Genomic DNA, 57,671 nt, shown 5'->3' on the forward strand with positions numbered 1-57,671 from the left:
GATGTCGAAATGATTGTTTCCGCAGCGGGCGGTAATTATAACATCGAAATATTACCTTACTTAGATACAGAGACGTTGGCTAATTACCCCAAGTGGATTGCCGGTGCAAGCGACCCCACTAACATTATGTACTACGTAACTACTAAACTCGACATAGCTACGATGTACGGTTTTAATGCAGGTAGCTTTGACTGGGATACACTTCACGAGTTCCAGAAGAATTCACTCGAGCTTATGCGCGGCAACACTATAAAACAATACTCATTCGATAAGTATGACTCTAACACCGACTTTAGCGTCCAGGATGCGGTTCTTGACGGTGACGTAAATTGGATGTTATCAATTCCAGGTGCAGATATGGTAATAGATAAATCATCCGCCGCTGATTCACCAAGGCTAATAGCTGAGGGGCGACTTATAGGAGGATGCATAGATTGCATTGCAAAACTAATAGGAACTCCTTTCGATGGCACCAAGTCATTTGTAAAGAAATATCCTCATAAAATATGGTTCCTAGATAATTTTGCGATGACTTCATTTGACCTATACCTCACAATTATGCAGATGAGGTACTGCGGTTACTTTAAAGGCACAAAAGCGATAGTGTTTGGGAGAACTATGTTCGGAGACAAATCAGACGAGGAATATATAGCACAGCTACGTCAAGCTATTCCGGATATTCCATTCATTTGGAATGCTGACATCGGCCATGTAAAGCCATGCTTTACAGTTATAAATGGTGCGTACGGCAGAGTTACATGTGCGCAGGGCAAAGGCACGCTGGAGCAGGCGCTGGTGTAGACAGTTAATCAAAATAAATGTACAATAAATATTAATCATCTATTCATAAGATGTGTGGAGGGAATTAATGAGTATTATAGTTTTGTTTTTCTTTTGTGGTATTTTATTTTTAACTGTTATCTGTCTAATAACATTCATCGTATTAGGAACGGCATCAATTTCATTAGGAAGTGCATTTTTAATATTATTAAGGGTATTTACATTGAAGGAAAAACCACGTTGGAGAAACCCTGATGATAGACCTAAAATCATTCTTCTAATTTTGTTAGCACTGCTTTTTATTGTCACTATTTCCGGTCTAACTGTATTCATTTATTACATGTATCAAATACTCACATAGGCTTTCAATCAATAATCCTATGTATATAACAAAACTGTAAATTTATAAAAGTAAAAGGTAGATGTTGACCACATCTACCTTATTTACTTAAAACTATTAAACCCTAAAATCAATATTTATAGCGCATCATTATGAATTAGAACGCTCATGTATGCACCCTTCTTAAATATCGATGCACTTACGCCCCATGCGATAGCTGAACAAGCTAACTCACCTGCATGCTTCGACTTAATGCTTCTCGAGCTTAGCACGATTCCCTTTGGATATAGTTCAGCACCCAGATACTGATGCAAACTATCCGCAGAACCCGATTCAACAGCTTTGATAGACCGTCCAGGATTTGTATCCCACCACTCATTTGGTTTCGAGAATGAGCCATCAGCTCTCATTTCGCCAGAAGATAGATTCTGAGCACATATTTCTCTTAGCTTCTCTAGCGTCTCATCATCTATAACTCCATCAGCAATCGAATAAGCATACATTGCACATGCAACACCATCATCATCTAGTTCCTTTAGAAGGTATAGATTAGATACACCTCTCTCCTTGAACTTCTTCCACTTAGCAGACACCTTCTTAAGGCTTGCATCATTGTAAACAGATGAGTTTCCATCCTCAAGAGCGCGCCTTAGCTCTTCTAAGTCCACGTCCTTCTTCTCCCAGTTGTCGATAAAATTGATTCTTAGATCACTCATGTAACTTTACTCCTTTAAATCTTCTTGCCAACTAGCTAATGTATCATTATCAAACACAATCATCGTGTCAGTAAACGGTTTTACTAAGACCGCCGTGTAAAAAGGTCCTTTTTTCTTGTAATATGCCGATATCCCAGAGCGGGCTTTAATTGAGAATCTTATCTCGTACTCTCCTGGAGGCATCAAAATAGACGGCGTTAAAAACTCATCTGAAAATAAAACTCCAGATGACCAGTTATCTCCATCAGCTGAAAATGACATATCATAGAATTCACCATAACCGTTATCGATTCTAAGGTATACCTTCGACAGCTCCTTATCGCGTTTCATGCTCTTAATAGTATTAAATGCTTTCCGCCGTTTAGTGTTCTTATAATGCAATATACCCACACTTATATAGAACAATACCGACAACGCCACTATTACTACCCATGGGTGTTCGATTAAAAAACGCATAGATTAATTCTCACTTTTCTTATCTTCAATATAGTAAAAATATAGTAAAGTTTGCAAAACTTTTCTAATAATGTCATGTTACACAGTGTTAATGTAATTCGTCAAGTAAACGAAACTATTTGCCAATGCTCGCAGCCTTTTGCTATTCGCCGACCCCTATGTGTCTCTTAAAATTCCCCACTATATTTTCTCCTTCTGACATCATTAGAAATGCATGAGGATCAATATCGTGAACGATTCCCTTAAGATGTTCAATTTCATATTTCGAGACGAGCGTTAGAATTATATTTACCTCATCTCCTGTATATGCTCCTGTTCCCTTCCAGCTAGTAACACCTCTGTTTAATTCTTCAGTAAGAATTTTTTCGATGCCTTCTTCCTTAGTAATAATCAGCACCTCTGTCTTGATATTTTGGGTGTGCATCCTATCTATAAACATCGCTTTGATAGCAGAGTAAATGAAGGAATAAACTGCTATCTTTACATTAAATAGCAATAAGCAACAACCATATACAGCAAAATTCACAACATTATTAAGCATCCCTACACTAACGTTTGGATTCTTTTTTGCCATGCACACTGCAATGATGTCTGGGCCACCAGTGGAACTTCCACCCCTTAAAATCATTCCGGTTCCTATTCCTCCGATAACACCTGCTACCACGCAAGCAGTAAGGTAGTCATCAATGTAAGGGACCTTTGGTACTGGGACAAGCGTAAGGCAAACCGACGATATACCTATTGAAATCAGGGTCTTTGTCGCAAATTTAAAGCCAGCTGATGAGTACGCATACAAAAATAAAGGAATATTTATCAAGAAGTAGATAATCCCCGTGAAATCAAGTCCATATATCGTTCTAACGCCAGTATTAGCGACAATTAAATGTCTTACAATCTGGGATATTCCGAGAAAGCCACCGTTATAAAGATGCATCGGTGTAATTAGAAGGTTTATGCTGAACGCATAGATTAAGTTTCCTAGGATTATCAGTATTGTACTTGATAATCCATTCCATTTATCTTCAAATTTATTAAACCAGTTCATTTCAAAAAATTTATGGTGAAGCATCCATAGCGGATGCTTCACCGATAGATACTATTTACGATTCTTGATTGTTGCCTGTGCAGCAGCAAGTCTTGCGATTGGAACTCTGAATGGTGAGCAAGATACGTATTGAAGTCCAGTCTTATACATAAACTCAATAGTATCAGGATCTCCACCGTGCTCTCCACAAACACCCAGCTTGATATTTGGTCTAGTCTCTTTTCCACCTTCACAAGCCATCTTAACTAGCTTTCCTATACCCTTCTGATCTAGAGACTGGAATGGGTCTCTCTCAAGTATACCATCATTGATATATTCTTTAATGATGTTACCCGTATCATCACGAGAGAATCCAAATCCCATCTGAGTTAGGTCGTTAGTTCCGAATGAGAAGAACTCAGCTTCTTCGGCAATTTCATCTGCAGTTAGAGCAGCTCTTGGAATCTCAATCATAGTGCCTACCATGTACTCGAGCTCCATCCCTGCCTTCTCGAAGCACTTCTTAGCTGTCTCATCAATTGTATTCTTAACGAAACGCAGTTCCTTAACATTTCCTACTAGAGGAACCATGATTTCAGGCTTAATCTTATATCCTTTCTCCTTTGCTACTTCAAGTGCAGCAGTTAGAATAGCTTCTGTCTGCATCTCAGCTATTTCAGGATAAGTGATAGCTAGACGACAACCTCTATGACCAAGCATAGGATTGAACTCATGAAGCTCAACAGTCTTCTTCTCTATAGCTTCCTTAGAAATTCCAAACTGTTCTGAAAGCTGATTAACATCAGCCTCGGTCTTAGGAAGGAATTCATGTAGAGGCGGATCTAAAAGTCTGATAGTAACTGGTCTCTCACCCATTACCTCATATAAACCTTTGAAGTCCCCTTTCTGATATGGAAGTAGACCTGCCAGCGCTTCTCTTCTCTCAGACTCAGAATCAGCAAGTATCATTCTTCTAATCTTAGGGATTCTTTCATCCTCAAAGAACATGTGTTCCGTTCTGCAAAGACCGATTCCTTCAGCTCCAAACTCTAGCGCCTGTCTAGCATCTCTTGGGTTATCAGCATTAGCTCTAACTCCGAGATTTCTAACATCATCAGCCCACTTCATAATAGTGCCGAAGTCACCCGATAGCTCGGGTGATACAGTCTTAATAGCTACATCATAAACACTTCCGTCAGTACCATTGATAGAAATTACATCTCCTTCATGGTACTCTTTGCCGTTTACAACCATTTTCTTCGCAGACTCATGTACTGTAACCTCACTGCAACCAGCAACGCAGCACTTACCCATTCCACGAGCAACTACAGCCGCATGAGAAGTCATACCACCTCTTGCAGTAAGGATGCCCTGAGCAGCAACCATACCTGCCAGGTCTTCTGGCGAAGTTTCCTCTCTTACAAGTACGACCTTCTTACCTAATGCAGCAGCCTCTGCAGCGTCGTCAGCACTGAATACGATTTCACCACAAGCAGCTCCTGGTGAAGCTGGAAGCCCCTTAGCAACAGCAGTTGCAGTTGCTAGCTCTGCACTATCAAATGTAGGGTGAAGTAGCTGGTTAATCTGATCTGGTTCTATACGAAGTATAGCAGTTTCCTTATCAATTAACCCTTCTTCAACCATGTCCACTGCAATCTTAACAGCTGCAGTAGCAGTTCTCTTACCATTTCTTGTCTGGAGCATGAATAGTTTGTTATCCTCAACGGTAAACTCCATGTCCTGCATATCTTTGTAATGCTTCTCCAGAATCTCGGCTACAGACTCAAACTTCGCATATACTTCAGGGAAAGCCTGCTCCATCTCTGCGATTGGCTGAGGTGTTCTAATTCCGGCAACAACATCTTCACCCTGAGCGTTTACAAGGAACTCACCAAAGATCTTGTTTTCTCCGTTTACAGGGCTTCTTGTAAATGCAACACCAGTTCCTGACGTTTCGCCAGTATTTCCGAATACCATGGACTGTACATTAACCGCAGTTCCAAGAGATGCGGAAATGTTGTTTAGCTGTCTGTATAAAATAGCTCTGTCGTTATTCCACGAACGGAATACAGCCTGGATAGCTTCCATCAGCTGGTCTTTAGGATCCTGTGGAAAATCTCTTCCTAGCTCTTCTTTAACGAGTGCTTTGTAGTCTTCGATAATAGACTTAAGATCTTCTGGAGATAGATCAACGTCAAACTCAGCTCCAACTGCTTCTTTCTTGCCGTCGAAGATAAAATCGAACTTAGCTTTTGATATCTCAAGAACTACATCTCCAAACATCTGGATAAATCTTCTATAGCTGTCATAAGCAAATCTTTCGTTTCCAGTCTTTGCAGCAAGCCCTTTTACAGACTCGTCATTAAGACCAAGGTTGAGAATAGTATCCATCATACCAGGCATCGATACAGGAGCTCCAGATCTAACCGATACGAGGAGAGGATTCTCAACATCTCCAAAAGTCTTGCCCATTACGTGCTCAAGTTCCGCAAGATGGTCATACACTTCCTTAACAATATCTTCTGATAAAACTCCGCCTTTGTCGAGATAGTCTTTACAAGCATCCGTTGAAATAGTAAATCCAAACGGTACTGGCAGACCAATCTTAGTCATTTCAGCAAGGTTTGCACCCTTACCACCTAAAAGGCTTCTCATATCCTTAGAGCCTTCATTGAAAGAATAAACAAATTTTTCCATGGCATTTCTCCTTAGTTAAAACTGCAATTTGTTTTCTATATACTCCCTAACGTCAGACAGAGGTAGACGAATCTGCTCCATCGTATCTCTATCGCGTATAGTGACTGATTTATCGGTTTCTGTGTCGAAATCCACACAGATTGAGAAAGGTGTTCCAATCTCATCTTCTCTTCTATATCTCTTGCCTATTGAACCTGCAGCATCGTATTCAACGTTAAAATGCTTACTAAGTTCCTCGTAAATAGGCAAAGCTACATCTTCTAGTTTCTTAGATAGCGGCAGAACTGCAACTGTGTAAGGAGCAAGTGCAGGGTGAAGTCTAAGGACAACTCTAGTATCTTCTTTGCCCTTTCCATCAACCACAGTTTCCTCATCATATGCATCGATTAGGAATGCGAGTGCTACTCTGTCTGCTCCAAGAGATGGCTCTATACAATATGGAACATATCTCTCGTTTGTTTCAGGGTCAAGATAACTCATATCCTGTCCTGAGTGCTCCTGATGTCTAGTGAGGTCGAAATCTGTTCTATCCGCTATTCCCCATAGCTCTCCCCATCCGAACGGGAATAAATATTCTAGGTCTGAAGTTGCATTGCTATAGTGCGATAGTTCTTCTTTTTCATGATCTCTAACACGGATATTTTCCATGTTCATGCCAAGATTTTTAAGAAAATCAATTGAATATTGTTTCCAATACTCAAACCATTCTAGATCAGTTCCTGGTTTGCAGAAGAACTCTAGCTCCATCTGCTCAAACTCTCTAGTCCTGAAAGTGAAGTTTCCAGGCGTAATTTCGTTACGGAACGACTTGCCTATCTGTGCTATACCAAACGGTATCTTTTTGCGAGAAGTTCTCTGGACATTCTTAAAATTAACGAATATGCCCTGTGCCGTCTCAGGCCTTAGAAAGATTTCTGATTTTGAATCTTCTGTTACACCCTGAAAAGTCTTAAACATTAAGTTAAACTTGCGAATTCCTGTGAAGTCAGACTTACCACACTCTGGGCAAGGAATATTGTTCTCAGAGATATATTTTTCCATCTCCTCATTACTCCAGCCGTCACATGAAATCTGCTTGCCTTCCTTTTCAACAAGGTAGTCTTCAATAATCTTATCAGCTCTAAACCTTGCTTTACAGCTCTTGCAATCGATAAGTGGGTCTGAGAAGCCACCCACATGTCCAGATGCTACCCACGTCTCTGGATTCATGAGGATAGCAGCATCAATGCCAACATTATATTTTGACTGCTGGACGAACTTGCTCCACCAAGCCTTCTTAACGTTGTTCTTGAATGTAACTCCAAGAGGTCCATAATCCCATGTATTGGCTAAGCCACCATAAATCTCTGATCCGGGGAAAATATAACCTCTGTTCTTCGCCAGAGCAGTAATCTTATCCATAGTTACAACTCTATCTGGCTGAACTACACTCTTATCAATTGCCATCTGTCTATACCTGTCCTATCTAAAAAATTTCTAACGATTAGCGCAGTTTAGCGCAAACTCTTATTTTGTATCTTCTTTATGAGTTTCCTCATTGTCAACAAATACATTTCCTGGCTGATCAGGTCCTAGATTCTCAATATCCAAATCATAGTATCCATCAACATCATCAGCTATATCATTTTCAGAGAAATCAAATTCGTCATCTTTGCTGCGTTTCTTAAGAATCTCACTGCCCTTGCGCTTTAAATCAGAGAGATTGACATTGCTCTTAACCTGATCAAACTTATCGAGACCCTTATCTTTTAAATCTTCAAACTTATCCTGTCCCTTGATTCTAATATCGTTATACAGCTCGCTATCTTTAATCTTATCTACAGTCTCGGTGCCAGCACTCTTTGCACGGCTATACTGAGCTTTAACTTTGCCGTTAACATCTGTAACTTCTCCCTTGTCATTTACAAACTCGACATTGCAGTTAAATCCTGCCGCAGCAACTAGACCTAGTATCATTCCCCAAGGTGCGATAACAACACCTAAAATACCAACTGTAAGCGGTAGATTAACGAGCACTTCATCGCCTTTCTTGATGATGATTCGTGACATGTTCCCCTTTTCAGCAGTCTTCTTAAGACGAGCGAAAAGTTCATTGCCGTACAGATTTTCATCAGCTGAATCATCGGTCCCCATATTCTCCTCAATGAGAATAATAGCATCGACTACACTACCATTAGCTTCTTCAAGAGCACTCTTTGCTTCTCTATAGCTAACCCCTGTCCTGTCTTTCACTAATTCAATCTTTTCTAATGTGATTTCCATAGCATCCTCCTTTTTTAACTTTGCAACTAACTCTATAAGCTAATGTCATTATCGAAAATATCAACATCAAGATAATACTTCAAGTATTCAGACAAAATTCTCTGCAATCCATTTAACACTGCGGGCTTGAGAGATACCTTTTCAAAACTCGAGAGTGGCTTCTTTGCAAAGTAATCTAACACTTCAACTATATCAAAATCGGGTTTGAAAATCAACGAAACATCTTGCGCATCAAGCCTTGTGTAGCAATCCTCACACATAATGCCACCACCAGTCACAGAAAAGTACTTTACCTTGCCATTTCCCTCTTTTCTTATATCAGAAAGCGACTTACCACAGCTCACACATTGCTTAATTTCTGGCATCACGCCGTTAAGCGATAGCGACTTTACAACAAACGCATAAAGGAGTGTCATGTAACTCCCCTTAGCATTGGTGATTGACTCCATGAACTCAATTGATAAATCAAAAAGTCTAGGCCTAAGCTGTTCCTCTTCAGTTGTTTTATCTATATACTCAAGAAGCTTTGAAGCAACCATATATCTATCTATATCTTCGCCGATTGAGTAATAGCTTTTCTTTACATCCGCATTATTGATATTGAAATAGTTTCGCCCTTTAAATATGTCATATTCCGCATATGTAAAAGGTCTTATAGCAAGCGCCGCCCTTCCTTTAGCACGCTCGTTAATACTTGTCCCCGCAGTTATTTTACCGTATCGCCTTGTGAAAAGCGTAATAATCCGTCTGTTATTGGCAATCTTGCTCTGACGAAGCACTATTCCTTCTGTATTAATAAGCATTCTTACTCATCCCTATATCCAAGATTTCTAATAACCCTGTCAGAATCACGCCACCGCTCTTTAACCTTTACCCAAAGCGACAGAAACACCTTGGTTCCAAGCAGCAATTCAATTTCTTCCCTTGCGCTCTTTCCAATACCTTTGAGTTTGCGTCCGCCCTTACCGATAATAATGCTCTTGTGCGATGTGCGCTCGCAGCATATGACTGCACCGATTTCCGTGATGTGTGGTTTCTCTTCATATGACTCAATTTCAACGAAGATTCCATGTGGTACTTCTTGATCTAGATATTGCAGTAGTTTTTCTCTAATTATCTCGCTTACTATGAACCTTTCAGGATGATCAGTCGCCATATCTTCAGGATAATACATTGGTCCTTCGGCCATGTATTTCGTTAGGCATTTCATGAGTTTGTCTACGTTAGTGTCCTGAAGTGCCGAGATTCCAAAAATCTCATCGAATAGTCCACATTCATCATATCTATTATAAAGCTCAAGATATTCCTCAGGGCTAAGTAAATCCATCTTGTTGATTGCAAGCAGTTTCTTGCTATCTGACTGAGCTAGCATGTCTAAAATATACTGGTCTCCCTTTCCGAACTTCTTAGCCCCATCTACGATAAGTAAGACCACATCAACCCCACCCATAGTGTTAACCGCAGTCTCGTTTATCGCTGCCCCCAGTTTATTTTTAGGCTTATGTATCCCAGGTGTGTCCAGAAAAATCATCTGGATGCCACTTCCCTCATCGTACTCGAGATCCGTGTAAATACCCGTAATTCTATTTCTCGTCGTCTGTGGCTTGTCCGAGGTGATGGCAATTTTCTCACCTAGTACATTATTAAGAAGTGTAGATTTCCCCGCGTTAGGTCTTCCGATTATTCCAATAAAACCTGATTTCATTAGTTCTCCATTCATTTTGATAGCAATAATTCCAGTTCTCTTATGTTTTTGAGAACACAGAAACTTACTGCTTATTAACTTAATTAAAGAATCACCTATCTTAAGATGTCTAGTGCCGTCATGATTTTTTCTTCATGTGCCCGCATCAATGACTTATCTTCTTCCTCCATGTGATCATATCCTAGCAGATGAAGTATACTGTGCACGAAGAGGTATGTAACTTCGCGTCTAATGGATGTTCCATACTCCTTCGATTGACGTTCTGCTTGGTCAAGGCAAATAACCACATCACCTAGCGGAATATCTACGAGCGCCTCATCACCTTCTATTTCCGCAAGAATTTCATCAGTGCTTTCGAACTGCGGAAATGACAACACGTCAGTGACCTTGTCTATGCCACGAAAATCTCTATTAATGTCCTTTATTTCATCCTCTGAAACAAGGGACACACCAATGTATAGTGGCAACTCCGACGCTCTGTCAAGCGCTTCTTCACTCATCTCACCGAGCAGCTCTGAGGATATTAGGTAGACTGCGGCCTCATGAATCAAATCTTTATCGATGCGTTCATCTATATCAGCATCACCATATATAGCATCACTGTAGTTGATATCTAAAATCATCGTTTACTCCCACCACGTCTGACATTCGTTCCGGAATTATTCGAGTCTTCATAATCACTATAAGCCTTTATAATCCGCTTAACAAGCTCGTGCCTAACTACGTCCACCTCAGTTAAGTAGCTGAATTCGACGCCTTCCACACCAGATAGAACACGCTTTGCCTCAACAAGACCGGACCCCGCGCCCTTCGGTAAATCTATCTGCGTAATGTCTCCAGTTACAACGACTTTTGAATTGAAGCCCATACGAGTTAAAAACATCTTCATCTGTTCACGCGTAGTATTCTGCGCTTCATCGAGTATGATAAATGAATTGTCAAGTGTACGACCTCTCATATAAGCTAGAGGTACAACCTCGATAACCCCACTTTCCTTGAGCCTAGCAGCCGTCTCTTGCCCAACTATCTCAAATATAGCATCGTATAGAGGTCTAAGATATGGGTCAACCTTATCCTGAAGGTCTCCTGGCAAGAAACCGAGGCTTTCGCCCGCCTCTACAGCAGGTCTGGCCAATATTATCCTCTCTACTTCTTTATTCTTAAGGGCATTAGCAGCAAGAGCACATGCTAAATACGTTTTTCCTGTACCCGCTGGACCGATGCCAAAAACCATGTCATTCCTTCGAATGGTGTCGATGTATCGTTTCTGCCCCTTAGTCTTTGGCCTAAGCGGCTTCCCCCTATGCGTGTAGCAGATTACATCATTTACCTGCTCTCTAGCATCAAAACTCTCGCCTTTCTGTTCAAGATCAATCAGGTAGTTAACCCTGCGCGCATCGATTTCTGGCTCAACTCGTAGATTCTCAACCATTCTATTAATTATATTTGCAGCTTTCAGGTTCTCCGTTCCTTTAATAAAAAGCCCGTCATCTCGCATTACGATTGACGTGCCTGTAGCCTTTTCGACCTGCTTGATATTAGCATCAAGTGTGCCAAAAAGCTGTTCTCTATTAATATCCTCTGGAATCTCAAATCTAACTATATCTTTACTATTATCCATGCACTCTTCCTTTGTAAATATTAACTATTATTATAGCTTTTTTAACTACTTATTACAACGAAATGATACTTAACAAGCATTTGTAATTTCAATGAGATAAAAAGAAAAAACAGGGCGTATGCCCTGTTAGTTACATATTGATAGTTATTTGCTGAGGTATTCCTTAACCATTTTAGATACGAGAGAGCCATCAGCCTTGCCATGTAACCTAGCCATAGCCGCCTTCATCATAGCGCCCATGCTCTTCATGCTGCGTTCTATACCCTCTTCGTCTGCAATCTTTTCAACTGCAGCAAGGATTTCTTCTTCAGACATCTCCTCAGGGAGATATCTCTCGAGAACCTCTATTTCTTTCTTATAACCATCTAACAAGTCTGTCCTTCCAGCCTTCTCGAAATCAGCTAGCGCATCTCTACGCATCTTGAGCTGCTTCTTGATGATTGGAACGATGTCGGCGTCATCCTCAAGTGCGACCTTCTGATCTACTTCGTGCTGCTTAATAGCGGCTCTAACGAGGTTGACGGTCTCCTTGGTGGTGACGTCGTGTTCCTTCATAGCTGTCTTATAATCAGCCATCAACTGTTCTTTCAAACTCACGCTCTTCACCTCCTAAGACTTAAAACTTTCTTGCCTTCTTTCTGGCAGCTTCAGACTTCTTCTTACGCTTTACGCTTGGCTTCTCGTAATGCTCTCTCTTTCTGAGTTCGGACATTACTCCATCACGTGCACAAGATCTCTTAAATCTCTTGAGCGCGCTTTCCAAGCTCTCGTTTTCTCTAACGGTAACCTGTGCCATATTACTAATTCACCTCCTGCCATTTCAGAGTGTTATGGACAAGCTTCGTCATAACGGATTGATTATAACATTTTCACTCGCTTAGTACAAGAAATAAAAAAGCGGAAGCCACTTTAGGCTAGACTTTATGCAAGCGACTTCCACAATTATTCAAATTACCTATAGATCCCTAAAAAAGATTATCCACTATATCACTGGCCATCATCTTTCTTCTAGCATCTTCACCGGTGTCAAGCTTATCCGCAGCATTACCATGAATCATAACTCCGTACAAAAGGCTGTTATTAAGACTATTGCCTTGTGCTATAAGCGAAGCGATAGTGCCTGCAAGCACGTCTCCGGAACCTGCAGTAGCAAGGCCCGAATTGCCAAGCGTATTAAGGAACAACCTCTGGTCATTGCCGTTCAAAAGCGATATCAGCGACACATCAGATTTCACCACCATACTCACATTATAGTGCTGTGAGAACTTTTTAATAAATCCAACTCTGTTCTTATCAACGACCTTTATGTCCTCATCGCACAGCCTTGCCATCTCGCCAACATGCGGGGTTATGACACATCTAGCTCTTCTCTTGCGGAAAGGTTTGAGATTTCGTGCGATAATATTAAGTGCGCCTGCATCGATTACTAGCTTTATCTCCATTGCAAGCAGCTGCTTAACGAGAATCCTACCTGTCGAATCTTCTTTTAGACCAGGTCCGATAAGGACAACATCAACGGAACCGGCAAAATCTGTCATAGCACCAATTATATCATCATTCTTATATGGTACGACAACTGCCTCCGGAATAGCAACATTAAAATACCCAACGTACTTATTAGGGCAGAATATCTTAACCAGGCCACATCCACATCTATATGCTGCTTTTGCAGCCAGCATACTTGCGCCCATCATCGCGTTAGGCCCAACAACAATTCCAACGGAACCGAATGTCCCCTTGTGCGAGCGTTCTTCACGAGGAATTAGTGCAAGATGTCTAGTATCCTCTAAAAACTTCTTATCGCATATAAACAGTTTATCATCAATCGACGAGTATCCCGATTTAATAATACCGATATCTATTAATTTTACTTCTCCTGATACAACTCTTCCTTCACCGAAGAACATTCCCGTCTTGTAGTTTCCGAATGTCACTGTGAGATCAGCCTTAAACACAGCATCCATAATGCCGCCAGTCGTGCCATTAAGTCCTGAAGGAACATCAATAGCAACCTTGAAGCCTGACTTCGTGTTGAGATACTCGATAAACTTTGCAAAGTTAGCACCGAACCTCCTATTGAGTCCGATTCCAAAGATCCCATCTACAATCACGTCATAGCGCTGCTGCAGAATCTTGAGGTCATCTCTAGATCCTAATCCATACATCCTAAAGGATTTGCTCATAGATGTTAAAATTCTTAGTTGGTCAGTGAACGCACGCGAAACCTTACTTCTATCTCCAACGAAGTAGACATTAACAACATAACCCAAATGAATTAACCATCTTGCCACACAGAGACCATCTGCACCATTGTTGCCATGACCAACGACTACGAGCACTTCGGTGTCTTTATCAGAAAAGCGAGAAATAATCTCATTAACAAGTCCCCCAGCAGCATTCTCCATAAGAACTGCGCTTGGTATCCCCTTGCCAATCGTATATTCATCCATGTAACGCATAGCCTTCGCCGTCAATGCATACATAAAAACCCCTCTTCCTATCAAGACATAGTTTGCATAAATTATAGCATTTAAATTGTTTCCCTTCAATGATTCTAGACAGTACAATGTACAATATTTACAAATTTTATGCAATATAGTAGCATAGTTATAATATATTAAGAACTAATCAGGAGAAGAAATTGGCACTTACAGAACAGCAGATGCGCGATATCATTATCGCTGACAAACGAAAGAAGAAAATGCGCAGACGTCGTAGGCGCAAATATACATTTTTCATATCGCTCTTCTTAGTTCTATTTTTTGTGATCGGACTATACCGTAATAGAGACGTACTCGCCCCACCAAAGCTTGATCGCGGAGTAATTTTCATCGATCCTGGTCATGGTGGACATGACCCAGGTTCTCAAACCAAGTCTCGAAAAGAAAAAGACGATACGCTTCGTATAGCACTACAAATAAAAAAAGAACTTAACAAGAAAAATTTTAAGGTCTACCTAACTCGTGAGAATGATAGCTTTACCGAGAGGATTAAAATTGGAAAAATGGCTAACAGAAAAAAAGCCAAGCTTATGGTCTCAATTCATAGAAACAAAGCCGGAGATCCTAGAGCTCAAGGTGTAGAGGTCTTTCTTCCAAAGGATGATAATCCCAAAAGCCGATATCTCGGCAAACAGATTATGAAGCAGCTGCACGATGAAGGCTTTGCGAAAAGACGCGTGCGTTCAGGAACACTCGTTAGCGAAAACAACGAGTACGACGAACTCAGTATCAATAAAATGCCTTCTTGCCTAGTTGAGATTGGTTTTATCAGCAATAAGCACGATAACAAGTTATTTGACAAGAACTTGAAAGGGAATGCAAAAGCCGTAGCAGATGCGATTGAAAAGACTTATTCTCATTACTACGAGAAAGATAAGAAGTCTAAGAAAGACAAATAGAAAGCAAAGAACTCGATTCTGCTGAATCGAGTTCTTTTTTATGCAACGATATTCTACGCATCTATATGTCAATGTTAGTACCAGCTAGATATTTTTGTGAATCGAGCTCTAACCTCTCATAGCCGCTGATTTCTCTGTAGCTGCATTGGCACCTTCGATTACTGCGCTTCTGAAGTTGTTTGCTTCGAGTGTACGAACAGCCGCGATAGTAGTTCCTGCTGGTGAGCACACCATATCCTTAAGTTCACCCGGATGCTTGCCAGTTTCCATAACCATCTTAGCCGCACCATATACTGTCTGTGCAGCGAATTCATAGGCCTGTCTTCTAGGCATGCCTCCAACCACTGCCGCATCAGCAAGAGCCTCTATGAATAGGAATACGTAAGCTGGTCCACTGCCACTAATTCCAGTGACTACGTCAAATAGATTTTCTGGTATAATTTCAGCCTTTCCAAAGGCAGACAGGATACTAAGAGTAGTCTTAGTTTCTTCTTCACTTACGAACTCATTTGGGCAAGCTGCCGACATGCCTTCACCAACCTGAGCTGGTGTATTTGGCATTACGCGAACGAGTTTTACGTTTTTGTCACCGAAAGCTTTACCAAGATAGTCTAGTGTCACACCTGCTCCAATCGAGATGAACACGTGATTTTCCTTTACATGATCCTTTATTCCCTCGATTACCGGTGCATAATACTGCGGTTTTACAGTTAAGAATACGTAGTCACATTTTTCAAGTACATCTAGATTATTGTCTGTAACCTCTACTCCATTCTGTTCCTTAGTTTTAGTTCTTCCAAACTCAGTTGGATCTGCACCGATGATATCTTCAGGTTTGCAGACTCCAGCGCTGATGATACCTCCCATCATCGCATTCGCCATAACCCCTGTGCCTATAAAGCCTATTTTCATTTCTGCCTCCTAACGCACGCAAATACTATAAGTAAAGTGATATTAGCTGGATTGGCGCAGTCTCACGCCAATCCAGTTAAGGTGTAATTATTTAGAATACACTGCGCATAGTCGCTTCATGTATTTATTATACATCGAAATTGCTTCTATACACGGTTTATCCCTCTTAGCTGAAGGATTGCTCAGTTCTATTGATAATCTCATCCTGAAGCGGCTTATCGAGGTTACGGAAGAAGTCGCTGTATCCAGCTACTCTTACGATTAGATCCTTGTATTCCTCAGGATTCTTCTGCGCCTCGATTAAAGTTGCTCTATCTATAATATTGAACTGAATGTGGTGTCCATCCATAGCGAAGTATGAACGAACAAGGTCAGCCATGTGAGCTAGTCCCTCTTCACCAGCCACTACATCAGGTGTAAACTTCTGGTTTAGAAGAGTACCACTTGTTGCGAGGTGATCCATCTTAGCGCAGGACTTGATTACAGCTGTAGGACCGTTTACATCGGCAGCCTTCTCTGGTGAAATTCCCTCAGATACTGGTTTATGTGCCTTACGTCCATTTGGAGTTGCAAGGATAACATCACCGAAGTATACGTGGCAGGTCGTAGGCAGCATGTCGATTCCGTACTTTCCGCCCTTCATATTTGGTCTGCCAACGATTGTATCGTGATATAGGTCAAAGATCTGCTTCATAACATCATCAGCATAGTCATCATCATTTCCGTACTTAGGAGTCTTCTCAGTTACGAGGCTATAGATATAGTCGTATCCTTCAAAGTTGTGCTCCATAGCTTCGATGAGCTCGTCCATAGTGAAGTTCTTCTCATCAAATACATTATACTTAACAGATGTTAGGCAGTCTGTAACTGTTCCGATTCCCACACCCTGGATGTAGTTTGTGTTGTAGCGAGCACCACCAGCATTGTAGTCCTTAGCATTTGAGATACAATCGTTAGTTACTACAGAAAGTAGAGGTGCTGGCATGAACTCAGCATAGATTCTCTCAATGATGTTGTTACCGTATATCTTGATGTTTACGAAGTACTCTAGCTGCTTCTTAAATGCATCCCATAACTCCTCGTAGTTCTTAAAATCCTTAGCATAACCTAGCTTTAGACCTAGCTGCTTGCCAGACACCTGATCATATCCGTTGAACAGTGTCATCTGGAATATCTTAGGAATGTTCATATAACCTGTAAGGATATATGCTTCACTTCCCCATGCTCCAGTCTCAACACATCCAGAAGAACCGCCGCGACGAGCATCTTCGAGTGTCTTCCCTGCATTTATCAGCTCCATAATCTGAGCTTCTGTATTATAGAATGCTGGCTGTCCCCAACCCTTTCTTGAAATCTCACAAGCTCTCCTTAGGAATCTCTGAGGAGTCTTCTTACTGATTGTTACGTTTGAGTTAGGCTGTACAAGCTTCATATCATCCATGCAGTCAAGGATTAGATAGCTAACTGCGTTAACACCGTTCTCTCCAGTTGGCGTAACTCCACCAGTGTTGATGTTAGCGAAGTCTGTGTATGTTGCGCTCTCCTTGAGTGTAATTCCTACCTTTACTGGAGCTGGCTGATTATAGAACTTAACCCATAGGCACTCTAGAAGCTCAAGAGCTTTCTCATCATCGAGTATGCCCGCTTCAGTATCTGCTTCATAGTACTTGATGAGGTGCTGGTCCATTCTGCCAGGGCTGAATGCATCCCATGGATTGAGCTCAGTTGTAACTGCCAGGTGTGTAAACCAGTATAGCTGGATTGCCTGCCAGTAAGTCTGTGGTGCGTGTGCAGGAACGACTTCGAGGTTCTTAGCAATCTGCAAAATCTCAGCCTTTCTAACTTGATTTGTCTCTGCTTCAGCCTTCTCGAGCGCTAGCTTGTGGTATCTCTCACCGAGGATGATTACTGCGTCGCAGCAGATATCCATAGCCTTTAGTTCTTCGTTCTTATCATAAGCTTCAGGATCGTTCATCCAATCTAGCTTATCCATCGTTTCCTTAATTTTAGCCTTATAATCCATGTATCCAGTAGTGAATACCTGCTCTCCACCGCAAGTGTGTCCAGGACCTCTCTGCTCCATAAACTCTGTGAATACACCTGCTTCGTAGCACTCATGCCACTCTGGCGTCATCGATGCTAGGATTTTCTCTCGGATAGTTCTGCCTTCCCAGAATGGGATGATTTCCTTCTTCTGAAGCTCTCTATCTTCTACTGTAGTGTGGAATGAAACGAGCTTTCTGTCGCTCATTACAATCATATCTTCTTCACTGTGGCAGCATAGTTCAGGAAATGTAGGTGACGCCTGAGGGTCCTTACCTTTCTCACCAACGATAAGCTCTCCATCTCCAAAGTAAAGCGTCTTCTTGGAGAAATACTCTTTGAGAACCATAGCTCTCATTACAGGGATTGAATACTTTCCATCGTTCTCTCTGTAGAAGTCTGTCTCAATCTTAGCTCTTTCGAGATCGATGTGTACCGGTGTATTTACACTTATATCTCTTAACTTCTGAATCCTCTCATTCATACCATGTGTTGCCATTGCTATCCTCCTATCTTGGTGTTAATAAAACCAGCTTTTATAAATAGTTCAGCGAACTTTTCCATCTCTTCCTTGAAAGGTGCATGCAGTTCACGACCCTCATACACCATTCCAATCTTCGAATACTTCGGAACACCTGCGTCGTGATAAGGTAAAAGGTTGATTTTAGCAGGATGTATTCCGTTATCTTGCAGGAATTTTATAGTATCCTGCATGTTTTTCTCATTACCATTAACTTCTTTGATAACCGGGATTCTTACGTAGATCCTTGCTCCGTCCTTAGAAAGTCTTGCGAGATTGCCTAGTATCTTCTCGTTGCTAACTCCAGTGTATTTCTTATGGAGTTCATCATCCATGCACTTGAGATCGTATAAGAACGTATCTGTGTATGGAAGGATTTTGCTTAGTCTCTCATATGGAACATATCCGCATGTATCGATAAAAAGCGAAATCCCATTGCGTTTTAGTTCCTTAGCTATAGCGAGCAGATATTCTATATCCATCATCATCACTTCGCCGCCTGAGAGTGTTACGCCACCTCCCGACTCTTCGTAGAACATGAGATCTTTCATCAGCTCTTTTACAAGTGCCTTTGGTTCGTAATCTTTGCCCATTACCCTTCTAGCAGAGCTTGGACACATCTTGCCGCACTTGTCGCAGCGATTGCATTTGTTAGAATCCGTAAATGCCTTTCCGTTTACGATACTGATTGCTTCAGCGTGACAAGCTCCTATGCAGGAACCGCACCCTACGCACTTCTCGCTGTCGAACTCAACCTCTGGATTGTAGCACTGTGTCTCCGGATTATGACACCAAGTGCAGTGAAGCGGACAGCCTTTAAAGAATACGGTAGTTCTGATGCCGTCTCCGTCATGTATTGAAAACTTCTGGATGTTAGTAATTGCTTTCATGTCTCAATCACCCTTTAATATTTTTTAGACTGCGTTCTAAATTTAATATAACCATATCATTGTGATAAAACCTTGTCAATCTGTTTTGTTAATTATTTTTCGGAATTTTGCAAAAAAAGATGGATACATTCCACTTGATAAAATCATGTTTGAATATATCCCTTGTTTATTTATACCACCTTTATAAAAATAAGTGGCATACTATCCTTATTAATCTATAATTCTAGTTGATTTCTATACTGTCCAGTGCTTCATGTAGGCTCTTCAACTCTAGATAGTTTCGCACTACAAATACTAGACATACTATATTAACAAGTAAAAGTACACATAAAACAATTTTTCGCTTGGTGCTCATTTTCTTAAACCTCCCTTTTATCAAAATTCAATCTGCACACAATATTAGTTAGTACTCCCACTGATATCCTGCCTCTGTCATATCCTTACAAATTTTATCTCTAATATCCGAGGGGCTATGTTGCTCTTTAATTTTGTTTTTAGCACGATAATCCTTTTGAAATTCAATCAGATCCTTCGCTTTATTACCTGTCTCCTTAATTGATATATCATACCCTTCACTATTAAGGTATTCTACAATTGCATTTGTGTTATGACCCTTTTTGATACTATAAGTGGCGTCGTCATCGATTATATCAAAATCTACTAGTTTACAATCAACAACTCTCAAGTTCATACTTATTTTCATTTGAATTAACCACTTTAAATTAGCTATCCCAATGTTTATTTTATACGTAGAATAACATGAAAAGAGAGATACCAATATAGAAACTAATACAATTATATTGAACCTATTTTTTTTATCCATTTATATCCCCCATTATTAATTGATTCTTAATTTCATCTCTAACTTCCACAGTTGAATATAGTCCTACATGCTCACCACATTCTCTTAAAGTTTCAATATTATCTTTCATTGAGCCTTTTAATGGATAGTCTTTATTATCCACATATATCATAATCGCTTCTGTATTTGGTTCAAGTCTTATGACGCACTTATCATTAACCTGAGTGACGTATGAATCTGTTGTTGCTAATTCAACTTTAATCATAAAGTTATACATAGAGAGCTGAAGTGATGACATATTTTTCTTCTCGGTATCTGCAAACAGCCCAATCGCTTCCACAGAGATTACTTTTTTAGTATCCGTAGTCCCAACCATACCCTTTCTTTTTCATATCATCTATTATTGTCAGGTGACACTCATAAGCATTATGAACTTTTAAATTCATTTTGTCGCAATAATCGTCAATCATCTTTATAATTTTCTTTCTGTTCCTTTGAGCTTCTGTATTATCTACACAATCTTCAAATTTAACTTTTGTTTTCTCAATTTCCTCATATGTGACCAAATACCCTTCATCATTAAGATATCTTATGATTACATCTGTATTTCTTCCTTTTTGCCAAGTAAGTATATTATTTTTTTTAGTAGTATCTAAATCAAAAACACGGCTAATTTTAAAATTTTCATTTTTCCATTCTTCCTTTAATTTTTCGCTTTGTTTTTTGTGTGCCCCATACTCTTTTACAATTATTACTGAAGAAGCACATACACTTATCAAAATTAGTATTATAAAAATAATCTTAGTTTTTCATCAGAATCCACACTTTCCTCAACAAGTATTAATTTATTATTTTGATTACCCATATTTTCACCTATATTTTCGTATAGGTTTATAAATAATAAATTAACCTTGTATAAAATTTATTTTGTCTGCCAATCTAACTGAGAAACCAGATAGTCTTGTAAAGCACCATTCCCAATATCTCCTAAACTCTCGACTTCTTTATACTTTTTTATAGCTTCAAAAATCTTTTTTCTACTTTCTAACGCCTTATTGTTTCCTTTTATATCGCTATAGAAAACTTTTGCACTTTGTATTTCTTGAAATGTTATTATGCAACCTTTTTTGTTAAATTCCTCTATAACAGTATCTGTGTTTCTACCTTTGCTCCAATTGTCATTCTCATCAACTTCCAGATCAAAAACGAGTTTCATCTCGGCATTTTTTCTTATTACGTTTAGCTCTTCCTTTTTATATTGGTCATGATAGTGTTTTGCTGCAAATGTAAAAAAAATTGAACTTACTACTACTAAAACTATAATATTATTTTTCTTTTTCTTTAATGCATCCATGGCTTAGCATCCCTTCATGCAATTTTTTCTTTAATATAATATTGTAGTGCACCCATACCGATATCTCCCGTCTTTTATATTTTTTTATACTTATCTATTACTTCACTGACTTTATCCTGGGAATAAACTATATCATTCACTGTTATATTGCTGCCTGTAGAATTATTAATATGTTCTATTATCATTTGTGTATTCTTACATTTTACAAATTTTGTATTGAATTCAGCAACATTAGAGGATTCAATCATATGCAAATCAAAAATAACACTATTTTCAATTTCCCTGCATCTATCATAGGCGCGTTCTGTTGTAATGTTATCATTACATTTATCAATCAATGTTTCATCATACTTGGAAATATTAGTACCTTTGAAGCCCCACCTTCTGCGTGCTAAAGGCTTTTCTCTAAAATTTTCATATATATACTATATTTGGCTTCTCCTACAAGCTTCTTTTTATTATATTTGAGATATCATATATTTCTTTTATAGTATCATTATCGACTTTTATTTTATCCTCTACTTGAATTAATGCAGTACTAAAAAACGACGGATATATCCTCATTCATAAATAATGTTTGAATATATCCCTTACTAATTTTTTGCCATCATTCTAAAAAGGAATATTGTACTATCCTTATTAAGCTTAGATCCTATTTGATTTTTAAACTGTCTAATACTCTCTCAGCAGTCTGCAATTCTAGATACTGATGCACCATAACTGTTATACATATTACATTTACTAGCAAAAACAGACATAACAATATCTTTTGTTTCCTATCCATTCTTCTAATGCTCCCATCCAGAAATAACAAGTGACTATCCATATTGCCACTCAATAAATCCACTGATATCCTGCTTCTGTCATATCCTCACGTATCTTATCTCTAATATATAACCATTTATCCATTCCCTTTATATTTTTTTTAGAACGATAATATTTTTGAAAGTCAATCAGCTGTTTTGCTTTATTATTTTTTTCTTTAATTGATATGTGATAACCTTCACTGTTTAGATATTTTATAATCTCATTAGTGTTACGTCCCGTTTTTACACTGTAGATGATCTCTCCATTGATTATTTCAAACTCTGAAACTTGACAGTCAAGGCTCAATAAATACATATTCATGTCTAATTTGATTAAGAGTTTTATATTAAATATAGCATTACTCATTCTAAGTATGGAGTAGCACGAATAAATGGATACAAATATCGAAACTAATACAATTAAAGTAAATCTTTTATTTAATCTATCCACTTGTAGCCTCCTTCGCTAAGCTCTTTTATAATACATTCGTCATTAACCTGCGTAATATATGAATCAGTTGTTTTTGTCACTTCAATTCTTGTTAAATTTGTTGCAAGAGTTCTATTTTTATAACTATTATTCATATCCTCAGCAAAATCCATAACGACAGATAGACCTGGTATAGGAATAAAATCTTGAGCAACATCAATTCCTATCCTTGCCATTGATCGTTTTAATATAAAGTTATTCTCATTTATATAATTTTTCGATGCCCTTGTATGATATTGTACTACCCCCATCAATACCTTTTCCGAAAGTATGCACTATAATGTCTTTTGTAAAGTTTACTGCTCTAGTCGAACTATGAGCAACACCATTTTCATATTCCCAAGCTCCATATTCATATCTATAGGTATGAATATGGATTGAATATCCATTATGGTATTTAGCTTGTCCGATTCAGATTTTTTTCATAACTATCGTCTATACTTATATTCTTACTCATACTCTCTCCTTTACGATACCACGTCTTATATCAAATAAATGCAAGTCTAGTAATTGTAATATAGTGTTTAAGTAACACCGTTCATTTAAACTCTTAATGCATAATTACAATTACTTTATCATAATATGCAATCTAATTGTATTAATTATATATTTTTAAATAACAGAGCATATAAAATCCTATATAAAATTTAACTATTCGATTTTTGATTCCATTACATCAAACCATATATTACATAAAAATGACGCCTAAAAAGGCGTCTTCAAAACATCTATTGTTTACTAACTTTAATAAGTTTACTATTTAAAAACTAGATATTATTTCACCCTAAACTCCCCAAAGAATAGTGGCATATACTTCTTGCTATATTCAGCTAGCGAAAATGCACCATTCTTCATGCACCAGTCAGAAACGAGTGCACGCTCAAGTATTACGTAATTATTAACAAGTTCAGGAACACTGAATTCTATAGTTATCTCCCCGTTTTCCTGTCCTCGCTTGAGCAATTCACCGAGGAGCTTAAAATAATATCTGTCCTTGTCGAGCAGCTTACTAGCAGCAGTATTGGTTAGCTGACTTGCATACATATTGCCTAGAAGCTCATGATCGATATGCTTCTCAATAAACGTATGAGTTTCAAAATTGAGGATCATCAGCGTATCAAACACACTAGTGTCCGCTGGGATTCCCTTCATAATTTCTCTATACTTGTTATCGAAAACAGTAGCGAGCGTATCAAGCAAACTCTCTTTCCCTTTAAAGTAATAGTAAAAAGAGCCTCTCGCCACCTGCGCTTTCTCGATGATGTCGTTCATCGTTGTTGCTTCGTAGCCCTTTTCTTCGAATAGTTCCCACGACACTTCTATAATTCGTTCTTTGAGACTTTGTTTCTTTCCCATATTCCTTCCTTTCATTTTAACCCGCGTATATTCTACTCGATTTTACACAATCGGTAAAGGGGATTTGCCACGAATTTCATATAATACAAAAGGTATTTCTTATATGAAAAGGCTCGGATACATCCGAGCCTTTGTAGTTTCTAGTATTAATTTGTATAGTTATCAAAATAGCCCTGAATGTGTACTACAGGAGTTCCCTTATCACCAGAACCACTTGTTAGGTCGCAAAGAGAACCGATGAGGTCAGTCAGTCTACGAGGTGTAGTTCCCTCTGTCTCCATCTTGCCAACAAGGTTGTCATCCTTCTCCTTGATTCTAGCAGAAATAGCCTCCCTTAGTGCCTCTCCGCTTAAGTCTTTAAAATCATTATCCGCTAAGTACTTGAGCTTAAGTTCATTAGGTGTACCCTCGAGTCCAGGTGTGTATGCTGGTGATACTACAGGGTCTGCGAGCTCCCAAATCTTACCAACCGGATCCTTAAATGCTCCGTCACCATATACTAGGACCTCTACACACTTACCTGTTTTATCGAGTATTGACCTCTGGATACCTAGTACAACATCTTCGCAGCTCTCAGGGAAAAGTTTCACGCTGTCTTCTGTACTCTTGTTGGAGCCAAGAAGTCCGTACTTGCTGTTGAAGCCACTGCCATCAACTGGAGCATTTAGAATCTCATCCATACCAAGCACTGTTGCACCAGCGTCCTTTAGTATGCGGCGAGTTCTCTTCCTAGTGTGAATGTCACAGTTAATAACTTTGTCGGTGTAGTTCAAAATCTCTGTCGCATGATTAGCAAGAACAATCTCCACTTCAGCGCCAGCTGCTTCTATAACCTCTCCGTAGTACGCGAGGTAATCTACTCCTGTAAATGGATGCTTATTTTCTCCGAAAAGTTCACGGTACTCCTCAAGAGACATAACCTTTGAATAAGGATCAATTCCTGCCTCATCAAGCTGATCCTCTGTTAAAAGCTGATTACCCACTTCATCTCTTGGGAATGAAAGCATCAAAACTATTTTCTTAGCAGCCATCGATATACCGCGTAGACAAATCGCAAATCTATTTCTCGATAGAATTGGGAAAATTACTCCAATCGTATCACTTCCAAGCTTAGCCTTAACGTCCTTTGCAATTGCCCCAACGCTAGCGTAGTTGCCTTGACTTCTAGCAACTACCGATTCTGTTACAGCAACAATGTCTCTGTCCCTGATTTCATACCCTTCAGCCTCTGCAGCTTCAAGTACAGAGTTAACCACAACACTTGAGATATCATCGCCTTCACGAATAATAGGACATCTAATTCCTCTTGATATCGTGCCTACTTTTCTTTCCATTGTCATCTCCATCTATCTAGGTATTCTAGATTTCATTATTTCTCATATATAGCTTATCTGTTAAACACTTAAATTTCAATAATTAATAAAAGATTTGGAAAAATTATCATTAATGTTGGCTTTCTTAATCATTTATAAGCCAAATTTACGAACTTTTTTACCAAATAAGCGTGATAAAATACGGGAACTGTAATGAATTCTAATATAATTTATACACACTCATCGCTAGATATTTTCATAAAAATACCCGCCAACAGGTAAGGTCGTTAGCGGGTTTTCTGAACAATCTTATACATCAGCATGTACTCAATTATCCATAAGTATGAGGTAATGTATCTATATGTAGGTTCTTTCGAACCTGGACATAGCTTATTTATTAGCCTTAAGCTTCTCATCTATCGCTGCTGCTGCAGTCTTTCCAGCACCCATAGCTAGGATTACAGTAGCCGCACCAGTTACAGCGTCTCCTCCTGCATATACGTATTCTTTGCTCGACTCCATAGTAGCCTCATCAACTATGATTCCGCCCCAGCTCTGTGTATCAAGCCCTGGAGTCGTCGCTCTAAGCAGAGGATTTGGACTTGTTCCTACAGAGATAATAACCGAATCAACATCGATGACATAGTTTGAACCCTCGATAGGAACTGGCCTACGTCTTCCAGATGCATCTGGCTCTCCTAGCTCCTGCTCAACAACTTCAATACCTGTTACATGTCCATTCTCATCTCCGAGTATCTTAGACGGATTATTGAGGAACTTGAAGATAATTCCTTCTTCCTTAGCGTGATGAACCTCCTCAAGTCTAGCTGGGCACTCTGCTTCGCTTCTTCTGTATACGATATACACCTCGTCAGCGCCTAGTCTCTTCGCAGTCCTTGCAGCATCCATAGCTACATTTCCTGCTCCTACTACAGCTACCTTCTTACCAACCTTAACAGGTGTAGGAACCTCTGGGAACTTAAAGGACTTCATAAGATTAACTCTTGTGAGGAACTCATTAGCCGAATAAACACCGAGAAGATTCTCTCCAGGGATGTTAAGGAACTTAGGTAATCCTGCTCCACTTCCAATAAATACAGCCTTATATCCATCAGCCATTAGTTCATCAACGGTAATCGACTTACCTACAATGACATTTGTATCAATTTTTACACCGAGTTTCTCAACATTTTCAATTTCCTTTGCCACTAATGACTTAGGAAGTCTAAATTCAGGAATACCGTATACTAGCACCCCGCCTGGCTTATGAAGCGCTTCGAATACAGTTACTTCATAACCTCTTCTAGCAAGCTCTCCTGCACAAGTTATTCCGGAAGGGCCACAGCCGATAACTGCAACCTTAATTCCATTCTTTTCACCAACTGGTTCAGATGCATCACCTTTAGCCATATGGTAGTCTGCAACGAATCTTTCCATACGGCCGATTCCAACTGGTTCTCCCTTGATACCACGAACGCACCTACCCTCGCACTGATCCTCCTGTGGACATACTCGTCCGCAAATTGCTGGAAGTGCATTCTCTCTTGTGATAACTTCATATGCTGCATCGAAGTCACCTTCTGCAACCTTCTCTATAAACTCTGGAATTGGAACATTTACAGGACATCCACCTACACAAGGCTTGTGCTTGCAATGTAGACATCTCTGAGCTTCTTCTATAGCCATCTCTGGAGTATATCCAAGTGCAACTTCATCAAAGTTTCTATTTCTTACGTTAGGATCCTGTTCAGGCATCTTGACCTTCTCAAGACTCATATTTCTATTAATAGCCATCTTAACCCCTTCCTATCTTACATGCGTGGTCGTTCATCTCCTTCTCCTTATCCTTGAAGAAGTTCTGACGCTCCATGCATTCCTTGAAATCTACTTTAAATCCATCAAAGTCTGGTCCGTCAACACATGCGAACTTCATCTCACCGTCAACTGTTACACGACAGCATCCGCACATACCTGTACCATCAATCATAAGAGGGTTAAGCGAAACCATTGTATGAAGACCTGCTGGCTTGGTCACATTAACTACACCATTCATCATGCCTAGCGACCCTATAGCAATGCATTCTTCGTATTCTTCGCCTTTATCTAGAAGCTCCTGAAGCACAACTGTAACAAAGCCTTTTTCTCCGTATGAACCATCATCTGTACAGACATAAATGTTGTCACAGAATTCTCTAAACTGCTCCTCAAGAATTACAAATTCCTTAGATCTTCCGCCCAGAATAACATCCACCTTAACGCCCATCTCCGCTAATTTCTTAAGCTGAGGATAAATTGGTGCAGCACCGAGCCCTCCAGCAACGCCGATGATCTTTTTGTCGGTATATTTAAGAGGTGATGGGACACCTAGCGGTCCAACAAAGTCCTCAATATAATCCCCTTCTTCTTTGGTTGCTAACAGATTTGAGGAATATCCAACCTTCTGATATATGATTGTAACAGTTTCCTTATCTCTGTCGAAATCGGCAATCGTGAGAGGAATCCTCTCTCCATCCTCATCAACTCTGAGAATGATGAACTGACCTGCCTCACACTTTCTAGCGACAAATGGGGCATGAATCTCCATAAGTCCAAGTGCCGGGTTCAAGATTTTTTTACTAACTATCTTGTACATTTTTCCTCCATATTAAAAAAGTTAATACGACTATAGTTATATAAAATAGTTTATATGTGTCTTAAGTCATTCGCACGAAAAAAATAAATAATATTAAAAGCCCTACTAATAAAGCCTTACATATATTTATACTACTCACATCTAATAGTGTCAACATAAATAAAAATTGGTTGAATATATTTTATCATAGCTTCACGCTAGTTTTCAACCAATTTTCACTAATTTTAATTCAATTCTTTATACAAGTTAATTTATAGATTGTAACGCAGGATCGATTCGTTGAGGTGATTTTTCATCGCCTTCGCGGCTTCATCAGGGTCATGTGACATGATCGCCTCATAAAGGTTTTTATGCTCCACGAGAACTGCAGATATCTGCTTCGGCTCAACCATACCTGTACCACTTACTCTCTGCAAGAAGTTTCTGATTGTTCTGAGCATAGATATAATTATTGGATTGTCCGAACATTCTGCAATGCAAGTATGGAAATCGATGTCTTCATCCAGCGTTTCCTTGAGAGCAACTTGTACATTATCCGTGGTATCATAACTAGCAAATGTATGCTCCATCTTATTATAGATATCGGTTAATCTGTTTAGCTTGACCTGATTTTCGCATTGTGCGGCAAGTTCAGCTGATTTAATTTCAAGAATAGTTCTTACCGTTAAGATACTATCAACTTGATCCCCATCAAGAAATAGGGACCAAGATAATGGGATAGAGAAGAAGTTAGTTTCACGACTAGAAATATAAGTTCCTTGCCCTAGTCTGATATCAATCATTCCAAGCACGTCAAGCACCTTTAGGGATTCTCTAACTGCTGATCTCCCTACACCTAACTTCCTAGCTAGCTCTCTATCAGATTCAATCTGATCTCCACGCTTAAGCCTACCTTCGAGCATTTCATCAGCAAAATACATAGTAAGCCTATTCACTAGCTTGCTAATACTGCCCTTCTTTTCTATACCTCGCACCAATTCTTCGTTATCCTTATGCTCAGCAAGATATTTTTCTATCTCCTTGATAAATTCATCCGTGCTCAGCGAGAATAACATCGTATCGATTTGGAGCTTTGTACATACTGAGCTAACAACCTCATTGACACGCTCTCCTCCCCTTGATTCTAGGTTGGAGAGTGTGGCAATGCTCATCGATGGTTTATTGTCGCTATTTGATAAAAAGTAATCTATAAATTCCTTTTGTGTCATCTTTAGCGCACGTCTCAGTTGTCTAATGTTTTTCCTTTTGAAGGCAGAATTATATCTACCATCCACCATAGCTTTCACCATCCATTATTAATATTACTTGTTCAATAAATCTGCAATTAGGTCCGTCATCAGTACCGAAGCTTTAGCAAGGTCGCTATATCTGCTGAATTCAACTGGTGTGTGACTTCTTCCATCCCTACTAGGCACAAACACCATTACAGTAGGTAGCTGCTGACCAATTTCAAGGGAATCATGACCTGCTCCACTTGGCATTCTCATATACGAGAAACCATGTGTTTTACACGAGGTCTCAAGCTTATCAAGCATGCTCTTGCTCAATTCAACTGGTGTGATAACAAGCTTTGTATCAATCTTAAATGATCCGCCCATTATCTTGCACTCACGTGTTAATGCTGCTTTAATCCTATTTGCAATATCATTTATATTGTCATTGTTCATCGAACGAATGTCAACAGTAAATTCAACCTCTTCAGCTACGATATTCATTCCACCATTGGGAACCTTAATCAGTCCAACAGTTGCAACAGTTCCGTCCGCTTTTTCTCTAGCCCAATCAGCAATCTTGGATATTACCTTTGCTGCTGCATCTGCTGCATCAAGCCTCATATCCATCGGTGTTGTGCCAGCATGGTCAGCTCTTCCATACACTTTAACCATGTATCTCTGAATACCAACAATTCCAGTAACTAATCCGATTTCAATATTTTTTTGATCCAGTACTGGTCCCTGCTCAATATGTGCCTCTACGAAGTTTCCAATTGATCCTTCTGGCCATGCAGCATCCTCAACCTTATCAGGATCAAGTCCATATTCTCTCATTGCCTCAGCTATAGTGACACCGTTTATATCGGAGAACTGTCTAGTGTATTCTGCATTTCTATGTCCTAGAATAGCTCCTGAACCAAAGTAGCCGGTACCAAACCTCATTCCTTCTTCATCCATGAAACCGATTACAACAAGATCTCTCTTGTGTTCAAGTCCCATCTCAACAATCTGTCTTGCAACCTCCAAAGAGCACACAACTCCACCGATACCATCATAGTTTCCACCATGAAGCACTGAATCAATATGTGATCCTGTCATTACACAAGGAAGCGCTTGGTCTGTTCCTCTAAGAATTCCGTATATATTACCAGCAGCATCTTCCTTTACCTCTAGACCTATTTCTTCCATTTCTTTTCTGAGATAATCAACTGCTTCTCGAGTCTCTTTTGTAAACGGAAGTCTAGTGCATCCTGCGTCAGGTGTGGAAGTATATCTTTTTAGATGCTCTAGATTCTGAGCAATTCTTCCTGTGACCATTTCAATTTCCATCTTTAATCCTCCTTTTTACTCCGCTTATCGAGTATAAAAACTTTTATAGGCGAGATTAAGACTGCAACGATTACTACAATCAGCCCGAAATTCTCGACCGTCTCAGAATTCATCTTAATTCCAAATAGTATTATTATAAAGCTTAACATTGCAAGTATAAAACCTATAGTCAATGCACCCGCCTTTGTCTTCCAGAAATTTGTTTTATCCATATCACACCTCCTATATTCCAAATACTGCGAACAAGAAAGCGCCGATTAATATCGTTGCTGGAATTGTTATAGCGAGTAGAATCTTTAGCACTTCACCCTCTTTGCCGAGAATGTTAGCTGTAGTCGTGCCTAAAATAATTTTACTTGGACTAACTGCAGCACCAATAGCACCACCCGCAGTCTGAGCACCGAGTACGCCGGAAGTAGAAACATGCAGTAGATTAGCAGTAGTAACTTGGAATCCGCCAAATAATATATTTGAGCTCATGTTGCTAGCCGTCATAAATGTTCCGAGAAGACCAACAAACGGAGCAAGTAGTAGGTACTTGCTTCCGAGTACATTTGCAATTCCCTGCGATAGAACTATTGTCTGACCAGTGCCACCCATAATCTTCGACATTATTACAAGTCCGATTACAGCCATACCTGAAGGCATTGTCATTGAGATAGAGTTTGCAAAGGCAGTCTTTATGCCCCCCTCCTTTATCCAACCCTTCTTCTTATAGTAAATGAGCGCTATTATGGCTGCGAGGAAAAGAAACATGCTAGCCTGTGTAAATATCGCAATTGGCGAATAATTGTCACTGCTCATGTTTACAATTCCGTACCCCGTACGTGTTTCGGGAACTGTGATACCTATTTTAAAATGTCCAAGAGCTTCATTAACAGGCTTTATAGCTAGAACTGCAATCGTCATAGCTGATAAAAGCAAATATGGAAGAAATGCCTGAAATAGTGTCATGTCAGGAATTTCACCTTCAGCTTTGTCGCTTCTTTCTGTTCTGTCCATGATTGAAGACTCTTCGATTTTCCAATCAGTATTATAGAGCTTCATCCTACCGAGAAGCATAACTATAACAAGAGCTAAAACCGCAGGAATAAAGTTACTCAGCGTCGTATTAATCTGACTCAAAACTAGCTGTCCGCCTCCTCCAACAAGTGTCAGAATAAGAACAGCGGGAAATGCCTTGCGAACAGCTCTTCCTTTACCATAGAACCAGCAAATAATAACACCTGTAACAAGATTCCACGCTAATAGAAATACCGCTGCCCAAAAAGCTGCCTTAAAATACTCATCACTTCCAGCTTTAATTCCAGCAGAATCAGCAAGTGCATCCCACGCTGCTCCCAATGTACCAAAGGTATTTCCCCATGCTTGACCTAGAAGCGAGATTGCAACAGCATATATCGGTCTTACACCTATTCCTATTAATAGCGGTGCTCCAACTGCAACCGGAACCCCAAATCCAGTAATTCCTTGTAAGAAACTTACAAACACCCAACCGAGAGCTAATATCAGCAGTAGCTCATTTGGGATGAGTTTGCTAAGCTCATTTTTTATTACTAGAAAAGCGTTCGCTTCTTGACCTGCTTGATATAGTAATATCGCGGTCCAGATGATTAAGAGTATTACCAAAGAACTCCATACACCTTTTGCACTCTCAACGGCAATAAGATTGGCTGGCGCTTTGTAAAACGTCATTGCAGATACAATTGTTACAATCAATCCAACTGGAGCAGCTTCAGTAGCACCCCAGCGGAATTTGATCATTAATACGATTAATACGATGATTGGCAAGATAGCCATGCCCCACATCGCAAAATTAACAGGTATGTTCATTTTCTTAATAACTCCTATGAATTATACGGACAATTATTTTATGCGGGATGAATTATTTGTGAATAACCGTTCCCGTCTCTCCGTTTATACCTTCTTTAGCTTTCTCTAGCAGTGTGATAAGCGCATTTCTGCCTTCTCCAGATTCTGCAAAGCGGATAGCCGCTTCAACCTTAGGTAGCATTGAACCTTTTGCAAACTGCTCCTCAGCAATGTACTGATTAGCCTTATCAATTGAAAGATCCGATAACCACTCCTGGTTCTCCTTGCCGAAGTTGATGGCAACCTTTTCTACAGCTGTAAGGATTACGAGATAATCAGCCCCAATCTCTCTTGCAAGAAGACTCGAAGCGTTATCTTTATCTATTACAGCCTCTGCTCCAACAAGTTTACCACCTTCATCAAATACTGGAATTCCGCCACCTCCACAAGTGATTACAACATGACCTGCTTCAGCAAGTGTTTTGATAGTTCCTAGCTCGCAGATTCTTAATGGCATTGGTGATGCAACCACCTTGCGGTAACCTCTGCCAGAGTCTTCAACTACTGAGACACCCTGTGCAACAATCTTGTCTGCTTCTTCCTTAGTCATAAAGCTTCCAATCGGTTTAGTTGGATTCTTAAATGCTTCATCAGCAGGATCAACGAGTGTCTGTGAGATAATCGATGATACCTTCTTATCCATTCCTCTCTTCTTTAGCTCGTATTTTATTGCGTTCTGAAGGTCGATTGCAATGTATCCCTGTGACATAGCAACACTTGTAGGTAGCGGAACCGCACCATATCCATGGTGTGTAGCTGCAAGAGCATCCATTGCATTCTGAATCATTCCAACCTGAGGTCCATTCCCGTGTGTGACTATCAGGTCATGACCTTCAGCAATCAAATCAACGATTACTTTCGCAGTATGAGCAACAGCTTCACGCTGCTCATCAACTGTGTTACCGAGTGCGTTTCCGCCTAGTGCGATGACAATCTTCTTTGCCATATTTATATCCCCCTTGATATCGTCTAATAATAGTAACGACCTGATTTCTCAGGCCGCTACGTTGTTTTGTCTTATAAGATTTCTATACGTTCTAGAAACCAAGCTTCTTTGCATACGCAAGAACTGCTTTTTCAAATGCCTCAATTGGTGGGTGCACTGTTCCGGCACCGATCTGACCAAATCCAGCAATCTTGTGAGCAATACCTGTATTGATTACAGGAGTGATTCCCTTCTCAACAACAAGTCTTGCGTCTATTCCTAGGCAAGTACCAGTGAAATTCCAATTTGGAATTATGTAATTAGGGTTTCTATCGATTGTGATCTCCGTCATCTCATTTGATGTATTTAGAGCATCCTCGTATCCACCAGCACCAACAAATCTTGTTACAGCTGGTGCAGCAATCATAGCCATACCACCAACTCCAACAGTTTCTGTAATAGCACTATCACCGATATCTGGGCAAGCATCTTCACCGTCATATCCTGTAAAGTAGAGTCCTTGAGGTGTATTAACTGGTCCAGTGAACCACTCATCTCCCATACCTGCGATACGGATTCCGAAATTTACACCATTTCTGCACATTGCAGTTACTACAGTTCCTTCTGTAAGTCTTCTAGCTCCATCCATGATTGACTTTCCTGTAGCCATCATTATATTGAGGAAGAACTGATCTGTATCAGACAGGAACTTGATTACCTGAGACTTTTCATCCTCTGGCATATCCATATCAGTTATTATCGGTGCCATTTCCTTTAGGAAGCATAGAGAAGCAGCGATATTTCTCTGGTGGAATTCATCACCCATAGCAATCGCTTTAGCAATTAATGGATTAACATTCAGTCCACCTTCGATGCTTCTTATAGCTCTTCCGAGTGTTGGACCTAGAACATCTCTCATCCATCTTAGTCTGTTTACAACCTCTTCTGAGTATGCACCGAATCTAAGAACCTTTCCTATTCCTTCATTCATCTGGCAGTATGCATAATTACCGTCAGTTTCATTCTGAACTACGAATACTGGCATATGCTGAGTAGTAATTCCTCCCATAGGACCTACTGCATTACAGTGGTGACAAGGGATGAACTTAATTTCTCCAGACTCAAGGAGCTTACGAGCATCAGCTTCGTTGTCTGCCCACTCTTCGAACAATACTGCACCTACACAAGATCCCTGTACTGTAGCAGGCATATCCTTATACTCAATAGGAGGACCGGCGTGAAGAATAACTCTTCCATTGTTCTCGTTGAGCTCAGGGATAACCGTCATAGCTGGAACATTATCCTTCAGAACTGGCTGTGCAGCTACAACCTTAGCGATAACCTTGCGGTTTGCTTCGTCGATATCAAACCCTTCGTAGTTTCTGAGGAAGTTAAGAGCTTTAATGAGCTCAATATTTCCTCCTGCTGGTGGCATCCAGTCATACTGAACTACATCGCATCCGAACTTAGCTGTAACTTCTGCAAAGCTCTTAAGACCGATGTTAATTACCTTTGGCTTGTGTGAAAGCATCGATAAAAGCTTTTCTGAAGGCTCAGCCGGAGTAAATTCCTTTACTTCCTTAGGTCTTGTTTCCTTTGGCTCCTCAGTGAATTTATATCCTACAGCTTCGATAGCCGTCTCAACAGCTAGCTTATTAGTCTCTGCAACAATTACACCTGCATCCTGAAGCTTCTTAACAGATTCGTCATAACCCTGATAATCATTTCTTGTTCCGCAAACCTCAGCGACGAAGAATATCTCTCTATTCTGAGCTTTAGCCTTATTCTTTAGCGTCTCGACAGCTGGAATAAGGGCGCCAGCCATATCGTCATGAGAACCATATCCTAAAACAACGTCAAATAGGATTACACCTGTGCTAGGATCGTCCATAGCCTCTTCCATGCATTCCACTCTCTTTGTAGGATCAATCATAGGATGTGGCTTACCCTGAGTATACATGTCATCACCTAGGTCGATTACAACGTGACCGTCGTGATTTAGCTTAAATCCATCTGCATGCGTATTATCAGTAATCTTAAGGGCATCCTTAATCATCATAGCGGCCTCACCTGCCAATGTACCGCCGGAGTAATACGCTTTGATTGTCTTCTTATCTTCAGGGTTGAAGAACTTAGACCTGTCGCAATCAACAGTCCCTTCGGCCACTTTCTGACCTCTTACTAGGCTGACTGCAAGACGAGCACACTCATCAAGTGTATAAGTCTGATACAGACCTTCTTCATAATACTCTGGCTTCTCACCTAGGAATAGGCAAACTACAGGTTTGCTGTAAACGCTAAGTCTTGCGGCAATCTTATCTCTTACTGACTTTGCAGGTGGTTTTGAGATAACTACGAGCACCTTAACTGTCTGATCCTTTTCCATAGCGTCGATGACATCCATCATAGTGGTACCACCAACTTCTTCAGAGAGGTCACGTCCACCGGTACCGATAGCATTTGTTACACCTTCACCCAGTCTATCGATAATAGTTGTGAGCTCCTGAATACCCGTTCCTGAAGCACCAATGATGCCGATTGAACCAGGATTTACAGTGTTTGTGAATGCAATTGGCACACTCTGAATGATTCCAGTTCCACAGTCTGGACCCATTACCACGAGCCCTTTTTCGTGAGCCTTATCCTTGATTTTCTTCTCATCCTCAATCGTTACATTGTCAGAGAACATGAATACATTCATACCCTCGTCGAGAGCTCTATCTGCCTCAAGTGCAGCGTAAGCTCCTGGAATGGAGATTACTGCTAGGTTAGCATCTGGCATCTGCTTAAGCGCCTGATCCCAGCTCTTTGCTGATTTATTTCCTTCGCTTTTTTTATCAGCATTTGCTTCCTTTGCGAAGTACTCGTCAACCTTATCCATAAGCGCATCGAGCACGCTCTCTTCTGTTACATCAGCAACAACTACCATATCGTTGGCAGTTGCATTCATTAGCTCTTCAGTCTCAAGTCCACTCTGCTTAAAAATGTCCTTGTTAGCTGGAGTTGCCATCATGATGGATGCCTTGTTTACACCATCAACCGTTGAAACCGCATTGGTAAGTAGCATCAGGGTAACAGAATCATGATAACTTCCTGCTTTTACAATTGTCTTTAGCATTTATTCTCTCCCTTTTATATTAGTCAGCAAATCTATTCTTGTGATCATATCTATTGAAGTGAACCGGTTCACCCTTTAGATACTCGACTAGTTCATCTGCAACATCTAAACCACCTGTTGCATAAGCCTTTTCCATTCTATTCTTAGCTCTCTCACCAGGGAAGTTTACCTTATCAAATCCTGGAGCAGGCTTCATTGTATCAAGTTCGTCTAAGCACTGACTCATAGCCTTCTTGAAGGCCTCTGCACCAACAAATCTCTCTGGGTCAATTACGATATGCATCTGTCCAAGTCTTCTGCCCTCTGAAAGATCATGATACATGGAGCTAACATGACCACCGAATGGTACACCAAGAAGAATTCCAGAGAAGACATCTACGAGCATCATGAGTCCATACCCCTTAGCTCCAGCAATAGGGTTAAGAGCATTAACCTTATGTGGGTCTGTTACAGGAGCACCATTCTCATCTACCGCCCAATCTGCAGGAATTTCCTCATGCTTAGATCTCTTATCTAAAATCTTTCCCCAAGCCTGAACTGTAGTAGCCATATCGAATACTACCTTTCTATCATCGGCGGTTGGAGCTGCAAATGACATAGGGTTTGTTCCGTAATATGGTTCAGCACCACCGTAAGGAACTGCCATAGGATCTGACTGGCAGAACGAAATTGCTAGTAGCCCTTCATCCGCAGCCATCTCGGTGTAGTAACCAATGGATCCTGAGTGTGACAGGTTTGCCATTCCCACAACAGCGATTCCATTCTTCTTAGCCATTTCAATAGCTTTTTCCATGCCTACCTTAGCAACAGTAAAACCTATTCCATTATCTCCATCAAGAATTCCAGAGCATGGTCCAGTTTCCTTCCAAGTCATGTTTGGCTCAACCGTGATTCCACCTTTAGCAATTCTCTCACTATAATACTCAACTCTTACGGCACCGTGAGAATAGTAACCTCTTTCATGAGCCCAAGTAAGGATTTCTGCTGCAGTCTCAGCGTCATCAGCATGTAGTCCCGCCTGCATGAGCTTATCTTTCATCAGGCCCTTTAGTTCTTCTCTAGATAATTTCACTTTTTTTCCTCCATGAACCTGTATATACAAATTCTATCTATAAAAACAGGTCCGCATCTATGACGCGAACCTGTTACCAACAATTCTTAATATTGCTTAAACTTACAGCTCAACGTCTCTGTTGCAATCCTTTGAGTAGATGTAGATAAAGTCTTCAGTACCTACACCGTAGCAAGCCTGTGGTACGTATGAATCCATGAATACATAGTCACCCTTCTGTAGAGGAACCCACTCATCATCTAGTACGTACATTCCCTTGCCCTGTAGGAAGTATGCGCCATGCTCCTGAATGTGAGTTTCGATATATCCATGGCATGCACCTGGAGCAAATTTCAGCACGTGCATGTTCATATCAAATCCTAGATCCTCTGCAGCTGGAAGGAAGTCTTTGCTCTGACAGTTCGTCATGCCCTCGTAATCCTTCCAAGGTGTATCGTTAATATTTGCAACAACTGTGTAAGCTTCTTTTCCAGGAAGTGGATTGTATCTTCTTCTGTAGATATAAACGAAAGCGTCCTTGTCGCTATTGTTTACGAAACTGAATGGCTTATCTGCTGGCGAATAAATGTAACCACCTTCTGTTAAATCAGCTTCTTTATCAGCATTCTTTACTGTAAGCTCTCCACTAATTACATATAGAAAAGATTCGATTCCGTCTCCACCAATCTTGTCGTTCTTTCCGCCTGGGTGAACTGTTGAAATATAATCAGCAAATGATGCGCCCATAGCGGGTGAACCTAGAATAGTTGTATCGCAGTTCTCGTAGCCCGGAATAACGTTCTTAACGATGCCGTCTGGCTCAAGAATAGTGTACTTACCCTTCTTATAAACAGATCTTGTCGAAAGCAGTGTCTCTCTGTAACCGGTATTATTGTTTAAATAACTCATGAAGTTTACCTCTCTTCCTCATGTTTAATAATAATAGACTTTTAACTTGGCGAAACTTATCAACCAATTTTCTATAACAATTTAATCATCTTTCAACCTTTTTTTCAAGTGTTAGTTTGAAATTTTATGTTCTAAATATCGACCTTATTGCTTTTTTGAATTTTATCTGATAGTGTTATATCATTCTATACGATTTCATTGTATTTATCATGTATTTTCAAGCTTTTTAAGATATATTTATTTTGCATATTTTATAATTCAATGATATTTAAATATACAATATCTATTTATATTCATTAATTTATAATTCATTGGTTAGATAATTTTTATTTTTAACATAAAAATTTTTTTGGATGGCAAGCGAAGGAGTTATTAAAATTATGTTAAATGTTAAGAATATTACGGTTTCAAAAGAAAACAGTATTAACTCGTCAAGAAGATTCACTCTTTATTCCCCTAGCGATTCTACTCTACGCGCTTTAATCGTATACATACACGGCGGCGGACTGCTATGCGGTAATGCGAAGGATTTACCAGAATTACATAAAGAGAGATTGACAGACGAGGGTTACGCAATTTTAGCTATTGATTATCCTCTTGCCCCGCAGGTGAAGATTGATGCTATTCTAGAAGACATAATTGATTCTATAAATAATTGTTTTAAGCTAACTGAACTTAGAAGCAATCTCCCATTATTTGTCTGGGGGCGATCTGCAGGCGCTTACCTCGCATTGCTCGCATCTGCTAGCGATAAGCTCCACCTTAAATTGAACGGAATAATTTCGTACTACGGTTATGGATTTCTATGTGACAGCTGGTATGACACGCCAAGCCCATACTATATGAACCTTCCTATTGTCGAAGAAGCCTCTACAAAGATTCACGATAAAGAAATCGTATATCGAGGGGATATAGCTAACTATTTCAGCACATATATATACGCAAGGCAGACTGGAAAATGGAAAGACTTGATCTACGAGGGCCGCGATAAATATTTCTTTTTGTTATACACGTTAAGAGCCGTAGATAGTCTTCCAGCGCCTTTATTTGCTGCACATAGTGCAGGTGACACAGATGTTCCATATAGCGAATTCATCGCCTTATGTAATAAATATCATCCGGATAAATTCATTGCCTCTATACCTGAACATGACTTCGACAGGAATACGAATGAACCTGAGACAGTTGAACTTCTTAATAAGACTATTTCATTTGTATCAAATAATATTTAAATATAATTAGATACTATGAGGGATTCCGTATGAAATTTCATCGGAATCTTCTCATAATATATTTTAACTTTGGTTTCTCAATTATTTTCTCTATTATAAACCCTTGTTTTTCATATAGGTTCTTAGCAACTTTATTAGAATCAAAAACTGATAAGGTAATGCTATTAACGTCTTTATTACCGAAAATGTATTTTAGAAATTCTTTTAATGCCATTGAACCTAAGCCCATACCTGTTTTTTCAGGATTTATTACAAACCTACCGATGTGGATACTATCTATACTTGACCTTATTTCTTGTATTATCCCGACAAACTCATCATCATTGAAAATTGAAAAAACATTTTCAAGTTTTCTTATTTTGTCACAATCAAGCGGATAAGATACCTTGTTCCCCATCCATTGTTCTTGAAAATCCTTTCCCTTATCATTAGACCATTCACATAAAGACAATGCATTAGTATCATTTATGCCTTTTTCAATTAAGATATTCATACAACTCAAATTCTCCTAAGCTATTGATTAGAACTGCAGTATTGTTTCAAGCACATCACCGATATCACTGCTTATACAAATGCTTCTCTCTTCAAGTTCTGATGGGCAGAAAGCCTCACCGTAATTGACACACGCATAAGTTGAGTTATTATTCGTAATCGCCATCTGCCAGAATGGGAACTTTATTATCACCGGTGTGTTTGCACCGACACCTAGCTCGAGAAATAGCACATTCATGTTCTCGTGTCTGCGCAGGAAATCCGAATATCTTGCCGAAGCATCTCGCCAGCCACCATCTTCGACGAAAGTCCCATCAGCTCTAAGGTTATTTGTTACTGGTCCTCCTGTGGTTGGCATAACAGGAATTAGTTCAGAAGGTATCTGCATCTTGATTGACTTATCACTAGGAACATCGAATTCGCCAGAATCATCGCGTATAAATCCCTGTGCCTCCATAGCTCTATTGACCCAGACTTCGTTGTCAAAGGTAATGCCATCCTTACCATCCTCACTTTGGAACAGCCCGAAGTCCCCCTGTGTATAGAATAGTCTCTTTTTATCAAAACCTGCCCGCTGGAACTGATGATCAACATTCGTAGTTACTACAAAATAATCTTTTCCATTAACAACCTTAAGTAAATTTTCATAGACAGGCTTAGGAGCCTTTATATATCTATTATAATAAATTGCCCTTGCCCACCATGCCCAGCGAGTTTCATCGTTAGGAAATGGAAAAAAGCCGCCTGAATATATATCGGTTATTCCATACTCCTCTGCAAAATCAAAAAAATATCTTTCAAATCGTTCGCCGCTATACGTAAAACCCGCCGATGTTGAAAGTCCTGCCCCTGCTCCGATGATTACAGCATCGGCTGCATCCATAGCCACCACCAGCTTTTCCGTTCTTTCTTGAATAGAGCCTTCACCATAAACCATCTGGCCATTGAGGTAGCTCATAACCGCCTGCCCTCTCTTTATGCTCTCTATATATCCATTAGGTCTATCTCTAAATAAGTCTCTCATAATACCCTCTATCTTCGTCCTTAAATACGTTAAATATCACTCTGTCCATAACCCCTGGGTGTTCCGAGAGCCAGCTTCTTACAGTACTAACTGCAATTTCTGCAGCGCGCTCATTAGGAAAATGGAATACCCCTGTCGAGATACAGCAAAACGCTACTGTCTTTAAACTGTTTTCCATGCACATATTTAGTGTGTTGATATAGCAATTTGCAAGGTCTTGCTCAAGTTCATGAGTAAGGCTGAACTGGACGATAGGTCCAACAACATGAATAACTTTCTTCGCCGGCAAGTTATATCCGTCTGTAAGCATGGGGATTCCCGTTGGCTGCTCATAGTCAGGTCCAAACTTGGCTCTTAGCCGGTTCATATGCCTATTACATTCCTCTCTAAGCTGTACTCCTGCGTATGTATGAATGCAGTTATCTATACAAGTATGCATAGGGATAAAACAGCCTAGCATCTGTGAGTTGGCAGCATTTACTATTGCATCTACAGACAGCCTAGTAATGTCCCCTTGCCAGATTGAGAGACATTCGCTTCTAATAGGAATATCATTTACTTCAATAATTCCATGCTCATCTGCCAAACCTTTTAAATATTCATCTTGAACTCTCAAAATTAAACCGTCGATGTGACGAGGGCTGCGGATGTTCATAAGCGAACGAAGAAGTCGCCTTTTTCCAACAACGTCCCCTGGCGTTTGCAAATCCTTATAATCTATAGAATCTGCTTTAAATTGCTCAACTAGAAAATCTAACCTCTCAGCTTGTGTCATCTTTTCATTCATATCTTTTCCCCGCTTTCACAACTTAAAGATATTATACCAAAACAAAAGCCCATTCACTAAATATTTGAGTGAATGGGCTTGATGCATTTTAGTCTATCTTAGGAAAAGTTATTCGCAAATCCCGTAATATGATCGCTACTCGTTTATTTCTCGAGTGTAGTTCCTTTTCTGAAGTTCTCACAAGACTTCATATTCTTCATTAGCAGGTAATAGATAATCCCTGTAGGAATCGTAGCTGTGAAGAACGAAAGGTCAACCTTGTAGAGTCCGATTGCCGCACCTACTACAGTTGCAATGATAGCCGCCATGTTTACACCAGCTTTTGACCCATTTGGATCATATAGATCGTCTAGCTGTTCCTTAGTGAAGTTTCTCTTGTGGAGAATGAAGTAGTCAACAATAAGGATAGCGAAGATTGGAGCGAAGAACGCCGAATAAATCTTAACGAATAGCGATAGACCTGCTGCAGAGCTATCATTAGTTAGGATCCATGGGCAAGTTGCTACTGCAAGGATTCCGATTAGGATTACAGCAGTTCTGTGCTTCATCTTAAATGTATCCATGAATACGTATGCTGGTGGAATTACGTTGCTTGCAAGGTTTGTCGAAAGCTGTGCAAATATGATAAATGCCAGCGTAACAACTAGTACAATCTTATTATCTACCATCTCCGCAAATGCGTTGATTGGATTTGCAATTCCAGTAGCTGTCGAGGCCATAGCACCGATAATTCCAAGCATAACTGTCGCTGGAACCATAGCCATGAAATACGAGAAGCCTCTTACAGGTGCGCTGTATCCTTGCTTCATCTCACGAGAATAGTCCGATGCATTGAGCATTACTGTAGTTGAGTTTCCAAAGAAAGCAATTACAGAAGCAACAAATGGAAGTCCCCATGTACCGCTCTTATGCATTAGGTTAGCAGAAATAGCATCCCACTGAGTTGTGAGGCATATGTAAAGCAGATAGAACATTGCAATTACAATTACTGTTCCGCCGATATTTCCGACCCACTTTGCACCCTTGAATCCCTTGATTGAGAGCAGAATCTGCACAATCTGGAAGAGGATGAAGAATAGCCAGATATTATCATAGTGGAATAATAGTTTCGAAATATTGTTGATAGCAGCTCCACCTAGCCACGTCTGGTAGCCATACCATACGATAGCCGGAAGACCTCTTATCATAGATGGAAGTACATTCCCCTTAGTACCATATGCACTCTTGAGATGAATGGAATATGGTGCTCCAGTCTTATAACCGAACTGGTCATTCATAGCTATTCCAACTACTAGGATCGTTGAGCCAAGCAGCACTGCTAGGAACAGCTGTATTAAATTGAGACCTGTCTCCATCTGAGCGGATCCCATTGCCAGAGTTCCTATTGAGATACAGCCACCGAGCCAAAGCATAGTGTTCGAGCCCCAGCTCATGGTACGTTTCTCCCACGGAATCGGTTTGATGCTCTCACCCTCATTATTAGGGGTATTTACGTTCTTGTTTTCTGTACTCATATTGTTCTCCCTTAATTATTTAGCACCTTTATCTAACTGGTGTTACATACTTTCCAAAGCCCTTAGCTTCTTCTACATACATACCATCCTTAGCGACAACGCGGCCACGGATAACTGTGCAGGTTGGTGCACCCTTTCCTTCCAACCCGTCGAAGCAAGTTACATGTCCCTTTGTGAAGAGCTTTTCCTGCTCAACCTTCCAAGGCTTTTCTGGATCAAGAATTACCGCATCAGCATCAAACCCAATTTCAAATGCACCCTTCTGTCCATAGAAACCGAATACCTTTGCCGGATTATAGTCCATAACCTTAGCTATTAGGCTTGGGCACAGCTTCTTCTGATGCACTACCATATCGAACATCATAGGAAGGAAGAATTGGATAGCATTGAGTCCGCCCCATGCCTGCCAAATGTCTCTCGACTCATTATCCTTTTCCTCGTCCGCTGCTGGTGAGTGGTCACTACCAACGCATGATAAAGTTCCATCGAGTACATAATCCCAAAGCTTTTCTACGTCTTCCTTAGTCCTTAGAGGTGGTGTGCACTTAGCTGGTCCGCCTTTTTCAAACACGAAATCTTCTGAGAAGCCTAGGTAGTGAGGGCACGTCTCAGCTGTTATTGGCAGCCCTTCGTACTGAGCCTCCTTAACGACCTGTGCAACCATAGGATGACTTACGTGACAGATATGCACTCTACCGCCAGTCGCTCTAGCCATGTCTATTACATTCTTAGTAGCTACATATTCTGTCCATACATCGTGAGAATCGAGGAAAGCTCTAATTTTCTCTTGTCTTGAAAGACCAGTCATAGCCTTGGCCTTCTTTTCTCTCTCGAGAACCTGTCCGTATTCTTCGCAGTGGAATCCACACAGTGCCTTGTATGGCTTTAGAATCTCAAGAGCTTCACGAACATTACCCATATTCACGGTTGGAAAAAGTGGTCCGTTAGGGCATGTGAATCCCTTAAATGCAGCTACACCAGCCTTCTCAAGATCCTCAAGATCAGCAAGATTGTTGTGAACTGAATATGGATCATCATCGAAGTCTCCTACAATTCCACCCCATAGACCGAAATCGATGTATGAATGTTTAGTAACCTTACTCATCTTGAGATCAAAGACTTCCTTGTTCATGAGCGATGGGTCATTGTTAAGAGGCATGTCGATAAGAGTTGTACAGCCTGCAACGGCAGCAGCTCTCGAACCAGTCTCGAAATCTTCTCTATAATCGAATCCAGGCTCGTTTAGATGAGCATGGCAATCTATGATTCCCGGATATACTAGGTTTCCCTCTGCATCGATAACTTCTGTAGCTTCAGCTTCTGTTCCTGGAGCTAGGAATGCAGCGTACTTGCCGTCTTTTACAGCAATATCTGCTTCATAGACACGGTCTGGTGTAACCAGTTTACCGTTCTTGATAATTAGATCATACATGTCTAATCCTCCTTATTATGAGCGGAGAGAGATGCTTATCACACCTCTCCGCTTCTTTATAGAATGAATGATTAAATAAAATTCTAACTGAATTTGTTATTAGTCTTCAAAGATTGTTCCAGTTCTGAAATTCTTAGAAGATGGCATGTGCTTCATCAGTAGATAGTAAACAACACCTGTTGGGATGAGGCTGACATACCACGATAGGTCTACAACGAATACTGATACGAGGGCTCCAACAGCGATTGAAATTATAGCTGCCCAGTTGATTCCCTTGAAAGGTCCCTGCTTGTCGTAAAGAGTATTGATATCAAGTGTGCTCTTACGAAGGAAGTAGTAATCTATAACCATTACAGCAAAGATAGGTCCTAGGAATGCGGAGTATACCTTTGTGAAAAGAGATAGTCCTGCAGCTGAGTCAGCAGTAACGAGCTTCCAAGGCATAACGCATACTGATAGTATACCAACGAGCACTGTCGCATGTGACCACTTCATTTTGAAGGACTCCATCAAAACATATGCTGGTGGAACTATATTGTTGAGCACGTTAGTTGTAACCTGTGCAAATGCGATAAACAGCAGCGTAATAACTGTAAGGAACTTGCTTCCCATAGTTGTTGAGAATACGACTACAGGATCTGAATTCCCTGTTGCTGCAGTAACGAGAAGTCCGATGAGTCCCATGAACAGTGTTACTGGCAGGATAGCGATTGTATAAATCGAACCAGTCTTAACTGGCCTTATATCCTCCTTTAGGTTTCTCGAATAATCTGATGCATTGATGATCATTGTCGAGTAGATTCCGAGGAATGAAGTTGTCGCAGCCCAGAAAGGCATACCCCATGTACCCTTAACATTTGCAAACGATGCGCTGATATCTACAGCGAACTTAGTCTTTACAACGTATAGCATGTATGCGAGGATTGCCACGATGAATACGCAAGAGAAGTTCTCAAGCCATTTGATACCGTGGAATCCTTTGATAGCGAGACCAACCTGCAGCAGTGTGAAGAGACCAAATACAACCGGGAGGTTATCGAATCCCCACAGAATCTTGAAGCAGCTGTTGATAGCACCAGCTCCAACCCATGACTGGAATCCAAACCACACGATAGCCGGAAGACCTCTAAGAACTCCTGGAATCTTTACACCAGTTGTACCGAAGCTTGATCTTAGCTGAACAACATATGGCATACCGTACTTATGTCCTGCATTACCGATAAGCACTAGCGCTATTGCAATTACAAGGCATCCGATTGTCATAGCTAGAATAGCCTGCGCTATTGTAAGTGTGCCTATGAGTGCTGATCCCATCGAGAATGTACCGATGGATACACAACCACCTAGAAATGATGCTGTGTAAGATAGCGATCCCATGATTCGACTCTTTGTCGGCTGTAGGTCCTCATTGACTCCGACAACAAGATTCGGATCAAGTGTTTTGTTATCTACAATACTCATTAAAATATTCTCCTTTAATTTTTCAAATAATTTCGTTTAAAATAGTCGCTTAACCAGTTCGCCTGTACCCTTCTGTCCAACAAGCTTACCGTCTTCTGCCATTAGCTCCCCTCTTACGAAAGTAGCTACAGGTAGACCCTTACCTTTCATTCCTGCAAATGCAGAAATCTTATTTACATAGTATAGAGAATCTGCTGTAATCTCCCATTCTCTCTCAGGGTCAATTATTACAATATCAGCGTCAAAGCCAACTTTAATATCACCCTTCTTTCCATAAATGTGGAATGCTTCAGCAGGCAGCTTAGCCCATGAGTTAGCAAGGACACGTGGGTCAACTCCGCGCTTAACAACTCCTTCAGAGTAAATCGCTTGAACGCAACTCTGAATGCCACTTATTCCACCCCATACGTCAAATACATTCTCTATCTTCTGTCCTAGGATTTCATTGAACTTCTCATCATATGTACAAGGCGAATGATCTGATGCTAGCCCGGCGAAAACACCTGCTTCTACACACATCCACATGCCTTCAACATCTGCCTTCGTCCTGAGCGGAGGAGCGCACTTGAAAAGTGGTCCATTCTCTAACACATCGTCTTCTGTAAATGACAGGTAATGTCCACATGTCTCTGCAGAAACCTGATATCCTTCACACTGCGCCTCATACACCTTCTCAGCAGCTGCTGGATGGCTTACGTGACAGATGTGTGCACGGCATTCAAGCTCCTTAGCAATTTCTACTACAGTTTCTGTTGCTACGATTTCAGATGCTGGAGTTCTTGAGTCGAGGAAACCTCTCCATGTGAGATTACCAGCTTCCTTTTGTGCCTTTTCCCCTTCTTTAATCATCGCAAAATCTTCGCAGTGGAATCCAGCCATGCCGCCAAATTCCTTGATAATTTTCATAGCCTGATACGCCTGCCCATATGTTAGCGGTGAATAGTCAGGTGATACTGGTCCTAGGAATGATTTAAAAGCGATTACTCCTCGCTCATCGAGGCCCTTTAGCTGATCAAGGTTACCAGGTACAAGTCCTCCCCAGAATGCAAAATCTGAATACGCATTAGGCTGAACCTTTGCTAGTTTAGCATCAAAAATCTCAGGTGTGGTGAGTGCTGGTTCATTCTGAAGTGGCATATCGATAATAGTCGTATATCCACCAACTACAGCTGCTGCAGTTCCGTGTTCATAGTCTTCTCTCCACTCGTATCCTGGATCATTAAGATGTGCGTGAGTATCAATAGCTCCAGGAAAAACCTGCTTGCCAGCTGCATCAATTACTTTAACCGCTTCAGGTTCATCACCCTTTGCTAGGATGGCTGCAATCTTGCCATCTTTGACAGCAATATTTGCATCCTGAACTAAATCAGGTGTAACTACCTGTCCGTTCTTAATTAATAAATCATACATATAATCCCCTCCCTATAGCCTTTTAGACCATAAATGTGAAGTCGTTAATTAAATTGATTAGGTACACTCACTTATTAAAAAATGTGGTCAACCAATTTCAATGTTTCTATGGATATATACTACATTAGTAGCTAAAAATCTTCAATATCATTATATATTTAAATACGGATTGATTGTTTTTTTTTAATTAAAATTTTTTATTGTTTTTTAAAGTTGTATGTTCAAACTAAAATATTTTTTAGTTTTTGATATAATAGTGTTAATAATTCCAAATCGAGGGTAGTAAAGATGGACATATTGCAAACATCTATTTACACAATAAAAACTTTCAATAGACTGAAATCAGCTAAACTTAGACCGAACATAGACCTGTACGTTCATTCAATATATGAACGCACTATAAATCTAATGCTCGATGGTCAGCTTATAGCACTGCAGATTGCCGATTCCCCAGTTTCTCCTATAAGCATCATTTTGCCATTGGACGAAACGGGTTTAGGCAGACTAAAAATAAAATCTAATAGTCCCATATCAATAGATGGTACAAATTTATTAATAGGGAAAAATATCATTTCACTAGATCATGCATATGATGTTTATGATGATACACTCTACGAGCATAACTTTTCAACGTCATTAAAGGATGTGGTGTGGCAGCTTATCGTAGCCTCTGATAGGGACGGCTTTTCAACCCTCATAAAATCACAAAACACTCCAGATGATATTGCGCTTTCATATGCCAAAAAAAAACTAATTGATGCCGAATCGATATGTAGCATCATGACGTATGGAAATTTAGCCGAGGAACCCACTAAATCGAATCAGCTTAATAAATTGTGTAATTCACTATCCGGTCTTATAGGCGTTGGCACTGGCCTTACACCTGGCGGTGACGACTTTATGACGGGGGTACTTTCAACATTTAAAGCACTTCCGCAATGCTTTAACCATAAACTGATCTCCTCTCTATCTAACTCAATATGCAGTAGACGGAACAATACGAACGAGATAAGTAGCGCTTTTATAGACTGTGCATTACGAGGTCAATTTAGTAAAGCAATCATAGATCTATATGATTCAATATGCTTAGATAATGTACAGTTATCGGATATTGGACAAGAAACTTTAGATAATTTGTTAGACAGTTTTCTAGATATAGGTCATACATCTGGCATAGATACGTTAACCGGAATATATTGGAGCATGACACATCTTTCTAAAATTTAATATTCCATCAGCTGTTGAAACGAAGGTATTTTTTTAAATATTTAATTATGTTTCAACCACTTTTTAATTTTATGGTATAATGTGCATATCTGAGACGAAAGGAAGTATTTGAAATGAGTCTACTAACAACAATGCAGAAGAGACGCAGTGTTCGTAAGTATAACACCGAACCTGTTACAGAGAAGGAATTAAACGATATTATTTCAGCAGCCCTGCTCGCTCCAAATGGTAAAGGACTTAGACCTTGGGAATTTGTAGTTGTCAGAGAAAAGGATACTCTTAGAGAATTGATGAACTGCCGTAAGGGAGGCGCAAAGATGCTCGAGACGGCTAATGTTGCCATTGCGGTTTATTCTGATTCAGATAAGACAGATACATATACAGAGGATAGCTCAATTGCCATGACTCACATGCTGCTCGAAGCAGCCGATCTTGGCTTGGGCGCAGTTTGGCTTCAGATTAGGCTACGTCCTTCAAACGAGGAGGGTGTTACAGCTGAAGAATTTGTAAATGCAAGACTAAACCCACCTAAGAACATGCAGGTGGAAGCTTTACTAGTACTAGGTCATATTAATGAACAGCCTAAGGCTCATGAACTACCAAATTTTCCTTCAGATAAGGTTCATAACGAAAAATGGTAAATTACATAGCCTAACAAAAAATACAAACCATAGATTTAAAAGAGCAACACTTTCAACAATTGAATGCGTTGCTCTTTTATATATTCATCGGATTAATGCATCTCGAAGGAGAAAGGTAATTCAAGTTCATTACCTTCATTATCAGCGCCTTCTAATGTAAATTTGAATGGAAGATTTGAATCTATCCTCTTGAATATGATCACTCCAGATATGCTCGATCCAGCCTTGATATTTTTTTGCATATGAACATCGTCATAAAGATAATTTTCTAAGTAAGACTCATAATCATTGCCGTCTTGACTAAGTATGCTTTGGTCTGGATATATTTCGATATTTTTCTTAGTACCATTCTTAACCTTAATGTAAACTCTCGTCTCATCGCTTGTTAAGTCAACCTTTTGAACGGTAGCTGAAACGCCCTTAACCTTAACATCATATCCAATATCCAGAGTCTCCTCTGCTGGAATAGCATCAGTTGATTTTATCTTTTGAATCTTTTTTGCTTCGAGTTTAACAGCCGTCATTTCTGTCGATTCCTCATCAACGACCTGCGCTTTGCCAAGGACTTTACCCTTTACTTTTATATATTCGCCATCTTCGTACTTGACCTTATTGTCGGATACAACTACAACTGTTGGGTGCTCATGCTTGGCGAAGTCCTCATATCCCTGCAGATGAATCTCACCGTGGACTTTATCTACGGCAACAATCTGCATTGTTAATTCTTTTATCGTCTTGCCCTTAAACTCGTCAGGGTGTGCATAAAGTTCTTTAAGCTTTGCTTTGCTAAAAGAAGACGAGCAAGCTGACATAGAAAGACTAATCCCTAATGCTAGCATTAGGGTAAAAAATATCTTAATTGAATGTCTTTTTGACATAGACATATATTCCTCCTGCGGAGCATGGAGCTCCGGCTAAAAAGTTTATTTTGCTTTATTACAGCATTTTTCTAATCTGTTTTCCATCCATCCATGATGTTATGTTCTCAAATACCATCTCTGCACGTCTATCGATGGATTCCCTCGTATCAAAGCCCACATGAGGTGTACAAACTAGGTTAGGCGCACCAATAAGCGGATGATCTTTAGGGAGCGGAGGATCCTTCTCGAATACATCTATTCCAGCTTTAATCCTGCCCTCTCTAAGCGCCTTCGCTAATGCTTCTGTCTCAATAACAGGGCCTCTTGCTGTGTTCACGAGTATTGCTCCTTGTTTCATAGCAGCAATTTCTTTTTCCCCAATTAAGCCTTTAGTTTCCGGTGTCAAAGGAGTGTGAATCGAAATAATATCTGCGTTCGCCATGACATCGATGAGTGGCATATACTCGAGTCCAAGAGCCTTAGCTGCAGTTTTCTCACTTCTATTAAAACCAATAAGTTTACAGCCAAATGCCTTAAAAATAGCAGCAGTTCTAATGCCGATTGCACCTGTACCTATTATTCCGACAACCTTACCTGCAAGCTCTCTGCCTGCGAGGCTGCCTTTACCAAGTCCATTTTGAACGGCTTCGTTGCATATGGTAATATTTCTCAAACAGTCCAAAGTCAACCCTATTGCTAGCTCCGCCACCGCGTCATCACAGTATCCGCCTGTATTGGATATAAGTACTCCTTTTTCTCTGCAAGCTTCAATGTCCACATGATCTATCCCTACAAATGCAACTGAGACGAGTTTAAGATTCTCGTCTGCTCTAATGACCTCTCCAGGAAGTGGATGATTTGCTATTATAAGAACCTCTGCATCTTCAGCGCGTTTTATTAGCTCGCTTGTATCAGTAGTCACAGTATCGTATGACTTAAACGTATGACCTTGTTCTGTCAGTGTACTCGATAGTCTCTTCAAGGTGTCCTCGGAAATACCTAGTGGCTCCATAAGAATAATCTTCATTTTATTAGTCCCCCTTGTAAATTATCTAATGTTGACTTTTATTATAGCACAATGACAGCCAATCACATTATGAAAAAATATGATTGGCTGTCAGGTAGGTAGTATTAAGTTACGTAAAATCTTATTCCATTTTCTTAAGTGTATTTAAATATTTGATAAACTCTTTGAAAGTCTTTCTAATCTAAAATCATTTTGTTTTTCAACAATATCAATCCATTCTTCAGAAAATATAGTAGCTCCATGCAAAGCACCAATAATAGCACCTACAATTGTTGATATAGCGCATGTCTCATCACCGATATTTACAGCATCAAAGATAGCCTGAATCGGGTTATTTTTTCGTGCAATCACCAAACCAATTGCAGTAGGTACTGTTTCTGCAATCTCTGGACCACAACCAATAATATCACGCAATTCGTCTACTGCTACATCTGAGTTGTAATTTTTCAAGGCAATCTGCTGTGCAATTTTTATTCTTTTATAAATAGATGGACCTGGATAATCATTTACCATATCATCGTCTAAAGCTAACTGATATCCCTTTTGTGCACCATATAAGGATTTCTGTACTACACTGAACACTGTTGATTGCTCTTGGAATGCTTCTGCTATTGCTGTTGCTACTGCACAAGCCCCAGAAATACTTAGCCTGTCATCATGCGAAGTCATCGTAATTGTTTTTGTGTTTAATATTACATCATTAATCTGCTCGTTATTAATTATCCCAGTTGCAATTGCCTTGCACGCAGCACCATTAGACGATAGTGCATAGAAATGCCCTTTGAATAATTTATTCCCTAAATGACCTGATGTAGACCAGAAGTCAGTGCTATCTCTCATATTTAATAGATTTACTACTTTTCTTGTAGTCATGCCTGCAAACTGTTCAAAATATTCACTTTTGCCCCATTTTATTAATGCATTAACAGCTACATCGTTATCGATTACACCTTCATTCTCTATAATTTCCTCTAATAAATAATATGGTATGCTAAAGGCATCTGTAACCTGACCTAAAGCTCTCCCTCGAGCTGCAGTGTCATCATCCGGTTTTATAAAATTATGAACTAAACCACCATATATTTTCATTATTTCAGAGCGACTTTTTCCATCTGTAGAGGAAGCAAGAGCATCGCCTATTGAAGCACCGCAAAGAGTGGAATATATTTTATATTCTCTATTACTAAAAGCTTTCTCATCCATTTGTTAGTGCTCCTTTCTCAACTGAAGACTATATATATCATTGGCCAAGCCTTTTATGTCGAGTTTGTTAACATTTTCCATCGTAGAAATAAAATGATTTGGAAAACTAGAATCACCATTAAGTGCTCCAACTATTCCACCTACAATAGTAGCTATAGTATCGGTATCGTACCCTATGCTCGCCGCTTCACTAATCGATCTCATCGAATCGCCTGAACAAGCAGCGATTATTCCAAAAGCTGTAGGAACAGTCTCTGATACGTGTAGACCTGTTCCAATGATATCAGCTATGTTACAAATACGCTCATCTATACTACCAGTTCCAAATCCAATATCCACCGCCATCTTTATGCGATTTACAACTGATGGTCCAGCAACGTTATTACTATGTGCTTTACCTATCTTTTCACCTTCTTTAGCTCCATAGATCCCGGCATCTATAACATCGTATAAATTCGAATCCTCTCTAACCGCCTCGCTAACTGCAGCTGCCACTGCACACGCACCTGAAATAGCTAAATTATTATTATGCGTTACAGATGCTACTATAACAGCATCCTTAATTGCATTATCCGTATTAGCAGCGTTGATTAACCCTATTGGTGATATTCGCATTGCGGCGCCATTTGTAGCTTGTCTTGCTTTATTTTTTATCCCTTCTGAAAGCTGTACTTCTTCACCTGCAAATCTTTTAATTGCAAGTCTTGTTGTCGGTCCTGCAAAACGGTCAAAAAAAACAGCATGTTTCGACCATTCGACAAGCGCATTTTGAACTATTTCTTCATTTACTACTCCTGCATTATCAACAATTTCTTTTGCAACAAAATACGCAGAACTAAAATCGTCTGTAAATCCACCAGCTTGATTTCCTGCACCAAAAGTATCATTAGGTGGCTTAATAAACTCGGTTACTTTACCTCCAAATGTATCAATTATTTGATTTGATGACCTTGCTTCAGTTGCTGCTCCCATTGCATCACCAGTAGCAGCTCCAATAAGGCATCCTAATATTTTATTGTACATGCACTTATCTCCTTTTACTTAAAAGGGAAATACTGTTACAGTATTTCCCTAGGTGATTTTTTTATTTCCAGTCTTCCATCTTTGAAATATTATCTTTTGAAACTAATATTATTGGAATGCTACTATCAAGTGTTGATACATCTTGTCCTTGTGATGCTTTAAGCATTGCAAGGACTGTTCTTCTTCCTCCAAGATAAGGAGACATTGCTACAGATGCATCTAATTCACCTTTTTTTATAGAAGCTTTAGCTTGAGATGTAAAGTCATTTCCAACTACAACAACTTTCTTTTTCAGCTTGAGTTCTTTTAGTGCTTTAATAACACCCATTGCCATATCATCATTTCCACACGTAATTCCAACAATATCAGGATGCGCTTGCATAATCGATTTTGTTGCATCATATGCTTTCTGCTGATCAAAGTCGCATTGTTGTACTGCAACTACTTCCATTCCCTTTGATTCGAATACCTCTTTTGCACCATCTCGTCTGCCGTCTGACTGCGTAGCGCCTTCTGTACCAGCAATTATTGCTACTTTTCCCTTATTTTTCTTTTTCTTAGCTACAAACTTACCAGCCTGAACACCTTGCTCGTGGAAGTCCATCTTTAGCTGACAATCGATATGTGCTCCTGCAAGCTTTAGAGCATCCTTGTTCAAAGTTGTTCCACTTAGAATAACTTTTACACCGCTCTTATTCGCAGCAACTACACCATTAATTAGATTGTTTTCAGATAGTGGAGATACTGCAATAGCATCATAATCTTTCGAGATCATCGTATTCATTATGTTCAGCTGACCAGCAAAATCTGTGTCATTATCTGTCGCCTGAATGTCGATTTTTACGCCATACTCTTTAGCAGTAGCTTCCGCACCCTTCTTATTTGTCTGCCAAAACTCGTTTGATAGGGAACTAAGAATTACACCTAGTTTTTCACCATTTTTCTTCTTAGGTAGTGGCGCCATACTCTTATCAAGTTCTGCTTGCGCCTTCGTAAACTCTGTGTCCTTTTTGCTGCTAGATTCATCACTTTTCTTTTCGTTACAACCTGATAAAAGTGTCGTACCGAAAGCAATTACTACTATCAGTGATAATGAGATAAATTTTTTTCGCATTTCATAACCTCCTAAAGTGTCAATAAGTATTTTATGCTTAAAGGGTTTGATTTAAAGAACCCTCAATAGCCATAACTTCATCATACGATGCTATACTGCGCGGTCCATATTTCGTGCATTTTATTGCAGCAGATGCACTTGCAAATTTTAGTGAATCGGAGATAGAATTACCTTTGTCATATAATGAATACAATAACCCACCTATAAAACAATCTCCTGCCCCCGTTGTATCTACAACATTGACATCGTACGAATCAACCTTAATAAAGCTTTGACCATCAAACCAAATCGCCCCTTCTGAACCAAGTGTACATACCACACCATCATCAGGTTTATATATTTCATATACAGTCTTAACTGCATCGATCGGATCAAACTCACAACTTCTGGCAATCTCAAGAATTGCATCCTTACCACCAATTATCATCGATGATAATGACAGAACTTCATGAATCATTTCTTCACTTGCACCACATAATGGCATAAATGACGGTACAGCTTGCATATTCATAACAATCTTACAATTTCTCTTATGTGCCTCTCTTGCCAAAAATAGTGAAACTTTGGGCGAGAACATATCTGTAAAATAAATATCTATTCTGTCAAGAATATTATCAGGAAGCTCGCTTGGTTCAAAACTAGGAAGACAATCTCCCATATTTGCAAATATTGTATGCCTTCCATCTGGCGTCGTAACAATATATGTATGAGTTGTTATTCCACCTTCTTTTGTATAAATATACTTTTTGTTTACTCCATCTTCTACAAGACTACTTTTAAATAAATCTCCTATTTCATCTGTTCCAACCTTTCCAACTTGATATGTATCCATACCAAACCCAGCAGCTGAAACACAAACATTTGCCGAACTCCCACCTGGAAATATCTCCTCTTTATTAATAAGAGCGAACCCATCATTTATTGGCAAATCACTACTATTTAGAACTACATCCATGGCAATGCTTCCAGAAGATAAAATCGTTGTCATCTATACTTCCCTCCGTTTAATTTTGTCTCTACTTGATATCAAAACTGAAACAACAATTATCACTCCAGTTATAATTTCCTGATAATGAGTTGAAATTGATAGCAAGGTTAAACCATCACTAATTATATTTAGAATTAAACAAGCAATAAAAGGACCAATTATGTTACCTTTACCACCCTCTAAAACTGTTCCACCAAGAATCACCGCGGCAATTGCATCCATTTCATACCCTGTGCCGGCAAGTGGTTCTGCTGAATCTAATCTCCCCATAACTACTACACCTGCTACAGCAGCTAAAAGACCTGAAAATGCAAAAACCCAAAGTTTATATTTCTTTGAATTCACACCCATACGACTAAGTGCTACTTCATTTGCACCTAAAAACAAGCAATAATTTCCATATTTAGTTTCTGCAAGAATGAATCCTGAAATAACAACTGTAATTAATGCTAGCAAAATTGGGAAATTAATTGGTCCAATATCACCAGCACCTATAAATCCATATAGTTTACCAAATCCATATAGAGTCTTTGAGTTCATTACAAGCAGAATTATCCCTCTTAAAACAGTCATGGAGCACAGCGTAACAATAAACGAATTAATTTTTACATATGCGACAAGCCACCCATTTATTAATCCTATTAATAAACCTGTGATCAGCCCCGCAAATATGCACAACCAATCTGGTATTCCTACATAATATAAGTTAGACATAACCATACCAGTAAAACCTATTGTAGCGCCCACCGAAAGGTCTATATTTCCAGATATGATAATAAATGTCATACCAATCACTAAGAATATGAAAAGCGACGATTGATTTAAAACATTTTTAAAATTTGTCATAGTCAAGAAATAAGGCGAAAGACATGACATCACCAATATAAGGAATATCGTTATCAATATTAGTAAAGCATCGTATGACATTAAAATTTTATAACAGTCTAATTTTTTCATATTTCGTTTCTCTTATTCGCATTATTATAAATATCAGCCGAGGTTAGCACCTCTACAACCTCTTTCATTGAGATATCTTCAACTTTTTCTTCGAGCAGAGCACATCCATGACGTAGTACAACTATTCGATCTGCAACCTGGAAGACCTGCATAAGATTATGAGATATCATTATTACTGTAAAACCTTCATCTGCTAAATGTCTAATTAATTCAAGAGTCCTATTTGATTCATTGATTCCCATCGCCGCTGTTGGCTCGTCAAAAATTAGGATATTCCCACCTCTATTAACAAGCCTAGCAACTGCAACACCTTGCCTTTGTCCTCCACTGAGGTTCCCAACATTAACCTTCGTATCCGGTATATTTATCTTAAGACGTTTGAGAAGCTCATTAGTCTGCCTGTGCATTGCTTTTTTATCAAGTAAACCATGTTTTGTTATTTCACTGCCTAAGAAAATATTGGAAGCAACATCCATCGAATCACCTAAAGCTAAGTCCTGATAAACAGTAGATATTCCAAGTTCAAATGCTTCTCTTACATTTAAGTGAGAGTACTTTTTTCCATCAATTTCTATTATTCCACTATCGGGTCTAAGAACCCCAGATAATATCTTTATCAAGGTGGACTTTCCTGCACCATTATCTCCAACTAGGGCAAGGACTTCTCCATTGAATGCTTCCAGCGAAACATTATCTAGAGCAATAATATGATTAAAATGTTTGGAAATATTACTTAATTTAA

At 39.7% G+C, this 57,671-nt stretch carries 56 protein-coding genes (2 of these 56 cut by a window edge); 5 read left to right on the top strand and 51 right to left on the bottom strand.

The genetic code is table 11. From position 1 onward, the window contains the following. Window positions 1-801, top strand: the 3' portion of a protein-coding gene (locus Q7O90_RS07550) for an LD-carboxypeptidase (protein WP_304129074.1). It extends 219 nt beyond the left edge of the window; only the last 801 of its 1,020 coding nucleotides appear in the window; its start codon lies off the left edge, out of view; it ends in the stop codon at window positions 799-801. Between the two features lie 39 nt (window positions 802-840). Here Q7O90_RS07550 and Q7O90_RS07555 read toward each other — a convergent pair whose 3' ends face one another. The 14 genes from Q7O90_RS07555 to Q7O90_RS07620 all read right to left on the bottom strand — a co-directional run bounded on the left by Q7O90_RS07555 (window position 841) and on the right by Q7O90_RS07620 (window position 14,084). Then, entirely contained in the window at window positions 841-1,113 is a 273-nt protein-coding gene (locus Q7O90_RS07555) for a hypothetical protein (protein WP_304129076.1), read from the bottom strand. Window positions 1,114-1,257: 144 nt separating this feature from the next. Beyond that, window positions 1,258-1,836 (bottom strand): hypothetical protein, encoded by a 579-nt coding sequence (locus Q7O90_RS07560; protein WP_304129078.1) that lies wholly within the window; start codon window positions 1,834-1,836, stop codon window positions 1,258-1,260. Window positions 1,837-1,842: 6 nt separating this feature from the next. Further along, window positions 1,843-2,166, bottom strand: coding sequence for a hypothetical protein (locus Q7O90_RS07565; protein ID WP_304129080.1), 324 nt, complete (start codon window positions 2,164-2,166; stop codon window positions 1,843-1,845). Window positions 2,167-2,434: 268 nt separating this feature from the next. Continuing rightward, window positions 2,435-3,337, bottom strand: coding sequence for a YitT family protein (locus Q7O90_RS07570; RefSeq protein ID WP_304129082.1), 903 nt, complete (start codon window positions 3,335-3,337; stop codon window positions 2,435-2,437). Between the two features lie 51 nt (window positions 3,338-3,388). Then, window positions 3,389-6,013, bottom strand: a complete 2,625-nt coding sequence (ppdK, locus tag Q7O90_RS07575) for a pyruvate, phosphate dikinase (protein WP_304129083.1) — start codon at window positions 6,011-6,013, stop codon at window positions 3,389-3,391. A 15-nt stretch (window positions 6,014-6,028) separates the two neighbouring features. After that, on the bottom strand, window positions 6,029-7,459 hold the full coding sequence (locus Q7O90_RS07580; protein ID WP_106057046.1) for a glycine--tRNA ligase: 1,431 nt from the start codon (window positions 7,457-7,459) through the stop codon (window positions 6,029-6,031). 60 nt (window positions 7,460-7,519) lie between these two features. Continuing rightward, window positions 7,520-8,275, bottom strand: coding sequence for a DUF4342 domain-containing protein (locus tag Q7O90_RS07585; protein WP_304129086.1), 756 nt, complete (start codon window positions 8,273-8,275; stop codon window positions 7,520-7,522). Between the two features lie 32 nt (window positions 8,276-8,307). After that, window positions 8,308-9,078, bottom strand: coding sequence for a DNA repair protein RecO (gene recO / locus Q7O90_RS07590; protein ID WP_304129088.1), 771 nt, complete (start codon window positions 9,076-9,078; stop codon window positions 8,308-8,310). A 2-nt stretch (window positions 9,079-9,080) separates the two neighbouring features. Beyond that, window positions 9,081-9,980 (bottom strand): GTPase Era, encoded by a 900-nt coding sequence (gene era / locus Q7O90_RS07595; protein ID WP_304129091.1) that lies wholly within the window; start codon window positions 9,978-9,980, stop codon window positions 9,081-9,083. Between the two features lie 95 nt (window positions 9,981-10,075). Next, window positions 10,076-10,603 (bottom strand): rRNA maturation RNase YbeY, encoded by a 528-nt coding sequence (ybeY, locus tag Q7O90_RS07600; RefSeq protein ID WP_297969607.1) that lies wholly within the window; start codon window positions 10,601-10,603, stop codon window positions 10,076-10,078. Continuing rightward, window positions 10,600-11,601 (bottom strand): PhoH family protein, encoded by a 1,002-nt coding sequence (locus Q7O90_RS07605; RefSeq protein ID WP_273134489.1) that lies wholly within the window; start codon window positions 11,599-11,601, stop codon window positions 10,600-10,602. Before Q7O90_RS07605 ends, ybeY begins: the two co-directional genes overlap by 4 nt. A 144-nt stretch (window positions 11,602-11,745) precedes the next feature. After that, window positions 11,746-12,198, bottom strand: coding sequence for a GatB/YqeY domain-containing protein (locus Q7O90_RS07610; protein ID WP_304129095.1), 453 nt, complete (start codon window positions 12,196-12,198; stop codon window positions 11,746-11,748). A gap of 19 nt (window positions 12,199-12,217) precedes the next feature. Continuing rightward, window positions 12,218-12,397: a 30S ribosomal protein S21 gene (rpsU, locus tag Q7O90_RS07615; RefSeq protein ID WP_094234409.1), complete on the bottom strand. Its 180-nt coding sequence runs from the start codon at window positions 12,395-12,397 to the stop codon at window positions 12,218-12,220. 169 nt (window positions 12,398-12,566) lie between these two features. Beyond that, a complete protein-coding gene (locus tag Q7O90_RS07620; RefSeq protein WP_304129097.1) occupies window positions 12,567-14,084 on the bottom strand; it encodes an NAD(P)H-hydrate dehydratase in 1,518 nt (505 codons plus the stop codon). 158 nt (window positions 14,085-14,242) lie between these two features. Here Q7O90_RS07620 and Q7O90_RS07625 point away from each other — a divergent pair, with 158 nt between their 5' ends. Further along, complete coding sequence (locus Q7O90_RS07625) at window positions 14,243-15,001, top strand: N-acetylmuramoyl-L-alanine amidase family protein (protein ID WP_304129099.1); 759 nt, start codon at window positions 14,243-14,245, stop codon at window positions 14,999-15,001. 108 nt (window positions 15,002-15,109) lie between these two features. On the opposite strand, the gene proC is transcribed toward Q7O90_RS07625, so the two are convergent. The 22 genes from proC to allE form a co-directional block, all read right to left on the bottom strand. Next, the gene (gene proC, locus Q7O90_RS07630; RefSeq protein WP_304129100.1) at window positions 15,110-15,913 is read right to left on the bottom strand and encodes a pyrroline-5-carboxylate reductase; all 804 of its coding nucleotides are present in this window, start codon (window positions 15,911-15,913) and stop codon (window positions 15,110-15,112) included. Between the two features lie 166 nt (window positions 15,914-16,079). After that, on the bottom strand, window positions 16,080-18,455 hold the full coding sequence (gene hypD, locus Q7O90_RS07635; RefSeq protein ID WP_304129102.1) for a trans-4-hydroxy-L-proline dehydratase: 2,376 nt from the start codon (window positions 18,453-18,455) through the stop codon (window positions 16,080-16,082). A gap of 2 nt (window positions 18,456-18,457) precedes the next feature. After that, entirely contained in the window at window positions 18,458-19,366 is a 909-nt protein-coding gene (locus tag Q7O90_RS07640; RefSeq protein WP_304129104.1) for a trans-4-hydroxy-L-proline dehydratase activase, read from the bottom strand. 403 nt (window positions 19,367-19,769) lie between these two features. Then, window positions 19,770-20,189 carry a hypothetical protein gene (locus Q7O90_RS07645; RefSeq protein WP_304129106.1) on the bottom strand — a complete coding sequence of 140 codons (420 nt, stop codon included), beginning with the start codon at window positions 20,187-20,189 and terminating at the stop codon, window positions 19,770-19,772. Beyond that, complete coding sequence (locus Q7O90_RS07650; protein ID WP_304129108.1) at window positions 20,182-20,544, bottom strand: hypothetical protein; 363 nt, start codon at window positions 20,542-20,544, stop codon at window positions 20,182-20,184. Before Q7O90_RS07650 ends, Q7O90_RS07645 begins: the two co-directional genes overlap by 8 nt. After that, window positions 20,522-20,947 (bottom strand): hypothetical protein, encoded by a 426-nt coding sequence (locus Q7O90_RS07655; RefSeq protein WP_304129110.1) that lies wholly within the window; start codon window positions 20,945-20,947, stop codon window positions 20,522-20,524. Before Q7O90_RS07655 ends, Q7O90_RS07650 begins: the two co-directional genes overlap by 23 nt. A 143-nt stretch (window positions 20,948-21,090) precedes the next feature. Next, a complete protein-coding gene (locus Q7O90_RS07660; protein ID WP_304129112.1) occupies window positions 21,091-21,522 on the bottom strand; it encodes a hypothetical protein in 432 nt (143 codons plus the stop codon). Between the two features lie 74 nt (window positions 21,523-21,596). Then, the gene (locus Q7O90_RS07665) at window positions 21,597-21,860 is read right to left on the bottom strand and encodes a hypothetical protein (RefSeq protein WP_304129114.1); all 264 of its coding nucleotides are present in this window, start codon (window positions 21,858-21,860) and stop codon (window positions 21,597-21,599) included. A gap of 496 nt (window positions 21,861-22,356) precedes the next feature. After that, the gene (locus tag Q7O90_RS07670) at window positions 22,357-22,779 is read right to left on the bottom strand and encodes a hypothetical protein (RefSeq protein WP_304129116.1); all 423 of its coding nucleotides are present in this window, start codon (window positions 22,777-22,779) and stop codon (window positions 22,357-22,359) included. After that, window positions 22,767-23,069, bottom strand: a complete 303-nt coding sequence (locus tag Q7O90_RS07675) for a hypothetical protein (RefSeq protein WP_304129118.1) — start codon at window positions 23,067-23,069, stop codon at window positions 22,767-22,769. The genes Q7O90_RS07670 and Q7O90_RS07675 overlap by 13 nt, the downstream gene beginning before the upstream one ends. Window positions 23,070-23,592: 523 nt before the next feature. Continuing rightward, window positions 23,593-24,174: a TetR/AcrR family transcriptional regulator gene (locus tag Q7O90_RS07680; protein ID WP_298573295.1), complete on the bottom strand. Its 582-nt coding sequence runs from the start codon at window positions 24,172-24,174 to the stop codon at window positions 23,593-23,595. Between the two features lie 146 nt (window positions 24,175-24,320). Continuing rightward, window positions 24,321-25,508 (bottom strand): coenzyme F420-0:L-glutamate ligase, encoded by a 1,188-nt coding sequence (locus tag Q7O90_RS07685; RefSeq protein ID WP_304129120.1) that lies wholly within the window; start codon window positions 25,506-25,508, stop codon window positions 24,321-24,323. Between the two features lie 369 nt (window positions 25,509-25,877). After that, window positions 25,878-27,281: an NADPH-dependent glutamate synthase gene (gene gltA, locus Q7O90_RS07690; RefSeq protein WP_304129122.1), complete on the bottom strand. Its 1,404-nt coding sequence runs from the start codon at window positions 27,279-27,281 to the stop codon at window positions 25,878-25,880. A 1-nt stretch (window position 27,282) separates the two neighbouring features. Further along, window positions 27,283-28,119: a sulfide/dihydroorotate dehydrogenase-like FAD/NAD-binding protein gene (locus Q7O90_RS07695; protein WP_106057061.1), complete on the bottom strand. Its 837-nt coding sequence runs from the start codon at window positions 28,117-28,119 to the stop codon at window positions 27,283-27,285. Window positions 28,120-28,370: 251 nt separating this feature from the next. Further along, window positions 28,371-29,396 carry a FadR/GntR family transcriptional regulator gene (locus Q7O90_RS07700; RefSeq protein ID WP_297969632.1) on the bottom strand — a complete coding sequence of 342 codons (1,026 nt, stop codon included), beginning with the start codon at window positions 29,394-29,396 and terminating at the stop codon, window positions 28,371-28,373. Window positions 29,397-29,420: 24 nt separating this feature from the next. After that, window positions 29,421-30,662 (bottom strand): M20 family metallo-hydrolase, encoded by a 1,242-nt coding sequence (locus tag Q7O90_RS07705; protein WP_304129124.1) that lies wholly within the window; start codon window positions 30,660-30,662, stop codon window positions 29,421-29,423. A 2-nt stretch (window positions 30,663-30,664) separates the two neighbouring features. Continuing rightward, window positions 30,665-30,874, bottom strand: coding sequence for a hypothetical protein (locus tag Q7O90_RS07710; RefSeq protein ID WP_304129126.1), 210 nt, complete (start codon window positions 30,872-30,874; stop codon window positions 30,665-30,667). Window positions 30,875-30,884: 10 nt separating this feature from the next. Next, window positions 30,885-32,495: an L-lactate permease gene (locus Q7O90_RS07715; RefSeq protein WP_304129128.1), complete on the bottom strand. Its 1,611-nt coding sequence runs from the start codon at window positions 32,493-32,495 to the stop codon at window positions 30,885-30,887. 52 nt (window positions 32,496-32,547) lie between these two features. Continuing rightward, complete coding sequence (gene arcC / locus Q7O90_RS07720) at window positions 32,548-33,480, bottom strand: carbamate kinase (protein ID WP_304129130.1); 933 nt, start codon at window positions 33,478-33,480, stop codon at window positions 32,548-32,550. A 91-nt stretch (window positions 33,481-33,571) separates the two neighbouring features. Continuing rightward, window positions 33,572-36,577 carry a DUF1116 domain-containing protein gene (gene fdrA, locus Q7O90_RS07725; RefSeq protein WP_304129132.1) on the bottom strand — a complete coding sequence of 1,002 codons (3,006 nt, stop codon included), beginning with the start codon at window positions 36,575-36,577 and terminating at the stop codon, window positions 33,572-33,574. Between the two features lie 19 nt (window positions 36,578-36,596). Next, window positions 36,597-37,649, bottom strand: a complete 1,053-nt coding sequence (allD, locus tag Q7O90_RS07730) for an ureidoglycolate dehydrogenase (RefSeq protein ID WP_304129134.1) — start codon at window positions 37,647-37,649, stop codon at window positions 36,597-36,599. Window positions 37,650-37,751: 102 nt separating this feature from the next. Beyond that, window positions 37,752-38,537, bottom strand: coding sequence for a (S)-ureidoglycine aminohydrolase (gene allE / locus Q7O90_RS07735; protein WP_106057069.1), 786 nt, complete (start codon window positions 38,535-38,537; stop codon window positions 37,752-37,754). Window positions 38,538-38,917: 380 nt separating this feature from the next. Here allE and Q7O90_RS07740 point away from each other — a divergent pair, with 380 nt between their 5' ends. Beyond that, window positions 38,918-39,769, top strand: a complete 852-nt coding sequence (locus Q7O90_RS07740; protein ID WP_304129136.1) for an alpha/beta hydrolase — start codon at window positions 38,918-38,920, stop codon at window positions 39,767-39,769. A gap of 37 nt (window positions 39,770-39,806) precedes the next feature. Here Q7O90_RS07740 and Q7O90_RS07745 read toward each other — a convergent pair whose 3' ends face one another. The 7 genes from Q7O90_RS07745 to allB (Q7O90_RS07775) all read right to left on the bottom strand — a co-directional run bounded on the left by Q7O90_RS07745 (window position 39,807) and on the right by allB (Q7O90_RS07775) (window position 47,889). Further along, window positions 39,807-40,262, bottom strand: coding sequence for a GNAT family N-acetyltransferase (locus Q7O90_RS07745; RefSeq protein WP_304129137.1), 456 nt, complete (start codon window positions 40,260-40,262; stop codon window positions 39,807-39,809). A 27-nt stretch (window positions 40,263-40,289) separates the two neighbouring features. Further along, window positions 40,290-41,285, bottom strand: a complete 996-nt coding sequence (locus Q7O90_RS07750; RefSeq protein ID WP_304129138.1) for an SIR2 family NAD-dependent protein deacylase — start codon at window positions 41,283-41,285, stop codon at window positions 40,290-40,292. Continuing rightward, window positions 41,269-42,072, bottom strand: coding sequence for a protein-ADP-ribose hydrolase (locus Q7O90_RS07755; RefSeq protein WP_304129139.1), 804 nt, complete (start codon window positions 42,070-42,072; stop codon window positions 41,269-41,271). The genes Q7O90_RS07750 and Q7O90_RS07755 overlap by 17 nt, the downstream gene beginning before the upstream one ends. Window positions 42,073-42,215: 143 nt before the next feature. Continuing rightward, window positions 42,216-43,586 carry an NCS1 family transporter gene (locus tag Q7O90_RS07760; protein ID WP_304129140.1) on the bottom strand — a complete coding sequence of 457 codons (1,371 nt, stop codon included), beginning with the start codon at window positions 43,584-43,586 and terminating at the stop codon, window positions 42,216-42,218. Between the two features lie 28 nt (window positions 43,587-43,614). After that, entirely contained in the window at window positions 43,615-45,018 is a 1,404-nt protein-coding gene (gene allB, locus Q7O90_RS07765; RefSeq protein WP_304129141.1) for an allantoinase AllB, read from the bottom strand. A 99-nt stretch (window positions 45,019-45,117) separates the two neighbouring features. Further along, window positions 45,118-46,479, bottom strand: a complete 1,362-nt coding sequence (locus tag Q7O90_RS07770) for an NCS1 family transporter (RefSeq protein ID WP_304129143.1) — start codon at window positions 46,477-46,479, stop codon at window positions 45,118-45,120. A gap of 36 nt (window positions 46,480-46,515) precedes the next feature. Next, complete coding sequence (gene allB / locus Q7O90_RS07775; protein ID WP_304129144.1) at window positions 46,516-47,889, bottom strand: allantoinase AllB; 1,374 nt, start codon at window positions 47,887-47,889, stop codon at window positions 46,516-46,518. A gap of 288 nt (window positions 47,890-48,177) precedes the next feature. Between allB (Q7O90_RS07775) and Q7O90_RS07780 the strand changes: the two genes are divergently transcribed. Next, window positions 48,178-49,116 carry a DUF2877 domain-containing protein gene (locus tag Q7O90_RS07780; protein ID WP_304129145.1) on the top strand — a complete coding sequence of 313 codons (939 nt, stop codon included), beginning with the start codon at window positions 48,178-48,180 and terminating at the stop codon, window positions 49,114-49,116. A gap of 113 nt (window positions 49,117-49,229) precedes the next feature. After that, window positions 49,230-49,757 (top strand): nitroreductase family protein, encoded by a 528-nt coding sequence (locus Q7O90_RS07785; protein ID WP_304129148.1) that lies wholly within the window; start codon window positions 49,230-49,232, stop codon window positions 49,755-49,757. Window positions 49,758-49,849: 92 nt separating this feature from the next. Here Q7O90_RS07785 and Q7O90_RS07790 read toward each other — a convergent pair whose 3' ends face one another. From Q7O90_RS07790 to Q7O90_RS07825, 8 genes are all read right to left on the bottom strand, one after another. Then, complete coding sequence (locus tag Q7O90_RS07790) at window positions 49,850-50,641, bottom strand: hypothetical protein (protein WP_304129150.1); 792 nt, start codon at window positions 50,639-50,641, stop codon at window positions 49,850-49,852. Window positions 50,642-50,693: 52 nt separating this feature from the next. Next, window positions 50,694-51,644, bottom strand: a complete 951-nt coding sequence (locus tag Q7O90_RS07795; protein WP_304129152.1) for an NAD(P)-dependent oxidoreductase — start codon at window positions 51,642-51,644, stop codon at window positions 50,694-50,696. Window positions 51,645-51,788: 144 nt separating this feature from the next. Next, on the bottom strand, window positions 51,789-52,847 hold the full coding sequence (locus tag Q7O90_RS07800) for an ADP-ribosylglycohydrolase family protein (protein ID WP_304129153.1): 1,059 nt from the start codon (window positions 52,845-52,847) through the stop codon (window positions 51,789-51,791). 3 nt (window positions 52,848-52,850) lie between these two features. After that, window positions 52,851-53,870: an ADP-ribosylglycohydrolase family protein gene (locus tag Q7O90_RS07805; protein ID WP_304129155.1), complete on the bottom strand. Its 1,020-nt coding sequence runs from the start codon at window positions 53,868-53,870 to the stop codon at window positions 52,851-52,853. Between the two features lie 61 nt (window positions 53,871-53,931). Further along, a complete protein-coding gene (locus Q7O90_RS07810; protein ID WP_304129157.1) occupies window positions 53,932-54,984 on the bottom strand; it encodes a substrate-binding domain-containing protein in 1,053 nt (350 codons plus the stop codon). Between the two features lie 37 nt (window positions 54,985-55,021). Then, complete coding sequence (locus Q7O90_RS07815; RefSeq protein ID WP_304129159.1) at window positions 55,022-55,972, bottom strand: carbohydrate kinase family protein; 951 nt, start codon at window positions 55,970-55,972, stop codon at window positions 55,022-55,024. Continuing rightward, complete coding sequence (locus tag Q7O90_RS07820; RefSeq protein ID WP_304129161.1) at window positions 55,973-56,929, bottom strand: ABC transporter permease; 957 nt, start codon at window positions 56,927-56,929, stop codon at window positions 55,973-55,975. It lies immediately after the preceding gene. Next, on the bottom strand, window positions 56,926-57,671 hold the 3' portion of the coding sequence (locus tag Q7O90_RS07825; RefSeq protein ID WP_304129163.1) for an ATP-binding cassette domain-containing protein. Its footprint extends 13 nt past the window's final position; 746 of the gene's 759 nt are visible here — the last part of the coding sequence; its start codon lies beyond the right edge, outside the window — the gene reads right to left on this strand; the stop codon is at window positions 56,926-56,928. Before Q7O90_RS07825 ends, Q7O90_RS07820 begins: the two co-directional genes overlap by 4 nt.

The organism is Mogibacterium diversum, from assembly GCF_938028775.1.
Taxonomy (GTDB): Bacteria; Bacillota; Clostridia; order Peptostreptococcales; family Anaerovoracaceae; genus Mogibacterium; species Mogibacterium diversum_A.

Coding starts and splice junctions, on each gene's coding strand:
- allB (WP_304129144.1), bottom strand. CDS start 47,889: ATGTATGATTTATTAATTAAGAACGGACAGGTAGTTACACCTGATTTA.
- Q7O90_RS07780 (WP_304129145.1), top strand. CDS start 48,178: ATGGACATATTGCAAACATCTATTTACACAATAAAAACTTTCAATAGA.
- Q7O90_RS07755 (WP_304129139.1), bottom strand. CDS start 42,072: ATGAATGAAAAGATGACACAAGCTGAGAGGTTAGATTTTCTAGTTGAG.
- allE (WP_106057069.1), bottom strand. CDS start 38,537: ATGAGTTATTTAAACAATAATACCGGTTACAGAGAGACACTGCTTTCG.
- gltA (WP_304129122.1), bottom strand. CDS start 27,281: ATGGCTATTAATAGAAATATGAGTCTTGAGAAGGTCAAGATGCCTGAA.
- Q7O90_RS07650 (WP_304129108.1), bottom strand. CDS start 20,544: ATGGTTGGGACTACGGATACTAAAAAAGTAATCTCTGTGGAAGCGATT.
- Q7O90_RS07805 (WP_304129155.1), bottom strand. CDS start 53,870: ATGTACAATAAAATATTAGGATGCCTTATTGGAGCTGCTACTGGTGAT.
- proC (WP_304129100.1), bottom strand. CDS start 15,913: ATGAAAATAGGCTTTATAGGCACAGGGGTTATGGCGAATGCGATGATG.
- Q7O90_RS07660 (WP_304129112.1), bottom strand. CDS start 21,522: ATGGATGCATTAAAGAAAAAGAAAAATAATATTATAGTTTTAGTAGTA.
- Q7O90_RS07685 (WP_304129120.1), bottom strand. CDS start 25,508: ATGGAAAGAAAAGTAGGCACGATATCAAGAGGAATTAGATGTCCTATT.
- recO (WP_304129088.1), bottom strand. CDS start 9,078: ATGCTTATTAATACAGAAGGAATAGTGCTTCGTCAGAGCAAGATTGCC.
- Q7O90_RS07815 (WP_304129159.1), bottom strand. CDS start 55,972: ATGACAACGATTTTATCTTCTGGAAGCATTGCCATGGATGTAGTTCTA.
- Q7O90_RS07645 (WP_304129106.1), bottom strand. CDS start 20,189: ATGGATAAAAAAAATAGGTTCAATATAATTGTATTAGTTTCTATATTG.
- Q7O90_RS07700 (WP_297969632.1), bottom strand. CDS start 29,396: ATGGTGGATGGTAGATATAATTCTGCCTTCAAAAGGAAAAACATTAGA.
- Q7O90_RS07740 (WP_304129136.1), top strand. CDS start 38,918: ATGTTAAATGTTAAGAATATTACGGTTTCAAAAGAAAACAGTATTAAC.
- Q7O90_RS07770 (WP_304129143.1), bottom strand. CDS start 46,479: ATGAGTATTGTAGATAACAAAACACTTGATCCGAATCTTGTTGTCGGA.
- Q7O90_RS07640 (WP_304129104.1), bottom strand. CDS start 19,366: ATGAAAGCAATTACTAACATCCAGAAGTTTTCAATACATGACGGAGAC.
- arcC (WP_304129130.1), bottom strand. CDS start 33,480: ATGGCAAAGAAGATTGTCATCGCACTAGGCGGAAACGCACTCGGTAAC.
- Q7O90_RS07795 (WP_304129152.1), bottom strand. CDS start 51,644: ATGAAGATTATTCTTATGGAGCCACTAGGTATTTCCGAGGACACCTTG.
- Q7O90_RS07810 (WP_304129157.1), bottom strand. CDS start 54,984: ATGCGAAAAAAATTTATCTCATTATCACTGATAGTAGTAATTGCTTTC.
- allB (WP_304129141.1), bottom strand. CDS start 45,018: ATGTATGATCTAATTATCAAGAACGGTAAACTGGTTACACCAGACCGT.
- Q7O90_RS07620 (WP_304129097.1), bottom strand. CDS start 14,084: ATGTATGCATTGACGGCGAAGGCTATGCGTTACATGGATGAATATACG.
- Q7O90_RS07555 (WP_304129076.1), bottom strand. CDS start 1,113: ATGAATACAGTTAGACCGGAAATAGTGACAATAAAAAGCAGTGCTAAC.
- ppdK (WP_304129083.1), bottom strand. CDS start 6,013: ATGGAAAAATTTGTTTATTCTTTCAATGAAGGCTCTAAGGATATGAGA.
- Q7O90_RS07680 (WP_298573295.1), bottom strand. CDS start 24,174: ATGGGAAAGAAACAAAGTCTCAAAGAACGAATTATAGAAGTGTCGTGG.
- Q7O90_RS07750 (WP_304129138.1), bottom strand. CDS start 41,285: ATGAGAGACTTATTTAGAGATAGACCTAATGGATATATAGAGAGCATA.
- Q7O90_RS07675 (WP_304129118.1), bottom strand. CDS start 23,069: ATGGGGGTAGTACAATATCATACAAGGGCATCGAAAAATTATATAAAT.
- era (WP_304129091.1), bottom strand. CDS start 9,980: ATGAAATCAGGTTTTATTGGAATAATCGGAAGACCTAACGCGGGGAAA.
- Q7O90_RS07705 (WP_304129124.1), bottom strand. CDS start 30,662: ATGGAAATTGAAATGGTCACAGGAAGAATTGCTCAGAATCTAGAGCAT.
- ybeY (WP_297969607.1), bottom strand. CDS start 10,603: ATGATTTTAGATATCAACTACAGTGATGCTATATATGGTGATGCTGAT.
- fdrA (WP_304129132.1), bottom strand. CDS start 36,577: ATGCTAAAGACAATTGTAAAAGCAGGAAGTTATCATGATTCTGTTACC.
- Q7O90_RS07715 (WP_304129128.1), bottom strand. CDS start 32,495: ATGAACATACCTGTTAATTTTGCGATGTGGGGCATGGCTATCTTGCCA.
- rpsU (WP_094234409.1), bottom strand. CDS start 12,397: ATGGCACAGGTTACCGTTAGAGAAAACGAGAGCTTGGAAAGCGCGCTC.
- Q7O90_RS07785 (WP_304129148.1), top strand. CDS start 49,230: ATGAGTCTACTAACAACAATGCAGAAGAGACGCAGTGTTCGTAAGTAT.
- Q7O90_RS07760 (WP_304129140.1), bottom strand. CDS start 43,586: ATGAGTACAGAAAACAAGAACGTAAATACCCCTAATAATGAGGGTGAG.
- hypD (WP_304129102.1), bottom strand. CDS start 18,455: ATGGCAACACATGGTATGAATGAGAGGATTCAGAAGTTAAGAGATATA.
- Q7O90_RS07570 (WP_304129082.1), bottom strand. CDS start 3,337: ATGAACTGGTTTAATAAATTTGAAGATAAATGGAATGGATTATCAAGT.
- Q7O90_RS07695 (WP_106057061.1), bottom strand. CDS start 28,119: ATGTACAAGATAGTTAGTAAAAAAATCTTGAACCCGGCACTTGGACTT.
- Q7O90_RS07605 (WP_273134489.1), bottom strand. CDS start 11,601: ATGGATAATAGTAAAGATATAGTTAGATTTGAGATTCCAGAGGATATT.
- Q7O90_RS07580 (WP_106057046.1), bottom strand. CDS start 7,459: ATGGCAATTGATAAGAGTGTAGTTCAGCCAGATAGAGTTGTAACTATG.
- Q7O90_RS07745 (WP_304129137.1), bottom strand. CDS start 40,262: ATGAATATCTTAATTGAAAAAGGCATAAATGATACTAATGCATTGTCT.
- Q7O90_RS07585 (WP_304129086.1), bottom strand. CDS start 8,275: ATGGAAATCACATTAGAAAAGATTGAATTAGTGAAAGACAGGACAGGG.
- Q7O90_RS07560 (WP_304129078.1), bottom strand. CDS start 1,836: ATGAGTGATCTAAGAATCAATTTTATCGACAACTGGGAGAAGAAGGAC.
- Q7O90_RS07565 (WP_304129080.1), bottom strand. CDS start 2,166: ATGAAACGCGATAAGGAGCTGTCGAAGGTATACCTTAGAATCGATAAC.
- Q7O90_RS07800 (WP_304129153.1), bottom strand. CDS start 52,847: ATGGATGAGAAAGCTTTTAGTAATAGAGAATATAAAATATATTCCACT.
- Q7O90_RS07790 (WP_304129150.1), bottom strand. CDS start 50,641: ATGTCTATGTCAAAAAGACATTCAATTAAGATATTTTTTACCCTAATG.
- Q7O90_RS07820 (WP_304129161.1), bottom strand. CDS start 56,929: ATGAAAAAATTAGACTGTTATAAAATTTTAATGTCATACGATGCTTTA.
- Q7O90_RS07710 (WP_304129126.1), bottom strand. CDS start 30,874: ATGGATAAAACAAATTTCTGGAAGACAAAGGCGGGTGCATTGACTATA.